At 60.7% G+C, this 56849-nt stretch carries 57 protein-coding genes and 1 tRNA gene (1 of these 58 only partly in view); 32 read left to right on the top strand and 26 right to left on the bottom strand.

The genetic code is table 11. The annotated features are described in order from the left end of the window. Positions 1 to 168: 168 nt before the first annotated feature. From secA to AC07SI_RS24485, 3 genes are all read left to right on the top strand, one after another. Positions 169 to 2904 (top strand): preprotein translocase subunit SecA, encoded by a 2736-nt coding sequence (gene secA, locus AC07SI_RS24475; protein WP_065908805.1) that lies wholly within the window; start codon positions 169 to 171, stop codon positions 2902 to 2904. 123 nt (positions 2905 to 3027) lie between these two features. Continuing rightward, a complete protein-coding gene (argJ, locus tag AC07SI_RS24480) occupies positions 3028 to 4245 on the top strand; it encodes a bifunctional glutamate N-acetyltransferase/amino-acid acetyltransferase ArgJ (RefSeq protein WP_106802738.1) in 1218 nt (405 codons plus the stop codon). 19 nt (positions 4246 to 4264) lie between these two features. Beyond that, positions 4265 to 5209 (top strand): Nudix family hydrolase, encoded by a 945-nt coding sequence (locus tag AC07SI_RS24485; RefSeq protein WP_495006661.1) that lies wholly within the window; start codon positions 4265 to 4267, stop codon positions 5207 to 5209. Positions 5210 to 5336: 127 nt separating this feature from the next. Here the strand turns inward: AC07SI_RS24485 and AC07SI_RS24490 are convergent, their stop codons facing one another. Genes AC07SI_RS24490 through AC07SI_RS24500 form a run of 3 tightly spaced genes read right to left on the bottom strand, consistent with a single transcriptional unit; the run spans position 5337 to position 8918 of the window. Beyond that, the gene (locus AC07SI_RS24490) at positions 5337 to 5915 is read right to left on the bottom strand and encodes a cob(I)yrinic acid a,c-diamide adenosyltransferase (protein ID WP_106802740.1); all 579 of its coding nucleotides are present in this window, start codon (positions 5913 to 5915) and stop codon (positions 5337 to 5339) included. Between the two features lie 2 nt (positions 5916 to 5917). Further along, positions 5918 to 7954 carry a sensor histidine kinase gene (locus AC07SI_RS24495; RefSeq protein WP_065908815.1) on the bottom strand — a complete coding sequence of 679 codons (2037 nt, stop codon included), beginning with the start codon at positions 7952 to 7954 and terminating at the stop codon, positions 5918 to 5920. Between the two features lie 46 nt (positions 7955 to 8000). Then, entirely contained in the window at positions 8001 to 8918 is a 918-nt protein-coding gene (locus AC07SI_RS24500; protein WP_495006662.1) for a putative 2-dehydropantoate 2-reductase, read from the bottom strand. A 123-nt stretch (positions 8919 to 9041) separates the two neighbouring features. Here AC07SI_RS24500 and AC07SI_RS24505 point away from each other — a divergent pair, with 123 nt between their 5' ends. Both AC07SI_RS24505 and AC07SI_RS24510 read left to right on the top strand, forming a co-directional pair. After that, entirely contained in the window at positions 9042 to 9527 is a 486-nt protein-coding gene (locus tag AC07SI_RS24505; RefSeq protein WP_003193880.1) for a YajQ family cyclic di-GMP-binding protein, read from the top strand. Positions 9528 to 9661: 134 nt separating this feature from the next. Further along, complete coding sequence (locus AC07SI_RS24510; RefSeq protein WP_495006663.1) at positions 9662 to 10504, top strand: mechanosensitive ion channel family protein; 843 nt, start codon at positions 9662 to 9664, stop codon at positions 10502 to 10504. Positions 10505 to 10690: 186 nt separating this feature from the next. Here AC07SI_RS24510 and AC07SI_RS24515 read toward each other — a convergent pair whose 3' ends face one another. Further along, entirely contained in the window at positions 10691 to 11989 is a 1299-nt protein-coding gene (locus tag AC07SI_RS24515; protein ID WP_495006664.1) for an OprD family porin, read from the bottom strand. Positions 11990 to 12730: 741 nt separating this feature from the next. Between AC07SI_RS24515 and AC07SI_RS24520 the strand changes: the two genes are divergently transcribed. Together AC07SI_RS24520 and AC07SI_RS24525 are read left to right on the top strand one after the other, a co-directional pair. Then, positions 12731 to 13156, top strand: a complete 426-nt coding sequence (locus tag AC07SI_RS24520) for an HIT domain-containing protein (RefSeq protein WP_065908824.1) — start codon at positions 12731 to 12733, stop codon at positions 13154 to 13156. A gap of 3 nt (positions 13157 to 13159) precedes the next feature. Further along, positions 13160 to 13366 (top strand): SlyX family protein, encoded by a 207-nt coding sequence (locus AC07SI_RS24525; protein WP_015885618.1) that lies wholly within the window; start codon positions 13160 to 13162, stop codon positions 13364 to 13366. Positions 13367 to 13436: 70 nt separating this feature from the next. Here the strand turns inward: AC07SI_RS24525 and AC07SI_RS24530 are convergent, their stop codons facing one another. Further along, positions 13437 to 14039: a cold-shock protein gene (locus tag AC07SI_RS24530; RefSeq protein WP_065908829.1), complete on the bottom strand. Its 603-nt coding sequence runs from the start codon at positions 14037 to 14039 to the stop codon at positions 13437 to 13439. Positions 14040 to 14469: 430 nt separating this feature from the next. Between AC07SI_RS24530 and AC07SI_RS24535 the strand changes: the two genes are divergently transcribed. From AC07SI_RS24535 to AC07SI_RS24620, 18 genes are all read left to right on the top strand, one after another. Next, the gene (locus AC07SI_RS24535; protein WP_003193874.1) at positions 14470 to 14943 is read left to right on the top strand and encodes a Dps family protein; all 474 of its coding nucleotides are present in this window, start codon (positions 14470 to 14472) and stop codon (positions 14941 to 14943) included. A gap of 180 nt (positions 14944 to 15123) precedes the next feature. Then, on the top strand, positions 15124 to 15465 hold the full coding sequence (locus AC07SI_RS24540) for a ribbon-helix-helix domain-containing protein (RefSeq protein ID WP_495006665.1): 342 nt from the start codon (positions 15124 to 15126) through the stop codon (positions 15463 to 15465). Positions 15466 to 15635: 170 nt separating this feature from the next. Beyond that, the gene (locus AC07SI_RS24545) at positions 15636 to 15857 is read left to right on the top strand and encodes an FmdB family zinc ribbon protein (RefSeq protein WP_048727052.1); all 222 of its coding nucleotides are present in this window, start codon (positions 15636 to 15638) and stop codon (positions 15855 to 15857) included. 107 nt (positions 15858 to 15964) lie between these two features. Beyond that, the gene (aspS, locus tag AC07SI_RS24550; RefSeq protein ID WP_056858570.1) at positions 15965 to 17740 is read left to right on the top strand and encodes an aspartate--tRNA ligase; all 1776 of its coding nucleotides are present in this window, start codon (positions 15965 to 15967) and stop codon (positions 17738 to 17740) included. 135 nt (positions 17741 to 17875) lie between these two features. After that, a complete protein-coding gene (locus tag AC07SI_RS24555; protein WP_065908837.1) occupies positions 17876 to 18622 on the top strand; it encodes a YebC/PmpR family DNA-binding transcriptional regulator in 747 nt (248 codons plus the stop codon). Positions 18623 to 18793: 171 nt separating this feature from the next. Next, positions 18794 to 19318, top strand: coding sequence for a crossover junction endodeoxyribonuclease RuvC (gene ruvC / locus AC07SI_RS24560; RefSeq protein WP_065908840.1), 525 nt, complete (start codon positions 18794 to 18796; stop codon positions 19316 to 19318). A 67-nt stretch (positions 19319 to 19385) separates the two neighbouring features. Continuing rightward, positions 19386 to 19997 (top strand): Holliday junction branch migration protein RuvA, encoded by a 612-nt coding sequence (gene ruvA, locus AC07SI_RS24565; protein ID WP_025854761.1) that lies wholly within the window; start codon positions 19386 to 19388, stop codon positions 19995 to 19997. Continuing rightward, positions 19998 to 21056 carry a Holliday junction branch migration DNA helicase RuvB gene (ruvB, locus tag AC07SI_RS24570; protein ID WP_065908846.1) on the top strand — a complete coding sequence of 353 codons (1059 nt, stop codon included), beginning with the start codon at positions 19998 to 20000 and terminating at the stop codon, positions 21054 to 21056. A gap of 139 nt (positions 21057 to 21195) precedes the next feature. Further along, positions 21196 to 21651, top strand: a complete 456-nt coding sequence (gene ybgC, locus AC07SI_RS24575; protein WP_065908849.1) for a tol-pal system-associated acyl-CoA thioesterase — start codon at positions 21196 to 21198, stop codon at positions 21649 to 21651. Position 21652: 1 nt separating this feature from the next. Next, on the top strand, positions 21653 to 22348 hold the full coding sequence (tolQ, locus tag AC07SI_RS24580) for a protein TolQ (protein ID WP_015885609.1): 696 nt from the start codon (positions 21653 to 21655) through the stop codon (positions 22346 to 22348). Between the two features lie 23 nt (positions 22349 to 22371). Beyond that, positions 22372 to 22824, top strand: coding sequence for a protein TolR (gene tolR / locus AC07SI_RS24585; RefSeq protein WP_161793227.1), 453 nt, complete (start codon positions 22372 to 22374; stop codon positions 22822 to 22824). Then, the gene (tolA, locus tag AC07SI_RS24590; protein ID WP_065908851.1) at positions 22824 to 23897 is read left to right on the top strand and encodes a cell envelope integrity protein TolA; all 1074 of its coding nucleotides are present in this window, start codon (positions 22824 to 22826) and stop codon (positions 23895 to 23897) included. Before tolR ends, tolA begins: the two co-directional genes overlap by 1 nt. A 17-nt stretch (positions 23898 to 23914) precedes the next feature. Next, a complete protein-coding gene (gene tolB / locus AC07SI_RS24595; RefSeq protein ID WP_065908853.1) occupies positions 23915 to 25195 on the top strand; it encodes a Tol-Pal system beta propeller repeat protein TolB in 1281 nt (426 codons plus the stop codon). Between the two features lie 55 nt (positions 25196 to 25250). After that, entirely contained in the window at positions 25251 to 25751 is a 501-nt protein-coding gene (pal, locus tag AC07SI_RS24600; protein ID WP_003209827.1) for a peptidoglycan-associated lipoprotein Pal, read from the top strand. Positions 25752 to 25757: 6 nt separating this feature from the next. After that, complete coding sequence (gene ybgF / locus AC07SI_RS24605) at positions 25758 to 26588, top strand: tol-pal system protein YbgF (protein WP_495006666.1); 831 nt, start codon at positions 25758 to 25760, stop codon at positions 26586 to 26588. Positions 26589 to 26752: 164 nt separating this feature from the next. Next, on the top strand, positions 26753 to 27400 hold the full coding sequence (gene queE, locus AC07SI_RS24610) for a 7-carboxy-7-deazaguanine synthase QueE (protein ID WP_106802748.1): 648 nt from the start codon (positions 26753 to 26755) through the stop codon (positions 27398 to 27400). 16 nt (positions 27401 to 27416) lie between these two features. Next, positions 27417 to 28091 carry a 7-cyano-7-deazaguanine synthase QueC gene (gene queC, locus AC07SI_RS24615; protein WP_162946163.1) on the top strand — a complete coding sequence of 225 codons (675 nt, stop codon included), beginning with the start codon at positions 27417 to 27419 and terminating at the stop codon, positions 28089 to 28091. A gap of 63 nt (positions 28092 to 28154) precedes the next feature. Then, positions 28155 to 28230 (top strand) — tRNA-Lys (locus AC07SI_RS24620). Positions 28231 to 28367: 137 nt separating this feature from the next. On the opposite strand, the gene AC07SI_RS24625 is transcribed toward AC07SI_RS24620, so the two are convergent. Further along, positions 28368 to 28535 (bottom strand): hypothetical protein, encoded by a 168-nt coding sequence (locus AC07SI_RS24625; RefSeq protein ID WP_495006667.1) that lies wholly within the window; start codon positions 28533 to 28535, stop codon positions 28368 to 28370. Between the two features lie 123 nt (positions 28536 to 28658). Then, positions 28659 to 28832: a hypothetical protein gene (locus tag AC07SI_RS24630; protein WP_495006668.1), complete on the bottom strand. Its 174-nt coding sequence runs from the start codon at positions 28830 to 28832 to the stop codon at positions 28659 to 28661. Positions 28833 to 28907: 75 nt separating this feature from the next. Between AC07SI_RS24630 and AC07SI_RS24635 the strand changes: the two genes are divergently transcribed. From AC07SI_RS24635 to nadA, 4 genes are all read left to right on the top strand, one after another. Next, complete coding sequence (locus tag AC07SI_RS24635) at positions 28908 to 29117, top strand: hexameric tyrosine-coordinated heme protein (RefSeq protein ID WP_495006669.1); 210 nt, start codon at positions 28908 to 28910, stop codon at positions 29115 to 29117. A 211-nt stretch (positions 29118 to 29328) separates the two neighbouring features. Continuing rightward, the gene (locus AC07SI_RS24640; RefSeq protein WP_120449711.1) at positions 29329 to 30615 is read left to right on the top strand and encodes an OmpP1/FadL family transporter; all 1287 of its coding nucleotides are present in this window, start codon (positions 29329 to 29331) and stop codon (positions 30613 to 30615) included. Between the two features lie 128 nt (positions 30616 to 30743). Next, on the top strand, positions 30744 to 32315 hold the full coding sequence (locus AC07SI_RS24645) for a lactate dehydrogenase (protein WP_495006670.1): 1572 nt from the start codon (positions 30744 to 30746) through the stop codon (positions 32313 to 32315). A 221-nt stretch (positions 32316 to 32536) separates the two neighbouring features. Next, a complete protein-coding gene (gene nadA / locus AC07SI_RS24650) occupies positions 32537 to 33595 on the top strand; it encodes a quinolinate synthase NadA (RefSeq protein WP_016973251.1) in 1059 nt (352 codons plus the stop codon). 131 nt (positions 33596 to 33726) lie between these two features. Here nadA and AC07SI_RS24655 read toward each other — a convergent pair whose 3' ends face one another. From AC07SI_RS24655 to arcD (AC07SI_RS24710), 12 genes are all read right to left on the bottom strand, one after another. Beyond that, the gene (locus AC07SI_RS24655; protein WP_495006671.1) at positions 33727 to 34215 is read right to left on the bottom strand and encodes an RDD family protein; all 489 of its coding nucleotides are present in this window, start codon (positions 34213 to 34215) and stop codon (positions 33727 to 33729) included. A 94-nt stretch (positions 34216 to 34309) separates the two neighbouring features. Beyond that, positions 34310 to 34522 carry a cold-shock protein gene (locus AC07SI_RS24660; RefSeq protein WP_003365337.1) on the bottom strand — a complete coding sequence of 71 codons (213 nt, stop codon included), beginning with the start codon at positions 34520 to 34522 and terminating at the stop codon, positions 34310 to 34312. Positions 34523 to 34911: 389 nt separating this feature from the next. After that, entirely contained in the window at positions 34912 to 36036 is a 1125-nt protein-coding gene (gene gcvT, locus AC07SI_RS24665; protein ID WP_495006672.1) for a glycine cleavage system aminomethyltransferase GcvT, read from the bottom strand. Positions 36037 to 36075: 39 nt separating this feature from the next. Next, positions 36076 to 37452: an L-serine ammonia-lyase gene (locus AC07SI_RS24670; RefSeq protein ID WP_065908886.1), complete on the bottom strand. Its 1377-nt coding sequence runs from the start codon at positions 37450 to 37452 to the stop codon at positions 36076 to 36078. A gap of 189 nt (positions 37453 to 37641) precedes the next feature. Continuing rightward, positions 37642 to 40482 (bottom strand): aminomethyl-transferring glycine dehydrogenase, encoded by a 2841-nt coding sequence (gene gcvP, locus AC07SI_RS24675; protein ID WP_495006673.1) that lies wholly within the window; start codon positions 40480 to 40482, stop codon positions 37642 to 37644. A 10-nt stretch (positions 40483 to 40492) separates the two neighbouring features. Next, entirely contained in the window at positions 40493 to 40876 is a 384-nt protein-coding gene (gene gcvH / locus AC07SI_RS24680; protein WP_065908891.1) for a glycine cleavage system protein GcvH, read from the bottom strand. Between the two features lie 382 nt (positions 40877 to 41258). Beyond that, positions 41259 to 42767 carry a transcriptional regulator GcsR gene (gcsR, locus tag AC07SI_RS24685; protein WP_495006674.1) on the bottom strand — a complete coding sequence of 503 codons (1509 nt, stop codon included), beginning with the start codon at positions 42765 to 42767 and terminating at the stop codon, positions 41259 to 41261. 183 nt (positions 42768 to 42950) lie between these two features. Beyond that, on the bottom strand, positions 42951 to 43313 hold the full coding sequence (locus AC07SI_RS24690; protein ID WP_065908895.1) for a DUF5064 family protein: 363 nt from the start codon (positions 43311 to 43313) through the stop codon (positions 42951 to 42953). Positions 43314 to 43331: 18 nt separating this feature from the next. After that, positions 43332 to 44261, bottom strand: a complete 930-nt coding sequence (arcC, locus tag AC07SI_RS24695; RefSeq protein WP_201145790.1) for a carbamate kinase — start codon at positions 44259 to 44261, stop codon at positions 43332 to 43334. Between the two features lie 173 nt (positions 44262 to 44434). Beyond that, a complete protein-coding gene (locus AC07SI_RS24700; RefSeq protein WP_003220053.1) occupies positions 44435 to 45445 on the bottom strand; it encodes an ornithine carbamoyltransferase in 1011 nt (336 codons plus the stop codon). Positions 45446 to 45513: 68 nt separating this feature from the next. Beyond that, positions 45514 to 46770 (bottom strand): arginine deiminase, encoded by a 1257-nt coding sequence (gene arcA, locus AC07SI_RS24705; protein WP_065908901.1) that lies wholly within the window; start codon positions 46768 to 46770, stop codon positions 45514 to 45516. A gap of 24 nt (positions 46771 to 46794) precedes the next feature. Further along, entirely contained in the window at positions 46795 to 48222 is a 1428-nt protein-coding gene (arcD, locus tag AC07SI_RS24710) for an arginine-ornithine antiporter (RefSeq protein WP_065908905.1), read from the bottom strand. Between the two features lie 446 nt (positions 48223 to 48668). On the opposite strand from arcD (AC07SI_RS24710), the gene arcD (AC07SI_RS24715) reads away from it, so the two are divergent. Both arcD (AC07SI_RS24715) and AC07SI_RS24720 read left to right on the top strand, forming a co-directional pair. Continuing rightward, positions 48669 to 50096, top strand: a complete 1428-nt coding sequence (gene arcD / locus AC07SI_RS24715; RefSeq protein WP_282397736.1) for an arginine-ornithine antiporter — start codon at positions 48669 to 48671, stop codon at positions 50094 to 50096. Then, positions 50093 to 50956, top strand: coding sequence for a DNA-3-methyladenine glycosylase family protein (locus AC07SI_RS24720; protein ID WP_282397737.1), 864 nt, complete (start codon positions 50093 to 50095; stop codon positions 50954 to 50956). Before arcD (AC07SI_RS24715) ends, AC07SI_RS24720 begins: the two co-directional genes overlap by 4 nt. A 103-nt stretch (positions 50957 to 51059) precedes the next feature. Here the strand turns inward: AC07SI_RS24720 and AC07SI_RS24725 are convergent, their stop codons facing one another. From AC07SI_RS24725 to AC07SI_RS24755, 7 genes are all read right to left on the bottom strand, one after another. Beyond that, the gene (locus AC07SI_RS24725) at positions 51060 to 52409 is read right to left on the bottom strand and encodes a CoA transferase (protein WP_495006675.1); all 1350 of its coding nucleotides are present in this window, start codon (positions 52407 to 52409) and stop codon (positions 51060 to 51062) included. 40 nt (positions 52410 to 52449) lie between these two features. Then, the gene (locus AC07SI_RS24730; RefSeq protein WP_120449689.1) at positions 52450 to 53793 is read right to left on the bottom strand and encodes a sensor histidine kinase; all 1344 of its coding nucleotides are present in this window, start codon (positions 53791 to 53793) and stop codon (positions 52450 to 52452) included. Between the two features lie 67 nt (positions 53794 to 53860). Further along, positions 53861 to 54325 (bottom strand): Spy/CpxP family protein refolding chaperone, encoded by a 465-nt coding sequence (locus tag AC07SI_RS24735; protein ID WP_065908918.1) that lies wholly within the window; start codon positions 54323 to 54325, stop codon positions 53861 to 53863. 247 nt (positions 54326 to 54572) lie between these two features. Next, entirely contained in the window at positions 54573 to 55250 is a 678-nt protein-coding gene (locus AC07SI_RS24740) for a response regulator transcription factor (protein WP_003193803.1), read from the bottom strand. Between the two features lie 7 nt (positions 55251 to 55257). Next, the gene (locus AC07SI_RS24745) at positions 55258 to 55665 is read right to left on the bottom strand and encodes an SH3 domain-containing protein (protein ID WP_065908920.1); all 408 of its coding nucleotides are present in this window, start codon (positions 55663 to 55665) and stop codon (positions 55258 to 55260) included. Between the two features lie 107 nt (positions 55666 to 55772). Then, a complete protein-coding gene (locus AC07SI_RS24750) occupies positions 55773 to 56072 on the bottom strand; it encodes a YciI family protein (protein ID WP_495006676.1) in 300 nt (99 codons plus the stop codon). Position 56073: 1 nt separating this feature from the next. Beyond that, positions 56074 to 56670 (bottom strand): septation protein A, encoded by a 597-nt coding sequence (locus AC07SI_RS24755; RefSeq protein ID WP_065908925.1) that lies wholly within the window; start codon positions 56668 to 56670, stop codon positions 56074 to 56076. 87 nt (positions 56671 to 56757) lie between these two features. Here AC07SI_RS24755 and AC07SI_RS24760 point away from each other — a divergent pair, with 87 nt between their 5' ends. Continuing rightward, positions 56758 to 56849, top strand: partial view of a PHP domain-containing protein gene (locus tag AC07SI_RS24760; RefSeq protein ID WP_065908927.1) — the beginning only. It continues 772 nt past the right edge of the window; 92 of the gene's 864 nt are visible here — the first part of the coding sequence; it begins with the start codon at positions 56758 to 56760; its stop codon lies off the right edge, out of view.

Raw genomic sequence — 56849 nt, forward strand, 5'->3', positions numbered from 1 at the left:
CCCTTATTTTAAACAAGCCCTCTCACAGCCCCATGCCAGCATCGGGGAACAACGCCACTTTCCTCACCCACGAATCCGGGTAGAATGCGCGTTCGCATGCGGCCGTGAGGGCTGCTCGGGCCACTGACGGTGCGCCCTCCATCCCTATGTGTGGAAGAACCTGCCGATATGTTTGCGCCTTTGTTAAAGAAACTTTTTGGAAGCAAGAATGAGCGCGAAGTCAAACGCATGCTCAAGACGGTGCAGCTGGTCAATGCCTTCGAAGAGCAGATGGTTGCCCTTTCGGACGAGCAATTGCGCGCCAAGACCGAAGAGTTCAAGGCCCGCATAGCCAAAGGTGAAACCCTCGACAAGCTGCTTCCCGAAGCCTTTGCGGTTGCCCGTGAAGCCGGTAAGCGTGTCATGGGCATGCGCCACTTCGACGTCCAGTTGATCGGCGGCATGACCTTGCATGAAGGCATGATTGCCGAAATGCGTACCGGTGAAGGCAAGACCCTGGTGGCAACCCTGGGCGTTTACCTCAACGCACTGTCCGGCAAGGGCGTGCACGTTGTGACGGTGAACGACTACCTGGCTCGCCGGGACGCCAACTGGATGCGCCCGCTGTATGAATTCCTCGGCCTGACCGTCGGCGTGGTAACGCCGTTCCAGCCGCCGGAAGAGAAGCGCGCCGCCTACGCTGCCGACATCACCTACGGTACCAACAACGAATTCGGTTTCGACTACCTGCGCGACAACATGGCGTTCAGCATGGAAGAAAAATTCCAGCGCGAACTCAACTTTGCCGTGATCGACGAAGTCGACTCCATCCTCATCGACGAAGCCCGTACCCCACTGATCATCTCCGGCCAGGCCGAAGACAGCTCGCGCCTGTACACCGAGATCAACAAGTTGATCCCGCGCCTGGAGCAGCACATCGAGGAAGTGGAAGGCGTGGTGACCAAAGAAGGTCACTTCAGCATCGACGAGAAGACCCGCCAGGTCGAACTCAACGAAGCCGGTCACCAGTTCGTCGAAGAGATGCTGACCCAGATCGGTGAGCTGGCCGAGGGTGAAAGCCTGTACTCGGCACACAACCTGGGCCTGTTGACCCACGTATATGCCGGCCTGCGCGCCCACAAGCTGTTCCATCGCAACGTCGAGTACATCGTCCAGGACGGCCAGGTTGTGCTGGTCGACGAACACACCGGTCGTACCATGCCGGGTCGTCGCCTGTCCGAGGGCCTGCACCAGGCCATCGAAGCGAAGGAAAACCTCAACATCCAGGCCGAAAGCCAGACGTTGGCGTCCACCACCTTCCAGAACTACTTCCGTCTGTACAACAAACTGTCCGGCATGACCGGTACGGCTGACACCGAAGCGTTCGAGTTCCACCAGATCTACAACCTGGCCGTCATGGTCATTCCGCCGAACAAGCCTCTGGCGCGTAAGGACTTCAACGACCTGGTGTTCCTGACTGCCGAAGAGAAGTACGCGGCAATCATCAACGACATCAAGGACGGCATGGCCCAGGGCCGTCCGATCCTGGTGGGTACCGCCACCATCGAGACTTCCGAGCACGTGTCCAACCTGCTCAACAAGGAAGGCATCGAGCACAAGGTCCTCAACGCCAAGTTCCACGAAAAAGAAGCCGAGATCATCGCCCAGGCCGGTCGCCCAGGCGCACTGACCATCGCCACCAACATGGCCGGTCGTGGTACCGACATTCTGTTGGGCGGCAACTGGGAAGTGGAAGTGGCCTCGCTGGACAACCCGACCCCTGAGCAAATCGCCCAGATCAAGGCTGACTGGCAGAAACGTCACCAGGCCGTGCTGGAATCCGGCGGCTTGCAGGTGATCGCGTCCGAACGTCACGAATCGCGTCGTATCGACAACCAGCTGCGTGGTCGTGCCGGCCGTCAGGGTGACGCCGGTTCCAGCCGCTTCTACCTGTCCCTGGAAGACAGCCTGATGCGTATCTTCGCCTCGGACCGGGTGAAGAACTTCATGAAGGCCCTGGGCATGCAGTCCGGTGAAGCGATCGAGCACCGCATGGTGACCAACGCCATCGAGAAAGCCCAGCGCAAGGTTGAAGGCCGCAACTTCGACATTCGCAAGCAGCTGCTGGAGTTCGATGACGTCAACAACGAACAGCGTAAAGTGATCTATCACATGCGTAACACGTTGCTGGCCGCCGACAACATTGGCGAGACCATTGCCGATTTCCGCCAGGACGTGCTCAACGCCACCGTCAGCGCACACATCCCGCCACAATCGCTGCCTGAGCAGTGGGATGTCGCTGGCCTGGAAGCGGCGTTGAAGAGCGACTTCGGTGTCGACTTGCCGGTCCAGCAGTGGCTCGACGAAGACGATCACCTGTATGAAGAAACCCTGCGCGAAAAACTGATGGCCGAATTGCTGGCCGCGTACAACGAGAAAGAAGAGCAGGCGAGTGCCGAAGCACTGCGCACCTTCGAGAAGCAAATCGTTCTGCGCGTGCTGGACGACCTGTGGAAAGACCACCTGTCGACCATGGATCACCTGCGTCACGGTATCCACCTGCGTGGCTACGCCCAGAAGAACCCGAAGCAGGAGTACAAGCGCGAGTCGTTCACGTTGTTCTCCGAGCTGCTCGATTCGATCAAGCGCGATTCGATTCGCGTGCTGTCCCACGTTCAGGTGCGTCGCGAAGACCCGATCGAGGAAGAAGCTCGCCTGCGTCAGGAAGCCGAGGCACTGGCGGCGCGCATGCAGTTCCAGCACGACGAAGCGCCGGGCCTGGAAGCCCCTGAGGTATTGGGCGAAGAGGTCGATGTGGCCCTGGCTCAAACCCCGGTGCGCAACGAGCAGAAGCTGGGCCGCAATGAGCTGTGCTGGTGCGGTTCGGGCAAGAAGTTCAAACACTGCCACGGCGAAATCAACTAAGATTTTTGCCTGACGCTGCAACACCTCGCGCCGCGACCGGCTTTTGCCGTCGCGGCGTTTTGCCATTAATTTCACCGTCGATCGCGACGGCACAGACATCACCTATTTTTAAGGAGCGCATTCATGGCTGTTGGTCTTGGTCCTTTGCCCACATTGCACCCGGTTGCCGGTTTTGAGCTTGGTATCGCTTCGGCCGGCATCAAGCGCCCAGGGCGCAAGGATGTAGTGGTGATGCGCTGTGCCGAAGGCTCGACTGTCGCGGGTGTATTCACCCTCAACGCCTTTTGCGCTGCACCGGTGATCCTGGCCAAGCAACGCGTTGCCGGCCCGATCCGTTATCTGCTCACCAACACCGGGAATGCCAACGCCGGTACCGGCGAGCCGGGCCTGGTGGCCGCTGCACGTACCTGCGCCAAGCTGGCTCAACTGACCGGCGTGGATGCCAGCCAGGTGCTGCCGTACTCCACCGGTGTGATCGGCGAGCCGCTGCCGGTGGAAAAAATCGAAGGCGCCCTGCAAGCCGCGCTGGACGACCTGTCTGTGGATAACTGGGCTGCGGCGGCGACCGGCATAATGACCACCGACACCCTGCCAAAAGGCGCCAGTCGCCAGTTCGTGCACGATGGCGTGACCGTCACCGTGACCGGCATCAGCAAGGGTGCAGGCATGATCCGCCCGAACATGGCCACCATGCTCGGCTACATCGCCACCGACGCCAAAGTCTCCCGCGACGTGCTGCAGCGCCTGATGCTGGACGGCGCCAACAAGTCGTTCAACCGCATCACCATCGATGGCGATACCTCGACCAACGACTGCTGCATGCTGATTGCCACCGGCCAGGCCAACCTGCCGGAAATCACCTCTACCGAAGGCCCGCTGTTCGCTGCCCTGAAGCAGGCCGTGTTCGAAGTGTGCATGGACGTGGCCCAGGCCATCGTGCGCGACGGTGAGGGTGCGACCAAGTTCGTCACAGTTGAAGTCAACGGCGGTGGCAACCACCAGGAATGCCTGGATGTCGGCTACACCGTGGCCCACTCGCCGCTGATCAAGACTGCGCTGTTCGCCTCCGACCCGAACTGGGGCCGGATCCTCGCCGCCGTCGGCCGTGCCGGCGTGCCGGACCTGGACGTGAGCAAGATCGACGTGTTCCTGGGCGACGTGTGCATTGCCAGTCGTGGTGCCCGCGCCGAAACCTACACCGAAGCCCAGGGCTCGGCGGTGATGCAGCAGGAAGAAATCACTATCCGTATCGAGTTGGGGCGCGGCGCGTGCAGCGAAACCATCTGGACCACCGACCTGTCCCACGAGTACGTGAAGATCAATGCGGAATACCGCACCTGATAGCAAAGAGGAAAGCGCGGTGAAACGAGTGCATGTAGCAGCAGCGGTGATCCGCGGTGTCGATGGCAGGATCCTGCTCGCGCGCCGTGCCGATACCCAGCATCAGGGCGGCCTCTGGGAGTTTCCTGGGGGCAAGGTGGAGGCCGATGAGTCGGTCGCCACCGCGCTGTCGCGCGAATTGCAGGAAGAGCTGGGTATCCAGGTCACCGCGGCGCGGCCGCTGATCAAGGTGCAGCACGACTACCCGGACAAGCAGGTGTTGCTGGATGTCTGGGATGTCTCGGCGTTTACCGGCGAGCCTCATGGTGCCGAAGGACAACCGCTGGAGTGGGTGGCCCCGCGGGATTTGCTCAGCTATGAGTTTCCCGCAGCGAACGCGCCCATCGTGGCTGCTGCGCGCTTGCCGTCCGAGTACCTGATCACCCCGGGCGAGCTGGAACCCCCGACGTTGCTGCGCGGCATCCAGAAAGCCATCGCTGGCGGCATCAAGCTGATTCAATTGCGTGCACCCAACGGCTACGACCCTAAATACCGTGATCTGGCGGTGGATGCGGTGGGCCTGTGTGCGGGCAAGGCGCAACTGATGCTCAAGGGGCCATTTGAATGGCTGGGGGATTTCCCAGCAGCCGGTTGGCACATGACTTCGGCGCAGCTGCGCAAGTACGCCAGTAAGGGGCGGCCACTGCCGAAGGATCGCTGGTTGGCAGCCTCGTGCCACAACGCCGAAGAGTTGGCGCTGGCAGAAATGATGGACGTGGATTTTGTCACGCTGTCGCCCGTGCAGCCGACGCAGACGCATCCTGATGCCCAGCCTTTGGGTTGGGAGCAGGCGGCAGAGTTGATCCGTGGGTTCAGCAAGCCGGTGTTTCTGCTGGGCGGGGTAGGGCCTGCTGAGCGGGAACAGGCTTGGGAAGCCGGGGCTCAGGGTGTGGCTGGAATTCGGGCGTTCTGGCCGCAGGTTTGATGCTGTTCTGACGGGCCTCTTCGCGAGCAAGCCCGCTCCCACATTCGATCGGATTCCAACGCTGGAATGCATTCAAATGTGGGAGCGGGCTTGCCTGCGACGGGGCCAACCAGGCGCTAAATAATCATCAGTGTGGCTTCGCCGCTGCCTGCCACAGAATCTCGGCTACCCCCTGGCGCTTGGCGATTATCCTGGCTGCCACAAACAGCAAATCCGACAGCCGATTGATATACGCCAACCCCACCCCCTCCAGCGGCTCAATCGCATTCAGATGCTGACACCGCCGCTCCGCGCTGCGCGCCAGGCTACGGCACACGTGGGCCTGAGCGATCAACGCCGAGCCACCGGGCAAGATAAAGTTTTCCAGCGGCCCGACTTCCTCGTTCCAGCGATCGATCGCTGCTTCCAGCCGATCCACCTCTGCTGCATTCAGCGCCTTGTACACCGGCATGGCCAGTTCACCGCCCAGGTCAAACAGGCGATGTTGGCACGGGCTCAGCACCTCGATCACCTCCTTGAGCGCCGGGTGCTGGCCGCTTTGCTCTTCCAGGCTGGCGAGGAGCAACCCCAACTGGCTGTTGAGCGTATCGACTTCGCCAATCGCCTCCACGCGCGGGTGGTCCTTGGGCACGCGGCGGCCATCGCCGAGGCCGGTCTCGCCCTTGTCGCCAGTGCGGGTGTAGATCTTCGACAGGCGAAAGCCCATGGTCAGTGCTCCAGTTCGGTTAGTTCGTAAGGTGGCAGTTGGCTGCCGGCCAAGGGCAGGCGCAGGGTGAAACAGGTGCCTTGGCCGAGGGTGGAATGCACTTCCATCTGGCCCTTGTGGTTGTTGGTGATGATGAAATATGACACTGACAGCCCGAGCCCGGTGCCCTGGCCGATTTCCTTGGTGGTGAAGAACGGCTCGAAGGTCCGTTTGCGCACGTTTTCGCTCATGCCGATGCCGTTGTCTTCGACCTGAATCTCCGCCCACGGCGGGTTGAGGCGCGTGCGCAGGATGATGCGCCCCGGCTCGCTGTCGTCTTCGCGCAGGTGAATGGCCTGGGCGGCGTTCTTCAGCAGGTTGAGCAGCACTTGTTCCAGCTCGTTGGCCGTGCCGGGTACCGGACCCAGTTGCGGGTCGAACTGGCGGATGATGGCCTGGCCCTTGAAGTCGAAGCCGATGGTCAGGTCGAAGTCGTTGCCGGCAATTTCCACCGCCTGGTCGATCAGCGCCGGTAGATCGCAAGGCGCCATCTGTCGGTTGCTGCGGCGGCTGAAGCTGAGCATGTGGGTGACGATCTTCGCCGCCCGCGCCCCGGCTTGCTGGATGCCGTCGAGCAGTTGCGGCACTTCGCGACTTTGCAGGTAGCGATTGACCCTCTCCAGCTCGATGCCCACCTGTTCGGCATGCTCCAGGTTCTTGGGGAGATCGGATGACAGCCGGCGGCGAATGTTCTGCACGTTGTGCAGGATTGCCCCCAGCGGATTGTTGATTTCGTGGGCCATGCCGGCAGCCAGGCCACCCACGGAAAGCATCTTCTCCGACTGCACCATCATTTCTTCCAGGGACAGGCGCTGGGTGATGTCGTCGATACGGATCACCACGCCGCGCCCGGCACCGCCGGTCAGCGGGTAAAAGGTCAGGGCGTAATGCTTGGGCTCGTCGTCCTTGATCCAGGTGACGCGTTCGATGCGCTCCACCGTGTGTTGTTCGACCGTGGCCTTGATCTGCGGCAGGTACGGCTTGAGCGGTTGGAACGCCAGGTAGATCGGCTGGTTCAAGGCTTCATCCAGGCGCGTACCGGAGAGCGCGCTGGCTTCCTGGTTCCACTGCGTGACGTAGAGCTGCTCGTCCAGGGCGATCAGCGCCGACGGCATCGAGTCGATGATGCTGTTCAGATAATTCTGAAAGCCGGTGAGCTTTTTCTCGATCTTGCTGCGAACCTGGACTTCCAGTTCGAGCTTGCGGTTGGTGTGGCGCGTCTCTTCGGCCAGGCCTTGTGCTTGATCGTAGGCGGCCTGGGAGTCGTCGCGCGCGCGCTTGAGCTGTTGCTCGCGGGCTTCGATGCGCGACAGCATGGTGTTGAAGGCTTCGGCGAGGCTGCCGATTTCATCGTGGTTGCCGCGCCCGGCGCGCAGGGCGTAGTTCTCTTCGCGGGTGACCTGGCGTGAGAGTTCTTCCAGTTCATGGATCGGCCGGGTGATCAGGCGTTTGATTTGCCGGGCGATGACCAGCCACAACAACACACTGAAAATCAGGATGCCCAGGCTGGCCGTCAGCGTGCCGGTATAGAAAGCCACCGGCAGTTCGCTGCTGGCCACCAGCAGCAGATGCCCTGATGGCTGGCCCGCGCGGGGCAGGGTGATGATCTGGTTACTGCGAAATTCAGTGACCCGCCAGGCCTCGATATGCCGGTAGTTGTCCGGCAGGTGCAGGCGGTCGCCGTGTTGCATCTGCGCCAGGCGGTTGCCCTCGCCGTCGTACAGCGCTGCGGCGCGCAACGGCGAATAGCTGGTCAGCTCATTCAGCAGCGCGTCGGCTTTAGCGGGGGATTCGAGGGCTTCGGCGGCGAGGGCCGGGTTGGACACCAGCCGGCCGATGGCCTGCAGGGCCTGGGGCGCCATGCTTTCCTGCGAGATCCAATAGGCGGCGCTGATAAAGGTCAGGTTGGCCACCAGCAATACGGTGGTCAGCAACACCAGCAAGGCGGCGAGCAGTTTCTGCCCGACCGGTAGGTTTTCTAGACGCTGGCGCAGCGGCATCAGGGTTTTCCCAGGTGATAGACAGACGGGCAGGGTAGCGCGTGGCTCAGTCGCGGGGCAATCCGCGTGCAAGCAACTGGTCGACCAGGCGTACCTGCAGTTGTTGCACATGGGGCAGGTTCAACTGGTGACGTGTTGCCGCCTGGCAAGCATAGCCCAACAAAAAGCTGATTTCGGTACGGCGCCCGTTGGCCACGTCCTGGTACATGGAGGAGTAATTCGCGGCGGTGGCCTGGATCACGCGCTCGACTTCGTGCTGCAGGTCCAGCGCGGCAGCCGGTTGGCCGCAGCATTCGAGCAGTTCGCCGAGTTCGGCGCACAAGGTTGCGACTTCACATTGATGGCTCTGCAGTTCGCCGTTGCGGCACTGATACAGCACGGTCAGCGGGTTGATCGCGCAATTGAGCGCCAGTTTGCGCCACAGGCGCGTAAGAATGTCGGTGCTCCATTCGTGGGGGATGCCGGCAGCGTGCAGGTCATCCAGCCACAGCGGCGGGGTCGGCTGGCTCACGTCCCCCAGCCAGGTGTAGCCATGGCCGGCGAACACCACGCGCCAGTCGCCATCGCGGAACGCACCCTCGGTGCTGGAGGCAAAGATGCAGCGCGCCTGGGGCAGTTGCGCGGCCACCGCGTCCTGGCTGCCGAGGCCGTTCTGCAGCAGGATCAGCTCCGCGTCGGGTGCCAGTCGGTGCTGCAGCTGTGCGACGGCGCTCTGGGCGTCGTAGGCCTTGCACGCCACCAGCAGACGATGAATCGGCTCCGGACTTTGGGGCGTTTCTGCGCTGACCGGGTAGGTATGTGCTACGCCGTGTTCCACCAGGGTCAGCCCTTTGCTCGACTGATAGCTCGCCAGGCGTGCTTCATCACGCAGGATCAACCGCACGGGCACGCCGGCGCGCGCCAGTCGGGTGGCCCAGAGTGTGCCCAGGCTGCCGGCGCCGAGAATATGCCAGGTGGTCGACATCAGTTTTTGCTCCGTAGGATCGCTCACAGTGAACGGGACGAAAGAACCGCTATAATGCCCCGGCATTTTAGCTCGGGCGCGCTCCATCTCTACTGAGCCCGCCCCTTATATTGGAGATATGACATGCCTTCGTTCGACGTGGTATCCGAACTGGACAAACACGAAGTCACCAACGCCGTCGAGAACGCCGTCAAGGAGCTGGACCGTCGCTATGACTTGAAAGGCAAGGGCAGCTTCGAATTCAAGGAAAAGGAACTGACCGTCAACCTGACCGCTGAAGCCGATTTCCAGCTGGAAGCGATGATCGAGATCCTCAAGCTGGCCCTGGTCAAGCGCAAGATCGACGTGCAGTGCCTTGAAGTCAAGGACGCCTACGCCTCCGGCAAGCTGATGAAGCAGGAAGCCGTGCTCAAGGAAGGCATCGACAAGGAGCTGGCGAAGAAGATCGTTGCGCATATCAAGGATGCCAAGCTCAAAGTCCAGGCCGCCATTCAGGGCGAGCAGGTACGCGTTACTGGCAAGAAGCGTGATGACTTGCAAGAGGCGATTGCTGCCTTGCGTGCGAAAACCTTCGATATGCCGCTGCAGTTCAATAACTTCCGCGACTGATGGCCCCTTGGGGAACCTGCGGGGGATTTTGACGTCCCACGCCCCAGAACCTGCGCCTACTCTTGAGCCCTCCGGGGCTCAATTGCATTTTGGGCACTCACTACGCCGAACATCCGGTAACCAGGAGAATGTAGATGGATTTGAATGCTGAACTGGATCACTTGATCAAGACCTCGCAGTCTTGGATCCCGATGATTATGGAATACGGCAGCCGCGTGTTGCTGGCCGTGATCACCCTGGCCATCGGCTGGTGGCTGATCAACCGCCTGACCCACCGAGTGGGGCGCTTGCTGGCCATCCGTAACGCCGACCTGGCCTTGCAGCACTTCATCACCAGCCTGGCGAACATTGCGCTGAAGGTGATGCTGATTGTCAGCGTGGCTTCGATGATCGGCGTAGCGACCACCTCGTTCGTCGCCGCGATTGGTGCCGCTACCCTGGCCATCGGCCTGGCATTGCAAGGCAGCCTGGCGAACTTTGCCGGCGGCGTGCTGATCCTGTTGTTCCGCCCGTTCCGCATTGGTGACTGGATCGAAGCCCAAGGGACCTCGGGTACCGTCGACAGCATCCAGATCTTCCACACGGTGCTGCGGACCGGCGACAACAAGACGGTGATCGTCCCGAACGGCATCCTGTCCAACGGCATCATCACCAACACCAACCGTCAGCCAACCCGCAAGGTGGTGTTCGACGTGGGTGTGGACTATGACGCCGACCTGCAGAAAGCCCGTGAAGTGTTGCTGGAGCTGGCAAAAGATCCACGCGTACTGGCGGATCCGGCGGCGGCGGCCGTGGTGTCGACCCTGGGTGACAGCTCGATCACCGTGTCCCTGCGTTGCTGGACCAAGACCGCGGATTATTGGGACGTGGTGTTTATGCTTAATGAAATGGCACGCGACCGTTTGAAGGCGGCGAATATTGATATTCCGTTTCCACAGCGAGTTATTCGCGTGATGCAGGAAACGCAGACGAAGTAAGAGGGGGGGTTAACTTGGCCGAAAGGTCAGGTTAAACGTGTCAGCGTAATCTCGTTAGTTAGCTTGCTAGTTATTTGGTCGCTGTAACTGAACTGAAATAAAAAAGCCGCTCCCTTGCAAAGCAGGGGAGCGGCTTTTTTAGTTTAAGGCCGAAGCCTTAAGTCATCGTTGTAATTAAACCGACAATTACAAGATGTTCAGCGGGTATTGCGCGATCAGACGCAGTTCGTCGATCGAAGGCGAGCCGTAGTACACACCATCGCCGGAGCGATAAGTGGCTTGACGCAGACGCAAGCTCAGGTCTTTGGCTGGACCATTCTGGATCACGTATTTGGCTTCGATGTCGCGTTCCCACTCTTTGCCGTTCGAGGTGGTGGCGGTGTTGGCGCCGCTACCGGTTACGTAACGAGTCATGAAGCTCAGGCCAGGAATGCCGAAGGTTGCCATGTTGATGTCGTAACGCGCCTGGTAGGACTTCTCGCCTTCGGCGTTGAAGTCGGAACGAGCGATGGAGTTGGCCAGGAACACAGTGCCGCCGCCATCTACGCCGTAGCCGTAGTCGCCGTCGCCGGTGACTTTTTGGGCTGCCAGGGTGAAGGTGTGTGCACCGATGGTGTACGCACCCTGCAGGCTGAACGCGCGGTTGTCGAGCTTGGTGCGTTCTGCGAACGGCAGAGCGCTGTCCTTGTAAGCACGTTGCAGGCCTTCGCCCTCGCTCTTGGTGTCGTAGATGTTGAAGTCCAAGGCGAACGATTGGTCGTTGCTCAGGGCGTGGGTCCAGTTCAGGTTGCTGTAGTACTTACGGAAGTAATCTTCGGTTTTCGCGTAGTACAGGCTACCGGTGAACTCAGGAGTGAAAGAGTACACGCCGCCGACGAAGTCGGTTTTGGTCAGGCCCAGGCTGTCATGGTAGGTCTGGTTCTGAGCGATGCTGGAAGTGAAGTGACCGCCTTCCAGCTTCAGGCCCTTGATTTCGTTGCTGGTGATCGAGATACCTTGTGGCAGCTCTGGCAGCAAGCGGCTGTCGTCAGACGCGAATACAGGGGCTGTGGTGTACTGGTCACCGATTTTCAGGACAGTATCGGAGATACGGAATTTAACCGCGCCGCCGCCTTTGGAGTAGTCGTCTTGCGAGCGACCATCGGAACCGGTTGGGAACAGACCAGTGCCTGCGCGGCCTTTGCCGCTGTCGAGCTTGACGCCCAACAGGCCAATCACGTCAACACCGACACCGATGGTGCCTTGGGTGAAGCCCGATTGGTACAGGGCATTGAAGCCCAGGCCGGATTCTTCAGCGCGGCTCTGGGAGCCTGGGCCCGACGGGTTGTTGCGGAAGTCACGGCTGAAATACAGCGCGCGAGTATTAATGCTGAAAGTGCTGTCTTCAACAAAACCCTTGGCGTCGTCCTGGGAAGAGGCCATTGCGAACTGCGAGGTGCCTGCTGAAACAGCCAGGGCGATCATGCTCCACTTCATCACGCGCATCGTGATTTGCTCCTTTGGTTTAGGAAGAGTACTGCCGTCCCACCTGTATTTTTATCTGGGCGGCTCTTTCTTTTTTGTGTCGGCGCAAAGTTATATCACGCAGACTCTATTGACGATACTTGCCCATCTATCCTTTCAGCTTCTTTACGAGGCTGTCGTAAATTGCTATCTCCGTGTCGCAAATTCACAGTCCACCTGTAACCGGACTGACAACTTCAATACTGTTTTCAAACCCGTTTCAAAGTTTGAAGTCTTCCTTGATGCGTATTGAAACGCTTGTGTTTTTATCGCGAAACACCTGCTTCCAAACGGGTGCCGTTGCCGACGATGTGGGTGTGAATGCAACAAGCGTGCACAAAGCGGTAACCGAATGTCATTTTTTCGTGAAAAACGTTACGGCCGTGTAAAAACCGCATAAGCACGGGCTTTTTACGTCGTTTTGTTTGGCCTTGACGCTTTGGTGTCACACCTGTGAGAAGGCCCAAAAACAACCGGTCCGGGCAAAACGTTACCGGTTCACCCCCATGAGTGGGTAATCGGCGGATCCCTTTGATGCACAAGTGGGTCATTTTGGTGCATCCCGCTCAGGCCCGGATTAGCGTAGCTCAAATATTTGGCTGCCTCGAAAGGGTGCGTCTTTTTCTCCACTTGCATCGCGGCTCGCCGCATTCGCCGTGAAGCCTTGAGCATTCGAAGGTATGCTGGGCGTCTGAAATCGACCTGCAAAAACGGAGTGCCCGCGTGTTCGCCTTAGATCAACGCCTGCAACAAGACACACTGGCCATTGGGGACTTCCCGCTCTGCCGCCTGCTGCTGTCCAATGATTCCAACTACCCGTGGTTCATCCTGGTGCCACGCATCAACGGTATCAGTGAAGTGTTTCAACTGGATGTCGCCGACCAGCAGCGTCTATGGCAGGAAACCACGGCGTTGGCGCAGTTGCTCAATGAGGGCTTGAACGCCGATAAGATGAACATCGGCGCCCTCGGCAATGTGGTCAGCCAGTTGCACGTGCATGTGATCGTGCGCAAACGCGATGATGCCGCCTGGCCTGCGCCGGTATGGGGCAAGCATCCGGCGCAGCCTTATACTGCAGAGCAGGTCGCCGCTATCCGCACCCGCCTGCGCGAGCTGTTGCCCGCCGACTTCATCTTTACCCAGGGCTGAACCATGGACCTGCAAGACCGCGTCACCGACCTGGAAAGCCGCCTGGCCTTCCAGGACGACACCATCGAGACCCTCAATGACATCCTCGTCACCCAGCAGCGGGCCGTCGAACGCCTGCAGTTGCAGATGACCGCGCTGCTCAAGCGCCAGGAAGAAATGGGCGGGCAGTTCGAAACCTCGGAAGAAGAAGCGCCGCCGCCTCACTACTAAATAGCCGGCAATAAAAAACCGCGATCCAGTCAACGCTGGATCGCGGTTTTTTTTGCTGCGAAGGCTGGAATCAGCGACGCGGCAGGGCAGCGATCACGTCTTCGGCTTGCAGGCCTTTATCGCGATTCATCACGGAGAACTCCACGCGCTGGCCTTCCACCAGGACGCGATGGCCTTCACCGCGAATAGCCCGGAAGTGGACGAAGATATCGTCGCCCGAATCGCGGGAAATAAAGCCGAAGCCTTTGGACGTGTTGAACCACTTGACGGTACCGGTATCCCGATTGGTCATGTCATAAGTTTGCGACGCGGCCGCCGGGGACGAACGGTAGAAGCTGATGGCCAGGTGAAGAACGATGGCGACCACAGCAATCACCAGGCTGAGCAGGATGGCCGGGTGGCCGCCCACTTCAGGCATAGGTGCCAGGAGGGTGAGGGTTTGTACGACAACGGTCAGAACCAGCAGCGCGCTGACCAGGTTTTGCAGTTGATGACGAGTGCCTTTGTTCCAGTAAGGGATCACCGGTGCCAGCGTCAGGTTAAGAAGGCCGAACAAGGCCAGGTACAGAGCGTCGTGTTGTTCCAGGTAGGGAGGGCTTCCCTGTTGCAAGCTCGGTATAAAGGACAGCAGCAAAGCTGCAACGCCCGTTAGCAGGTGGACGATTTTCAACATTTTGATTAACTCACGTTAAGACGGATCACAAGGAAGAGCTGACTGGCACGGTTCGCTTCTGAACAATGGGAGGCGTTGGGCACGTGCGCGGGTATCAGCCTATGCCGGCTGCCGCGGAAATTAACGGCAGCGACACGCCGCCTATTTAACAGCAAAGGCTGTGCCTACTCAAATCAAGCATTTCCGGGTGTTGCAAGGGGCACGGCATTTCTGCGTCAAACGCTTGTCCTAGACAGGTGCAGGGTTTTCGAGCGGCGTGGAGGGAAGTTTTCCCGTTGCGTGTGAAGGCTTGCGCAGCACCGGCTGGCAGGTTACGCAGGGGCGATTTGCCGCACCTCACCTGGGCGTGTCGGGCTGCGCACCACCGGTACTCTTGCTAGAGTGGAGCTGCACCTGATCAATGAATGCTTGTCAATTGAAGGGGATAAACATGGCAATCGATATCGGTATCAGTGAAGAAGATCGTAAATCCATCGTCGACGGGCTTTCGCGACTGCTTTCCGATACCTATGTACTGTACCTGAAGACCCACAACTTCCATTGGAACGTCACGGGGCCGATGTTCCGTACGCTGCACTTGATGTTCGAAGAGCAGTACAACGAGCTGGCGCTGGCGGTGGACTCCATTGCCGAGCGTATCCGTGCCCTGGGCTTCCCGGCGCCGGGCGCCTATTCGATCTACGCGCGCCTGTCTTCGATCAAGGAAGAAGAAGGTGTGCCCAGTGCCGAAGAGATGATCAAGCAACTGGTGGCGGGTCAGGAAGCGGTCACGCGCACCGCGCGCGGTATCTTCCCGTTGCTGGACAAAGTCAGCGATGAACCGACTGCCGATCTGTTGACCCAGCGTATGCAGGTTCACGAAAAAACCGCGTGGATGCTGCGTTCCCTGCTCGAAAACCAGTAAACACCCGCCTTGAGTGGCGCCGTCCTGGCGCCGCTCGCTTGTTTCCGTGCATTTCCTGGCGTTGTCCTACGTCGATCAACTCCGCGTCTTCTGGCTGCCTGTCTCTGCCTGCTGTTTTATAGGGCCACTGCCCAATGGGAGAACCCGTGGGCTGCTGTTTGGCAATGGAGTGTCAGGTGTATGTCACGTGGAGTGGGTAACGGAGTAATGGAAACCGGTGGTTTTCACAGGATAACGATCGACCCCTTTGCGAAGGGGTTTGATATGGGGCTGGCCAAGCCATTGTCGCGGTCGGTGCGCCTCAATGGGTTTTCCACTTGCCTGCGACTTGAGCAGGTGTATTGGAACATCCTGGCGGAAATAGCCAGGATCAACGCCTGCTCGGTCAGTGCGTTGCTGTCTTATGTCGATCGGGAAGTGCACTTGCGCCATGGCGGGGTGAAGAACTTCAGCGGGTTGGTCAGGGTGGTGTGTGTCGTTCACGCCTTGAAAGACCGGGTGAGTACGCCGAACCCTGAGTAATCGGCCGGCGCCGGGGCTGGCCTGCCGTCGAGGTGGGCAGGGCCCTGGTCAGAAAGCCGGCTGCGCTGCCTCGATTTACCAGATATAATCCCGCGCTTTGCTGCGCATGCCGGGGCTTTATCCCTGGGGCAGGCGTGGCGCAGTAACGTTCTGATCGCCGAGACATCTCCATGCCCATGTACGACTATCAATGTGCTTCCTGTGGTCATCAGTTGGAAGCCATTCAGAAGATCAGCGCCGCGCCGCTGGTCGATTGCCCGGCCTGCAAGGCGCCAGAGCTCAAGAAGATGTTGTCCATGCCGGGCTTCCGCCTGAGCGGCAGCGGCTGGTACGAGACTGATTTCAAGACCGGCTCGAAGAAGAATCTGGCCGGCGGCGACAAAGCAGACTGAGTTGAACTCCATGCGCAGGCTCCTGCATTATCCGTCCCCTGCTTAAATGTACGGTGACGAGGCAGGCCTCCACCGAATTTCGAATTACGAGAAGTGAAACCACTACCATGATGCGCAGCCACTATTGCGGCCAACTGAACGAGACCCTGGATGGTCAGGAAATCACCCTTTGCGGATGGGTTCACCGTCGCCGCGACCACGGCGGGGTGATCTTCCTCGATATCCGTGATCGTGATGGTCTGGCCCAGGTGGTGTTCGACCCGGACCGCGCCGAGAGCTTCGCCGCCGCCGACCGCGTGCGCAGCGAGTACGTCGTCAAGATCACTGGCAAGGTTCGCCTGCGTCCGGCCGGTGCCGTGAACGCGAACATGGCCTCCGGCGCAATCGAAGTGCTGGGCTACGAGCTGGAAGTGCTGAACGAGTCGGAAACCCCGCCGTTCCCACTCAACGAATACTCCGACGTCGGCGAAGAAACCCGCCTGCGCTACCGCTTCCTGGACCTGCGTCGTCCGGAAATGGCCGAGAAGCTGCGCCTGCGTTCGCGCATGACCACCAGCATCCGCCGCTTCCTCGACGAAAACGGCTTCCTTGACGTCGAAACGCCAATCCTGACCCGGGCTACCCCGGAAGGTGCGCGTGACTACCTGGTGCCGAGCCGTACCCACGCGGGTTCGTTCTTCGCCCTGCCGCAATCGCCACAGCTGTTCAAGCAACTGCTGATGGTCGCCGGCTTCGACCGCTACTACCAGATCGCCAAGTGCTTCCGTGACGAAGACCTGCGCGCCGACCGCCAGCCGGAATTCACCCAGATCGACATCGAGACCAGCTTCCTCGATGAGAAAGAGATCATGGGCTTGACCGAGCAAATGATCCGCAACCTGTTCAAGGAAGTGCTGGACCTGGAGTTCGGCGAGTTCCCGCACATGACCTTCGAAGAAGCCATGCGCCGCTACGGTTCCGACAAGCCCGACCTGCGTATCCCGCTGGAACTGGTGGACGTTGCCGACCAGCTCAAGGAAGTCGACTTCAAGGTGTTCAGCGGCCCGGCCAACGACCCTAAATGCCGTATCGCCGCCCTGCGCGTGCCTGGCGGCGCGAGCATGCCGCGCAAGCAGATCGACGACTACACCAAGTTCGTCGGCATCTACGGCGCCAAGGGCCTGGCGTACATCAAGGTCAACGAGCGCGCCAATGGCGTTGACGGCCTGCAATCGCCGATCGTGAAAAACATTCCGCTGGACAACCTGAACGCGATCCTCGATCGCGTCGGCGCGGTCGACGGCGACATCGTGTTCTTCGGTGCCGACAAAGCCAAGATCGTCAGCGAAGCCCTGGGCGCGCTGCGGATCAAGCTGGGCCACGACCTGGACCTGCTGACCTGCAAGTGGGCACCGATGTGGGTTGTCGACTTCCCGATGTTCGAAGAGAACGACGACGGCAGCTTCAGCGCCTTGCACCACCCGTTCACTGCGCCGAAGTGCTCGCCTGAAGAGTTGGAGGCCAACCCGGCAGGCGCGTTGTCGCGCGCTTACGACATGGTGTTGAACGGCACCGAGCTGGGTGGCGGTTCGATCCGTATCCACCGCAAAGAGATGCAGCAAGCGGTGTTCCGCCTGTTGGGTATCAACGAAGCGGAACAGGAAGAGAAATTCGGCTTCCTGCTCGACGCCCTGAAATACGGCGCGCCGCCGCACGGTGGCCTGGCCTTCGGCCTGGACCGCCTGGTGATGCTGATGACCGGCGCCCAGTCGATCCGTGAAGTGATTGCCTTCCCGAAAACCCAGAGTGCTGCGGACGTCATGACCCAGGCTCCAGGTGTGGTGGATGCCAAGGCTCTGCGCGAATTGCACATCCGTCTGCGCGAGACGCCGAAGGCTGAGTAAGGCCGCTGCGTGAAAGCGCACTGAGGTTTACGCAGTCTAAAAAGGCGCATCTTCGGATGCGCCTTTGCGTTACAAGGGTTGTATCCCACCTGGGGTGGGGTTGATAAGGTTTCTACAGAATTTCGGAGTTGTGTTATGGCTGGCCATTCCAAGTGGGCGAACATCAAGCACCGCAAAGAGCGTCAGGATGCCAAGAAAGGCAAGATCTTCACCAAGTGGATCCGCGAGCTGACCGTCGCTGCCCGCCAGGGCGGCGGTGACCCAGGTTCCAACCCGCGCCTGCGCCTGGCGCTGGACAAGGCGCTGGGCGCCAACATGAGCCGCGACATCATTGATCGTGCGGTGGCCCGTGGCGCCGGTGCAGCCGATACCGACGACATGGTCGAGCTGACCTACGAAGGCTACGGCCCGGGCGGCGTGGCGGTCATGGTCGAGTGCATGACCGACAACCGCAACCGGACTGCTGCTGCCGTGCGCCATGCGTTCAGCAAGTGCGGCGGCAACCTGGGCACTGACGGCTCGGTGGCCTACCTGTTCGAGCGCAAGGGGCAGATCTCCTTCGCGCCAGGTGTGGACGAAGATGCGTTGATCGAGGCTGCCATGGAGGCGGATGCCGACGACGTGGTGAGCAACGAAGACGGCTCCATCGACGTGTTCACCTCCTTTGCTGGCTTCTATGCCGTGCGTAACGCGCTGGAAGCTGCTGGCTTCAAGGGCACCGACGCGGAAATCGTGATGTTGCCGACCACCAGCGCCGAGCTGGACCTGGACGGCGCGCAGAAAGTGTTGAAGCTGCTGGATATGCTCGAAGACCTGGATGACGTGCAGAACGTGTACTCCAACGCCGACATCCCTGAATCTGTAGCCGAACAGCTCTCTTAAGATCCAAGACAATCCAGTGTAGGCGCTGGCTTGCCTGCGAAAGCATCACCGCGGTGCCACTGACACACCGAGGCGCGCGCATCGCAGGCAAGCCAGCGCCCACAGGGTTCTATGCTGTTACACACGATGTGTGCCTGGCACATACCGCTGTAAATCCAACCCGCAGGCGTTATGACTTTAATCCTAGGTATCGACCCCGGCTCGCGCATCACCGGTTTTGGCGTGGTGCAGCAGACGCCACGTGGCTGCATCTACGTTGCATCGGGGTGCATTCGTACCGGTGCGGGCGAGCTGGCCGAGCGCTTGCAGATCGTCTATCGCGGCGTGCGTGAAGTGATCCAGACCTATGGGCCGGTGACCATGGGCATCGAAAAGGTCTTCATGGCCAAGAATGCCGACTCGGCCCTCAAGCTCGGCCAGGCCCGGGGCGCCGCCATCGTGGCCGGTGCGGAGGAGGGCATGGAAATCGCCGAATACACCGCGACCCAGGTCAAGCAGGCCGTGGTGGGTACCGGTGCGGCCAATAAAGAGCAGGTGCAGATGATGGTCATGCACATGCTCAAGCTCACCGCCAAGCCGCAGATCGACGCGTCGGACGCCCTGGCTATTGCGATTTGCCACGCGCATACCCGTTCCAGCCTGCTGCCCCACGGCCTCGGTACGGCACGCAGTCGTGGCGGGCGCCTGCGTCTCTGATAGCATCAGCGCAATCGTTATTTCCGGTCAGGCCATGCTCTGACCCCAAGCTTTAAGGATCTGAACCGTGATTGGACGCTTGCGCGGCACCCTGGCTGAAAAACAGCCGCCGCACCTGATTCTGGATGTAAACGGGCTGGGGTATGAGCTGGAAGTGCCCATGACCACCCTGTATCGCCTACCGTCGGTCGGTGAGCCGCTGACGCTGCACACCCATCTGGTGGTACGCGAAGACGCGCAACTACTCTATGGTTTCATCGGCAAGCGCGACCGCGATTTCTTCCGCGAGCTGATTCGCCTCAATGGCGTGGGACCGAAACTGGCCCTGGCATTGATGTCGAGCCTGGAAGTGGATGAGCTGGTGCGTGCCGTTTCAGCCCAGGACACCTCGGCGCTGACCAAGGTCCCGGGGGTCGGCAAGAAGACGGCCGAGCGCCTGCTGGTGGAGCTCAAGGACCGCTTTAAAGCCTGGGAAGTGGTGCCGAGCATGTTTGCCCTGGTGCCGAACCAACCGGATATGCCGGCGGGCCAGGTCGCCAGCGCCGAAAGTGATGCGGTCAGCGCACTGATTTCCCTGGGCTACAAGCCGCAGGAAGCCAGCAAGGCCGTATCGGCCATCAAGGACAAGAACCTGAGCAGTGAAGACATGATCCGCCGCGCCCTGAAGGGAATGATTTAAGTGATTGAAGCTGATCGTCTGATCGCGGCCACTGGCCCCCGTGACCGTGAAGAAATCCAGGACCGCGCCATCCGCCCCCTGAGCCTGGCCGACTATATCGGCCAGCCCACCGTGCGCGAGCAGATGGAGCTGTTCATCCAGGCAGCGCGCGGGCGCAGCGAGTCCCTGGACCACACCTTGATCTTCGGCCCGCCGGGGCTTGGCAAGACCACCCTGGCCAACATCATTGCCCAGGAAATGGGCGTGTCGATCAAGTCCACCTCCGGCCCGGTGCTGGAGCGCCCAGGCGACCTGGCGGCATTGCTGACCAATCTTGAGCCCCACGATGTGCTGTTCATCGACGAGATTCACCGGCTGTCGCCGATCGTCGAGGAAGTGCTGTACCCCGCGATGGAGGACTTCCAGCTCGACATCATGATCGGCGAAGGCCCGGCAGCTCGCTCGATCAAGCTCGACCTGCCGCCGTTCACACTGGTCGGCGCGACCACCCGTGCCGGGATGCTGACCAACCCGCTGCGAGACCGTTTCGGCATTGTTCAACGTCTGGAGTTCTATAGCACCGCAGACCTGGCGACCATTGTCAGCCGTTCGGCGAGCATTCTCGGCCTGCCGCTGGACCCGGAAGGCGCGTTTGAAATCGCCCGCAGGGCCCGCGGCACGCCACGGATCGCCAACCGCCTGCTGCGCCGCGTGCGTGACTTTGCCGAAGTGCGTGCCAAGGGGCATATCACCAAGGCCGTTGCCGACCTGGCCTTGAACCTGCTGGATGTGGACGAGCATGGCTTCGATCACCAGGACCGGCGTCTACTCTTGACCATGATCGAGAAGTTCGACGGTGGCCCGGTGGGGGTCGACAGCCTGGCGGCGGCCATCAGTGAAGAGCGCCACACCATCGAGGATGTGCTGGAGCCGTACCTGATCCAGCAGGGCTACATCATGCGTACGCCGAGGGGCCGGGTGGTGACGCGGCATGCGTATCTGCACTTCGGGTTAAACATTCCGTCACGATTGGGTGAGATGCCTGTGGTAGACGAATTCCTCGATGCAGTGGACGATTAAAAGCTTCACGCAAGTCGATTTATTCGATGTTTGTGCTGTCCTAGTGGCTGGCGTCGTCATTCAGTCACTGGAAATGTTTCGGTGGATGAAAAAACAGTTGCCCAGCCGGATTGGCAACCTGAGGAGTAAGCACTAGAGTATGCGCGCGCAAAACGGGGATCAGTCGTTCGCACATCGCTGTCGCGTTTATTACGAGGACACCGATGCTGGCGGCATCGTGTATTACGTCAATTACCTCAAGTTCATGGAGCGGGCTCGAACCGAGCGGCTACGGGAGCTGGGCTTTGCCCAATCCGAGCTGGCAGGGGAGGACCTGTTGTTCGTCGTGCATTCCAGCGAGGCGCGGTATCACGCGCCGGCGCGGTTGGACGATGAACTGCTGGTCAGCGCTGAAGTAATCGAATTGAACCGTGCCAGCCTGCGTTTCAAGCAACAGGTCAGGCGGGCAACGGATGCAACGCTGCTCTGTGAGGGGCAGTTCCTGGTGGCGTGTGTGCGCACCAACAGTTTGAAACCTCGGGCCATTCCCGAAACTCTACGTGCGGCCTTTGCCGCCGTGAGCGGCGCGGGTAAACAATCAAAGCAGGAGATTTAGCGTGGAACCTACCGTCGTCGACCATTCCTCCATGTGGAGCCTGGTCAGCAATGCCAGTGTTGTGGTTCAACTGGTCATGCTGACCCTGGTAGCCGCATCGGTTACCTCTTGGGTCATGATTTTTCAGCGCAGCAACCTGCTGCGCGCCGGTCGACGTGCCCTGGAGAGCTTCGAAGAGCGCTTCTGGTCGGGTATCGACCTGTCCAAGCTGTACCGCCAGGCCGGCAGCAACCCGGACCCGGATTCGGGCGTGGAGCAGATCTTCCGTGCCGGTTTCAAGGAGTTCTCGCGCCTGCGCCAGCAGCCGGGTGTTGATCCGGAAGCCGTGATGGAAGGCGTGGCCCGTGCCATGCGCGTGGCCATCTCCCGTGAAGAAGAGAAGCTGGAGCAGAGCCTGCCGTTCCTCGCCACCGTTGGTTCGGTCAGCCCGTACATCGGCCTGTTCGGTACCGTGTGGGGGATCATGAACTCCTTCCGCGGCCTGGCCCAGGCCCAGCAAGCGACCCTGGCCACCGTGGCCCCAGGTATTGCCGAAGCCCTGATCGCCACCGCGATCGGCCTGTTCGCCGCTATCCCCGCAGTAATCGCCTACAACCGCTTTGCTGCCACCAGCGAAACGTTGATCGGCCGTTACTACACCTTCGCCGATGAATTCCAGGCGATCCTGCACCGTAAAGTGCACACCAGCGAAGAATAAGCAGGTAATTCCCAATGGCTTTAATCGCTCGAGCTCGCAAAAAGCGCAAGCCGGTCGCCGAGATGAACGTAGTGCCCTACATCGACGTGATGCTGGTGCTGCTGGTCATCTTCATGGTGACCGCGCCGATGCTCAACCAGGGCGTGAAGGTTGATCTGCCCAAGGTTTCCAGTGAAGCCTTGCCGCAAGACAACAACACACAGGTCCTGACCATTTCGATCAAGGCTGACAAGACCTATTACTGGAACCTTGGCAGCGAAGTCGACACTCAGAAACAGCAAGACAAGGCCTTGACCCTGCCGGCGATGACCGATGCGGTGACCAAGATCATTCGCTCCGGCAACGAAGGCGGCAAGCACACCCAGGTGTTCATCCGGGGTGACAAGTCGGTCGACTACGGCTCTGTCATGGGCGCCATGGGCGGGCTGCAGAAGGCCGGCGTCGGTAACGTTGGCTTGATTACCGAGGCGCCCTGATGCAGCAACAGCGAGAGCCGTCCGCCTCGGAAAGCTTCTTCTGGCCTAGCGTCTGGGCAATTGCCCTGCACGTCCTGGTGTTTGGCATGCTGTTCGTCAGCTTTGCCATGACCCCGGATCTGCCGCCAGCCAAGCCGATCGTGCAGGCGACCCTGTATCAGCTGAAATCGAAAAGCCAGGCCACCACCCAGACCAATCAGAAGATTGCGGGTGAGGCCCAGAAGTCGGCTGCGCGCCAGACTGAAGTCGAACAGATGGAACAGAAGAAGGTCGAGCAGGAAGCGGTGAAGGCTGCTGCGGAACAAAAGAAAGAAGAGGCGGCTCAAAAGGCCGAGGAATCGAAAAAGGCTGACGAAGCGAAGAAGGCCGACGAGGCGAAAAAGGCTGATGAAGCCAAGAAAGCCGAGAAAGCTGCCGACGCGAAAAAGGCCGAAGAGAAACAATTGGCTGATATAGCCAAGAAGAAAGCCGAAGACGAAGCGAAGAAAGCTGCCGAAGAAGAGGCCAAGAAAAAGGCCGCTGAAGACGCCAAGAAAAAGATAGTCGAAGACGCGAAGAAGAAAGCCGCCGAAGACGCCAAGAAAAAAGCTGAAGCAGACGAGGCGAAGAAGAAAATCGCCGACGACGCGAAGAAGAAAGCTGCCGCCGATGCCACCAAGAAAAAGGCCCAGGAAGCAGCGCGTAAATCCGCCGAAGAGAAAAAGGCCCAGGCCTTGGCAGATTTGCTCTCCGACACGCCGCAGCGTCAGCAAGCCTTGGCCGATGAGCGTGGCGATGAAGTCGCGGGCAGTTTCGACGACCTGATTCGGGCACGCGCAGCAGAAGGCTGGACCCGTCCACCTTCGGCACGCAAAGGCATGACAGTAGTGCTGCAGATCGGCATGTTGCCGGACGGTACGGTGACTTCGGTCAGCGTGGCCAAGTCCAGTGGTGACGGTTCGTTCGACAGTTCGGCGGTTGCCGCGGTCAAGAACATTGGCCGGTTGACCGAGATGCAGGGAATGAAACCAAGCGACTTCGCTCCCTATCGTTCATTCAAGATGACATTCACACCTGAGGATCTAGCCTTGTGAGAAACCTTCTTCGAGGAATGCTTGTCGTTATTTGCTGTATGGCAGGGATAGCGGCGGCGGATGAAAAGAACATCCTGGTCACCAGCGGTAGCGATCGGGCCACCCCGATCGCAGTCGTACCGTTCGGTTGGCAGGGCGGCAGCGTGCTGCCGGACGACATGGCCCAGATCGTCAGCGATGACCTGCGCAATTCCGGTTACTACGCGCCGATTCCGAAAGGCAACATGATCAGCCAGCCTACCCAGGCCAGCGAAGTCATCTTCCGTGACTGGAAAGCCGTCGGCGCCCAGTACCTGATGGTCGGCAACATCGTTCCGGCGGGTGGTCGCCTGCAGATCCAGTACACGTTGTTCAACGTGGCCACTGAGCAGCAGGTCTTGACCGGCAGCGTTTCGGGGACTGCCGAACAGCTGCGCGACATGGCCCACTACATCTCGGACCAGTCGTTTGAAAAACTCACCGGCATCAAGGGGGCGTTCTCGACGCGCCTGTTGTATGTCACGGCTGAGCGTTTCTCCGTAGACAACACTCGTTACACTTTGCAGCGCTCGGACTATGACGGTGCACGCGCCGTGACCCTGCTGCAATCGCGTGAGCCTATCCTGTCGCCGCGTTTCGCGCCGGATGGCAAGCGTATCGCCTACGTGTCTTTCGAGCAGAAGCGTCCGCGTATCTTCGTCCAGCACATTGATACTGGCCGTCGTGAGCAGATCACCAACTTCGAAGGCCTCAACGGTGCACCGGCCTGGTCGCCGGATGGTTCGCGCCTGGCGTTCGTGCTGTCCAAGGACGGCAACCCGGATATCTACGTGATGAACATGGCTTCGCGCCAGATCACTCGCGCAACCAGCGGCCCGGGTATCAATACCGAACCGTTCTGGGGCAAGGATGGTTCAACCATCTACTTCACCTCTGACCGCGGCGGCAAGCCTCAGGTCTACAAGGCGAACGTGAATGGTGGTGGTGCAGAGCGTGTTACTTTTATCGGTAACTACAACGCCAATCCGAAGCTTTCGGCTGATGAAAAGACGTTGGTGATGATTCACCGTCAGGATGGTTTCACTAATTTCCGGGTTGCGGCCCAGGATTTGCAGCGTGGAACCGTAAAAATCCTCACGGATACCAACCTTGATGAGTCAGCTACTGTTGCGCCCAACGGCACCATGGTAATCTACGCCACCCGCCAGCAGGGCCGGGGAGTCTTGATGCTCGTGTCCATTAATGGACGCGTAAGGCTCCCGCTTCCTACCGCTCAAGGCGAAGTCAGAGAACCGTCCTGGTCCCCTTACCTGAACTGACGCGGCGCTACAAAAAGAAGTACTTAACACACTGGGGTTCATTAGGAGTTTCACGATGGAAATGCTGAAGTTTGGTAAGTTTGCTGCTCTGGCTCTGGCTCTGTCCGTAGCCGTTGGTTGCTCGTCTAAAGGCGGCGACAATGCCGGTGAAGGCGCAGCTGTTGATCCAAACGCTGGTTACGGCGCTAACACTGGTGCAGTTGACGGCTCCCTGAGCGAAGAAGCTGCTCTGCGCGCTATCACCACTTTCTACTTCGAATACGACAGTTCGGACCTGAAGCCAGAAGCCATGCGCGCTCTGGACGTTCACGCGAAGGACCTGAAAGCTAACGGCGCTCGCGTTGTTCTGGAAGGTAACACCGACGAACGTGGTACTCGTGAGTACAACATGGCACTGGGCGAGCGTCGTGCGAAAGCCGTTCAGCGCTACCTGGTACTGCAAGGTGTTGCTCCAGGCCAACTGGAACTGGTTTCCTACGGTAAAGAGCGTCCAGTTGCTACTGGCCACGACGAGCAGTCCTGGGCTCAAAACCGTCGCGTCGAACTGCGTAAGTAATTCGTCATGCGAACGTGCCGTCGTGCTCTAACTGTATTGGCTCTCAGCCTCGCCCCGCTTGCGGTGTGGGCTGCGGTTCCTGTGGAAGATAGCAACTCTGGCTATAACAATAGCGGGAGCAGCTATCCGCCAGCAGGTTATGGCACGAACGGCGCCTATGCGGGGGGAGCGGCTACGTCCGCTCCCTCGGCACAGGGCGAACTGTTCAACCAGCTGCAACGCATGCAGGATCAATTGTCGCAGCAGCAAGGCACGATTGAAGTACTGCAAAATCAAGTGAACCAGCTGAAGCAAGAAGGCCTGGAGCGTTACCAGGATCTTGACCGACGTATAGGAGCCGGCGTTACACCTGCCGCTACTCCTGATAATTCTTCTACCGGTGGCGCGCCAAGCGCTGCTGCCGGTGGTGCAGCAGCAGGGGCTGCGGCTGCCGCCCCTGCCGCCAGCAGCGAACCGGGTGATCCGGCCAAGGAAAAGCTGTATTACGATGCCGCTTTCGACCTGATCAAAGCCAAGGATTTCGATAAGGCCAGCCAGGCCTTTAGCGCATTCCTGCGCAAGTACCCGAACAGCCAGTACGCGGGCAATGCCCAATACTGGTTGGGTGAGGTCAACCTGGCCAAGGGTGATCTGCAGGGCGCCGGCCAGGCATTTGCCAAGGTCAGCCAACTGTACCCCAAGCACGCCAAGGTGCCTGATTCGCTGTACAAACTCGCCGACGTAGAACGCCGCCTGGGTCATACCGACAAGGTCAAAGGCATTCTGCAGCAGGTTGTCGCCCAGTATCCGGGGACTTCCGCTGCCCAGTTGGCGCAACGGGATTTGCAACGCTTGTAAGCGATGCTGTCCGTTTAGAAGAAACCCGCGCCTGTCGCGGGTTTTTTCGTTAGAATCCACGCCCTTTTATGAAACACGCTTTTTGGGGTCTACGCGTTGGCGGGGTCCCTTGAAGTGCCTGACGGAGGCGGACAGCCTGTTTAGCTGTTACGCCCGTGGCGACTATGCAAGACACATTACGTATCACCGAAGTTTTTTACTCGTTGCAGGGTGAAACGCGCACCGCTGGCCTGCCCACAGTCTTTGTGCGGCTGACCGGTTGCCCGTTGCGTTGCCAATACTGTGACAGCGCCTACGCCTTCAGTGGCGGTACGGTGCGCACCCTCGAAGACATCCTTGAGCAGGTTGCCGGTTACCGGCCGCGCTACGTCTGCGTGACGGGCGGCGAACCGCTGGCGCAACCCAATGCCATCCCGTTGCTCAAACAGCTGTGTGATGCCGGTTACGAGGTGTCCCTGGAAACCAGTGGCGCCTTGGATATCTCAGCGGTGGACCCGCGCGTGAGCCGCGTGGTCGACCTGAAGACCCCAGGCTCCAAGGAAGCGCACCGCAACCGCTATGAGAACATCGACCTGCTGACGGCCAACGACCAGGTCAAGTTCGTCATCTGCTCCCGTGAAGATTACGACTGGGCGAACTCCAAGCTGATCCAGTATGGCCTGGACCGTCGCGCGGGCGAGGTGCTGTTCTCCCCCAGCCACCATGACTTGAATGCGCGTGACCTCGCCGATTGGGTGGTTGCGGACAATCTACCGGTGCGCCTGCAATTGCAGTTGCATAAATACCTTTGGAACGACGAGCCAGGACGCTGATATGACTGAACACACCATGGATCAAAAACGCGCGGTAATCCTGCTTTCCGGCGGCCTCGACTCCGCCACGGTGGTGGCAATGGCGCAGGCTGAAGGTTACACCTGCTACACCATGAGCTTTGACTACGGCCAGCGCCATCGCGCCGAGTTGAACGCCGCTGCGCGTGTCGCGCGGGACATGGGGGTTGCCGAGCACAAGGTGATCGGCCTGAACCTCAATGGCATCGGCGGCTCGGCCTTGACCGACAGCAGCATCGATGTGCCAGAAGCACCGAGCGAAGGCATTCCGGTGACTTATGTGCCGGCACGCAACACCGTGTTCCTGTCCCTGGCCCTGGGTTGGGCTGAAGTGCTGAACGCCCGCGACATCTTTATCGGCGTCAACGCCGTGGATTATTCCGGTTACCCGGACTGTCGCCCAGAGTTCGTCGAGTCGTTTGAGCGCATGGCCAACCTGGCGACCAAAGCCGGGGTAGAAGGGCAGGGATTCCGTATCCTGGCGCCGCTGCAAAACCTCAGCAAGGCCGATATTGTGAAGGCTGGTGTAGGACTTGGCGTCGATTATTCGCTGACTGTTTCCTGCTATCAGGCAGACGATGACGGCCGTGCTTGTGGGAAATGTGACAGCTGCCGACTGCGCGCAGAAGGCTTCCAAGCGGCCGGAATTGCGGACCCAACGCGTTATTTCTGATTTATTTCAAATAAGGTGTTGAATAATCCTTAGAAATCAGTATTATACGCGCCACCACACAGCGGGTCGTTAGCTCAGTTGGTAGAGCAGTTGGCTTTTAACCAATTGGTCGTAGGTTCGAATCCCACACGACCCACCATTTTTGGCGGTTTAGAAAATCCGGAAGGCCCACGCAAGTGAGGATTTCCGGGTTTTTTTTTGCCCGCAAGAAACCCATTCTCTCGTAGCCCACCTTATCAGCAGCCCTCGCCTGGCTATCAGGCGAGGGCCAGCGCCTCAGAAGTTGTACTTCAGGCTGGTCATGACATTACTCGGCGCGCCATACATCCCTACCTCATAGCTCTTGCCCTCCAGCGGCGAAAGGACCTTGCGGTTGGTGTAGCGCACGTAGGAGGCATGCAGATTGAAGATCTTGGTGTAGCCGGCACCCAGCGGCTGCCGCAAGCGCACTCCGTCGTCGGGTTCAGTGCCCGAACGGACTAATGGGAATTTTTCTCGATATTGACCTTGGCGGCGCGCCTTCGCAACCGCCAGGTACAAAGGCTCGCAGGCTCCGCGACTTCAGGGTCACGCTGTGGGTATCTGCTCGATAAAGTACTGGCAGATCAGCCGATCTTCGCGCAAGCACTGTTCTGTGGCCGGACGGCCTGTCGCCTCGGAAAAGAAGCCCGCCATCGCCCGGCACACGCACTGCTCCTCGCGCACCACGCTGCCCACCGGGCACGTGAAGTTGCGCACCATGAACCCACCGTCCTCGGCCGTGGCGTGGCGAAAGCTGATCCACGGTCCATGCAACCTATAAAAAGGCACACCCTGATGAGTTTGATACCGAACAATTCCCTGATCACCGCGACGCCTGAAGAAGGGCGCGAACCGGCCATCAAGGCCACGCAGCCCGACGAGGCGGTACGTGGCCGCTTGCGCGATGTGTACGCCAATGACGCGGCCATGCTGATCAGCATTGGCCAGGTGGTAGCCACCGAATTTGCGACGATTGCGGCGGCGAACAAATACTGGAATCCATAAGATTGCCGGGCAGCCAATGGCCCGCGTTGGCTGCCCGGAACCGGCGGGTCAGATTCGGGTCATGAGGTCGGAAATAGACGCGAAAAATCGACCAAAGTCTTTGAAATACCTAGGATTGTCTGACAATCCAGCAGATGAAAAACTCTTCATAAACCGCTCGCTCGAACGTTGGTAGCTTCCTCGTCGCTGCCCCATAATTCGAGTCCTAATAATGAATAACAAAACTCTTAAAGGCGCCTTGGCGCTCGCCGTTTCACTTGCCTCCACCCCGCTGTTCGCCGGTGGTTTCGCGCTCAACGAACAAAGCATCAGTTCAATGGGCACGGGCTACGCCGGTCGTTCCTCCTCTGCCGACGATGCCAGTACGGTGTTCGGCAACCCGGCCGGCATGTCCCGCCTCAAGCAGAATGAAGTGAGCATCGGGGCGACCTACCTCGATGCCAAGACGAACATCAAGGATGCCAGCTCGACCCAAGGTGGTGCCGACAACCCGGGTACCAACAAAGGCGATATGGTCCCTGGGATTGCTGTGCCGATGGGCTACCTGGTCACGCCGATCGATGAACACTGGGCATTCGGTCTCGGGATCTACGCGCCGTTTGGCCTGGTGACCGATTACGAACACAGCTTCCAGGGCAACGCCTTCGGCAACAAGAGCAAGGTCCAGGTCATCACCGTACAGCCGACGGTCAGCTACGCATTCAATGACAAGGTCTCGGTGGGTTTCGGGCCGACCTTCAACAAAATCAACGGCGAACTCGACTCCAAAGTGCCAGCGTTTGGCCTGGGCACCGAGGCGGTCAAGATCAAGGGTGACGACACTGCGACAGGTTTCAACGCCGGTATCCTGGTGCAGGCGCTGGACTCTACCCGCGTCGGCGTGACCTACCACTCGCAAGTCGTCTACCACCTGAGTGGCCATACCAATGCCTCGGGCGTGCTCTCTGATCTGTTGGACGGCGGTTCGCAGCGTTATGACGCCAAGCTCAACGTCACCACACCGTCGTCCGTGGATTTCTCGGTCACTCACCAACTGACGGATGACTGGACCCTGTACGTGGGCAGCACCTACACCCGCTGGAGCCAGTTGAAGAAAATCACCGTCAACAATACCGGTGTATCGGACATCACCAGTGAGCTCGCCGGCCTGGACTCCATCACCGAACAGCAGCATTGGCACGACACCTGGTCCCATGCGATCGGCGCGGCGTATCGCGTCAACAAGCAACTGGTATTGCGCACCGGGTTCTCGGTTGACCAGACCCCGACCAACAACACCGACCGCTCCGTGCGCATTCCTACAGGGGACCGCACGGTTTTCAGCCTGGGGGCCGGTTGGACGCCAGTCGACAACCTGACTTTCGATGTGGCGTATTCCTACCTGAAGGAAGAGCCGATCAAGGTTCGTCAGACCCAACCTGCACTGGGCCTGACCTACGACGCCAAGTATGAAAACAGCGCCAATGGGTTCGGCGGTTCAGTGACTTACCGCTTTTAATCCGCGCCAGACAGCAAAGAGCCAGATTAACGTCGTGGCTCTTTGCTACTAATTTCCCCGCTGTCCCTGTCAATCATCCTGCGTCTTTGCTTAAATCAGAGGGTAAACATTCGAAGACAGGGATCGTCATGAGTACGCTGTTACCTATCAGTTCCGCCAATTCGCTGCCTATTCGGCCAGTGGAACCGTCACCCGTCACGCCGCCGCAGAGCAGCGTTATCAGCACACGGCCTTCGTCGGTGGTCAGCTTGGGCAACGTCGTGTCCGACACCCTTGCCGATACCTATTCCCGCCGCGGGCAATTGCCGGGCCAGGACATTGTGCGTGCCTGGGAAAGTGACAGCCAGGACACACTCAGCCGCGCGATCAATACCAACTTCAATTCGCCGTCCACTGCCAACCGTTTCAATGGCCTGGGCGCCAGCCTGGTTGAGCAGTTCGCCAAGAATGGCGCGGGCATTTCTCAGTCCGTACTCTACGCGAGCGCCGATCGAGCGGACAGCGCCGGCGAGATCAAGACGGATCAAACTTTGCTGCACAGCAAAGCCGACAACCTGGTCAGCCTCAGTATCAAGACGGCCAGCGGCAAGACCGTAACCTTCAGCCTGTCCAGCCAGAAAGATGGCCTGGGTGTGCAGGCCAACGTCGAAGGCGGTGCTCTGAGCGCCGAAGAACTCAAGGCGGTCGGCCAACTGGGCAGTGCCTTCCAGGCTGCGGTGGATGGGCTCACCGCTGTTCCGCCGAAACTCGACCTGGGCAACCTGACCCAATTTGACAGCAAAGTATTGGCGTCGGTGGACCTCAACACCACGCTCAAGACGCTGAACGGGCCTGACCTGAAACTGGCCTTTCACGCCGACAGCCAGAGCCGTACCACGCGCATGAGCAGCCTGAGCGGCGAGCTCAACCTGAGCGTCGACCTGAAAAACGCCTCGATCCTTGGCAATGCGCAGCAACAGGCCAAGGCGCTGGAAAGCTACCTGGCCCAGTTTGACCGTGCCCAGGAACGTGGCAGCGCCAAGGCCGAGCTGATGACCCAGTTCAAGGACGCCTTCAGCGCCCTGAACAGCAACTATCCACAGGGCGCGAGCCTCCCCGAGGCGCTGACCCGCAACCCGACGGACCAGGGCTTGTTGACGGGCCTGGCCGACTTCAAGGCGTCGATCAAGCAGGCGGTCGATTCATCTAACCCGATGCGCCCCTCTGAAGTCGACAGTTTCGCCTATGACGTGTCGCAGAAGACCCGCGTCGGCGGCAAAAGCGCGCTGGATCGCAGCGTGAGCCAGGACCAGCAATCGAGTCTTTCCGCCAGTTTCCACAAGGGGCTCAAGGGTGGGAAGGCGCCTGAGCTGAGCGGCGATCCAAACTCGCAGAATTATCTCTATATACAGGTGGAGGATAAGGCCAGCAGCTCTGCCAACATCGCCTACAAGGATGGCCTGCTGACCAACGCCTCGGTCTCGCAAACGGCCAGCCAGAACACCCGCACGCAGCAATACGTGATGGGCAAGCTCGTGGATGAGACCAACGTGCCGAAGGAAGCCGCTGTCCAGCGTGACTACCTGGTGCTGCTGGAGTACGCGGCCAAGGAAAGCAAAAAATCCAAGGACGCCCTGGAAGAGTCCACGTTAAAGGACGCCCTGGCCAACATGCAGGCCTCGGTTCTGCTGCAGAACGATCCTTCCGCCCTCGTTCGCTGATCCTTGTGCACGAGTCGGCTTGCCGGCTCGTGTGCTGGAGGTGAATCGCGTCGTCATTCCCGCCCCAGATTAGGCTTTTGAATCCATTCGATATTCTGTAGCCTTGCGCAGCTTCACCCGTGCTTGATGAACACAATCACTTCGTCCGGCGGCGCCCGTAGGGTTCCAGAGCCGGTGGTACACTCGACTTTCGCGCAACTGCGCCTGCAGGTCTTGCGAACATGACGCAAATTTCCGAACGCCTACTGGTTCAAGCCCACCTCGACGCCAAGCAGCCTAAAGCCCTCAGCGCCGATGAAGAGGCGAGCCTGCGTGCCGCCATCGCCGCCGAGCTCAAGGCTCAGGACGCGGTGCTGGTTGCCCACTTCTACTGCGACCCGGTGATTCAGGCCCTGGCCGAAGAAACCGGTGGCTGTGTCTCCGATTCCCTGGAAATGGCGCGCTTCGGCGCCGCTCACCCGGCCAAGACCGTATTGGTCGCCGGCGTGCGTTTCATGGGCGAGACCGCGAAAATCCTCACGCCGGAAAAACGCATCCTGATGCCGACCCTGGAAGCCACGTGCTCCCTGGACCTCGGTTGCCCGGTGGATGAGTTTTCGGCGTTCTGCGACCAGCACCCCGAGCGGACCGTGGTGGTGTATGCCAACACCTCGGCGGCGGTCAAGGCGCGTGCCGATTGGGTGGTGACGTCCAGCTGCGCGCTGGAAATCGTCGAGAGCCTGATGGACAACGGCGAAACCATTATCTGGGGCCCGGACAAACACCTGGGCACCTATATCCAGCGCCAGACCGGGGCCGACATGTTGCTGTGGGACGGTGCCTGCATCGTCCACGAAGAGTTCAAGTCCAAGCAATTGGAAGACATGAAGGCGTTGTACCCGGACGCAGCGATCCTGGTGCACCCGGAGTCGCCGACGTCGGTGATTGAACTGGCTGATGCCGTGGGGTCCACCAGCCAGTTGATCGCGGCGGCCCAGCGTTTGCCGAACAAGACGTTTATCGTGGCGACCGATCGCGGCATCTTCTACAAGATGCAGCAGCTGTGCCCGGACAAGGTCTTTGTCGAAGCGCCAACCGCCGGTAATGGCGCGGCGTGCCGCAGCTGCGCGCACTGCCCATGGATGGCGATGAACACGCTGGAGCGCACCCTGCAATGCCTGCGTGAGGGCAGTAACGAGATCTTCGTCGAGCCTTCGGTGATCCCCCACGCCGTGCGCCCGCTCAAGCGCATGCTGGACTTCACCCAGGCCGCGCGCCTGAAACTGGCCGGCAACGCCTGATCTTGAGCTGGCACGGTTAAAAATGTGGGAGCTGGCTTGCCTGCGATGGCATCACCTCGGTCTGCTGGATAAACCGAGGCGCTTGCATCGCAGGCAAGCCAGCGCCCACATTTGATTTTCGTCGTTGCGGATTACTTCTTTTTCTTCGGAATCTGCACCAGTTGGGTGTCGGAATAGATGTCATGCCAGCTGCGCTTGCGCTTGTCGAACAGCGACCAGATAAACCCCAGCCCCACGCACAACCACGACGCAATCGACACCACAAAGCGCAGCAGCGCCTGCCACAGGCTGATGCGTGAGCCGTCGGCGTTCTGCACGCGCACACCCCACACCTGCATGCCCAGCGTCTGCCCCGAATGGGTCCAGAACTTGGCAAAAAAACCGAACAGCACAAAAAACAGAATCGTCGACAGCAACGGATCCCCGTCCAGCGCGCCGGACTCGGTGAGGGTGCGCATCTTGGCTTCGCCGATAAACGCCATCCACACCAGCTTGTAGATGAACGCCGTGACGATCAGCAGCGCCGAGCACAACAGGAAGTCATAGAACATCGCTGCCAGACGACGGCCCAGGCCAACGGCGGGGAATTCGCCTTGGGGGCTCAGCAAGGGTTTGGACATGGCAGGCTCTCTTGGGAAAAAAGCCATTTTACGAGCAAACGCACATAAAAAAGCCCCTGATGTCACCATCAGGGGCTTTTTGTCGCAGCAGGGATCAGCCTTCTGCTTGTACTTCGTCAGCCTGCATGCCTTTCTGGCCTTGCACGGCAACGAAGGTCACTTTCTGGCCTTCTTTCAGGCTCTTGAAGCCGTTGCCCTGAATAGCGCGGAAATGCACGAACAGATCCGGACCGCTTTCTGGAGTGATAAAACCAAACCCTTTCTCGTCGTTAAACCACTTGACGGTACCGCTCTGACGTTCAGCCATTTTCTTATTTCCTTGACGCTAAAAATTAATGACAGCCCCTTTCACATGAAAGAGTACTGGGCTGGGTTGCAGGAAAGTAAGAGACGTCGAACGGGTTGTAGCAAACTTTGGCTACTGCCCAGGTCCAGGTTCCAAGCGACCCATGCAAACACAGTGAACAAACTCTACGCCAACTACTGGAGAAAAAACAAGCCCCGGGCAAGCCCTTGGTTTTGCTTGGCTGTATGACACTTCGGTCAACATTTGGGATCTGACTTATTCGATAGAGTTGTTCACTTGTTATAGCCCGGTGCTGATAACAATGACTATCGTCAATGCACTGTTTTATGGCGGTTGCGTTACAGTTTAGTGCACGTTAACGCAACCGCGTTACTTATAGGAACAGTCAATCAGCCACGATAGTAACGCTGTGGCACAAATGGCATTTTGCTTACACGAAGTGGCACTTTTTTCCCACGCACCAGCGCGAATACTTGGGTGTCGAGTGCGACGAATGCACTGTCCAGGTAACCCATGGCCAGCGGGCCGCCCAGTGTCGGGCCAAAGCCACCGCTGCACACACTGCCAACCACGGTGCCGTGTTCGTCGACGATCTCGGCGCCTTCACGCACCGGTGTGCGCTCTTGTGGCAGCAGGCCAACGCGTTTGCGCGTCACTCCAGCCTGCTGCTGGCTGAAGATGCGGTCGGCGCCGGGGAAACCACCGGCACGCGGGCCGTCGGCACGGCGGGCCTTGGAGATTGCCCACAGCAGGCTGGCTTCGATCGGCGTGGTCTCGGTGTTCATGTCGTGGCCGTAGAGGCACAGGCCGGCTTCCAGGCGCAGTGAGTCACGGGCGCCCAGGCCGATCGGCTGCACTTCGGTCTCGGCCAGCAGGCTGCGGGCCAAGCTTTCGGCGCTGGCGGCGGGCACGGAAATCTCGAAGCCGTCTTCACCGGTGTAGCCGGAGCGGCTGACGTAGCAGTCCACGCCCAACAAACGCAGGGAGGCGAACTGCATGAAGGTCATCCCGGTGACTTCCGGTGCCAGGCGCGCGAGCACCTTGACCGCCGCCGGGCCTTGCAGGGCGAGCAGGGCGCGCGCCTCGAACAGTGGCTCGATGCTGCACTGGTCGCCGATGTGCTGGCGCAGGTGGGCCAGGTCCTGGTCCTTGCAGGCGGCGTTGACCACCAGGAACAGCTCGTCGTTACCCAGGTTGGCCACCATCAGGTCGTCGAGGATGCCGCCCTGCGCGTTGGTGAACATCGCGTAGCGCTGCATGCCCACCGGCAGGTCGATGATGTCGACTGGCACCAGGGTCTCCAGGGCCTTGGCGGCATTGGCGCCAGTGAGGCGGATCTGGCCCATGTGCGACACGTCGAACAGCCCGGCCTGGTCACGGGTGTGCAGGTGTTCCTTCATCACGCCGAGCGGGTATTGCACCGGCATGTCGTAGCCGGCGAACGGCACCATGCGGGCGCCCAGTTCGAGGTGCAGGGCATGCAACGGGGTTTTCAACAGGGTTTCGGTGGACATATTCAGCTCCTGAAAAACGTGCTGGCGCGCTTGTCGGCGTCAGCACTCGATAATGTTGACCGCCAAACCGCCACGGGCGGTTTCCTTGTATTTGCTTTTCATGTCGGCGCCGGTCTGGCGCATGGTGCGGATGACTTTGTCGAGGGAGACGAAGTGTTGCCCGTCACCGCGCAAGGCCATGCGCACCGCATTGATGGCCTTGACCGAGCCCATGGCGTTGCGCTCGATGCAGGGCACCTGCACCAGCCCGCCGATAGGGTCACAGGTCAGGCCGAGGTTGTGTTCCATGCCGATCTCGGCGGCGTTTTCGACTTGCGAGACGCTGCCGCCCAGCACTTCGCACAGCGCGCCGGCGGCCATCGAGCAGGCCACGCCGACTTCACCCTGGCAGCCGACTTCGGCGCCGGAGATCGAGGCGTTTTCCTTGTACAAAATGCCGATGGCGGCGGCGGTGAGCAGAAAGCGCACCACGCCATCCTCGTTCGCGCCGGGGATAAAGCGCATGTAGTAATGCAGCACCGCCGGCACGATCCCGGCCGCACCGTTGGTGGGCGCGGTGACCACACGCCCGCCGTTGGCGTTTTCTTCGTTGACTGCCAGGGCGTACAGGTTGACCCAGTCCAGCACCGACAACGGGTCGCGCAGCGCCGATTCAGGATGCTTGCACAGTTGCCGATGCAGGGCGGCGGCGCGGCGCTTGACCTTCAAGCCGCCGGGCAGAATCCCCTCGTTGCGACAACCGGCAGCCACGCAGTCCTGCATCACTTGCCAGATCTTCAGCAAGCCGGCGCGGGTTTCCGCTTCCGGGCGCCAGGCGCTTTCATTGGTCAGCATCACCTGGCTGATGGACAGCCCGTAGGTGGTGCAATGGCCGAGCAAATCCTTGGCGTGCTTGAACGGGAAGGTCAGGGGCGTGGCGTCTTCGACGATCCGGTCGGCGCCGGCGGCGTCTTCATCCACGACAAAACCGCCGCCGACCGAATAGTACTCGCGGCTGCGAATCTGGATACCGGCCGCATCAAAGGCACGAAAGATCATGCCGTTGGGGTGGTAGGCCAGGGGTTTGCGAATCATCGCCAGGTGTTCTTTCTCGTTGAACGCGATGCTGTGTTCACCGAGCAGGTTCAAGCGACCGTCGCTGCGCATCTGCGCCAGGCGCGCGGCCACGGTTTCGGTATTCACGGTGTCCGGGTGTTCGCCTTCCAGGCCCAGCAACACGGCCTTGTCGCTGCCGTGGCCTTTGCCGGTGGCGCCGAGAGAGCCATAGAGTTCCACCTTGATGCCGGTGGTGGCGCCCAGCAGGTCGTCACGGCGCAGCCCTTCGACGAAACGGGCGGCGGCGCGCATCGGGCCGACGGTGTGGGAACTGGAGGGGCCGATGCCAATCTTGAACAGGTCGAACACGCTAAGGGACATGGTTGTTCTCCGGTTTCTTATTATTGATCGGATGTACGCGGCCCAATGTGGGAGCCAGGCTTGGGTGGGAGCTGGCTTGCCTGCGATAGCATCACCTTGGCCTACTGGGTAGACCGAGGTGCTTGCATCGCAGGCAAGCCAGCTCCCACAAAAGCCAGCTCCCACAAAGACCGCGTTGTAACCGTCGGGTTACGCGTAGCTCTCGATCGACGGGCAAGCGCACACCAGGTTGCGATCGCCAAACACGTTGTCGACGCGGCCAACCGGCGGCCAGTACTTGCCTTCGATCAGCGAAGCAACCGGGTACACCGCTTGTTCACGGCTGTATGGGTGGCTCCATTCGCCGACCAGTTCCGCTGCGGTGTGCGGGGCGTTTTTCAGCGGGTTGTCGTCCTTGTCCAGGGTGCCGTTTTCCACCGCGCGAATTTCTTCACGGATGGCGATCATCGCGTTGCAGAAGCGATCCAGTTCTTCCTTGGATTCGCTCTCGGTCGGCTCGATCATCAGCGTGCCGGCCACCGGGAACGACATGGTCGGTGCGTGGAAGCCGAAGTCGATCAGGCGCTTGGCCACGTCATCCACGCTGATGCCGCTGCTGTCCTTCAGTGGGCGCAGGTCGAGGATGCACTCGTGGGCCACCAGGCCATTGCTGCCGGTGTAGAGCACTGGGTAGTGCTCTTCGAGGCGACGGGAAATGTAGTTGGCATTCAGGATCGCCAGCTGCGAAGCACGCTTGAGGCCCGCGCCGCCCATCATGCTGATGTACATCCAGGTGATCGGCAAAATGCTCGCGCTGCCGAACGGCGCCGCGCACACCGCGCCTTCCTTGCGTTCCATGGCCGCATGGCCAGGCAGGAATGGCGTGAGGTGCGACTTGACGCCAATCGGGCCGACGCCCGGGCCGCCACCGCCGTGTGGAATGCAGAAGGTCTTGTGCAGGTTCAGGTGGGACACGTCGCCACCGAACTTGCCCGGTGCGCACAGGCCGACCATTGCGTTCATGTTGGCGCCGTCGATGTACACCTGGCCGCCGTTGTCGTGAATGATCGCGCAGATTTCGCGGATGCCTTCTTCGAACACGCCGTGGGTTGACGGGTAGGTGATCATCAGCGCGGCGAGGTGCTCGCGGTGCTCGATGGCCTTGGCGCGCAGGTCTTCGATGTCGACGTTGCCACGTGCATCGCACGCGGTGACCACGACGCGCATGCCGGCCATGTTGGCGGTAGCCGGGTTGGTGCCGTGGGCCGACGACGGGATCAGGCAGATGTCGCGACGTGCTTCGCCACGGCTCTGGTGATACGCACGAATCGCCAGCAGGCCGGCGTATTCGCCCTGGGAACCGGCGTTCGGTTGCAGCGAGATTGCGTCATAACCGGTGGCCGCGCAGAGCATGGCTTCCAGCTCGGACGTCAGCTGCAGGTAGCCGGCGCTTTGCGAGGCTGGGGCGAAGGGGTGCAGGGCACCGAACTCGGCCCAGGTCACCGGGATCATTTCGCTGGCGGCGTTGAGCTTCATGGTGCACGAGCCCAGCGGGATCATGGTGCGGTCCAGGGCCAGGTCCTTGTCGGCCAGCTTGCGCAGGTAGCGCATCAGCTCGGTTTCCGAGTGATAACGGTTGAACACCGGGTGGCTGAGGATCGGCGACTGGCGCAGTTGCGCGGCAGGCAGGCGGCTTTCCACCTTGGCGGCGAAGTCCGGCAGGGCCTTGCCATCGGCGAAGATCGACCACAGGGTCTCGATATCGGCCTGGGTGGTGGTTTCGTCGACCGACAGGCCGACACGCTCGGTATCCACCACACGCAGGTTGATGCGCTGGGCGCGCGCCTTGTCGTGCAGGGCCGCGGTTTGGGCGCCGGTGTTGAGGGTCAGGGTGTCGAAGAAGTGTTCCTGCTCGACTTTCAGGCCCAGGGCGGTCAGGCCGCTGGCCAGGATCGCGGTGAGCTGGTGCACGCGCTGGGCAATCTGCGTCAGGCCTTTGGGGCCGTGGTACACGGCGTACATGCTGGCGATGTTGGCCAGCAGCACCTGGGCAGTACAGATGTTGCTCGTGGCCTTCTCGCGGCGGATATGTTGCTCGCGGGTCTGCATGGCCAGGCGCAGCGCCGGCTTGCCGAAACGGTCGACGGAGACACCGACCAGCCGGCCCGGCATGTCGCGCTTGAACGCATCCTTGGTGGAGAAGTACGCCGCGTGCGGGCCGCCGAAGCCCAGCGGCACGCCGAAGCGTTGTGCGCTGCCGATGGCCACGTCGGCACCGAACTCACCCGGCGGGGTCAGCAGGGTCAGGGCCAGCAGGTCGGCGGCCACCGCCACCAGGGCGTTGGCGGCGTGGAAGCGTTCGGTCAGCTCGCCGTAGTCGAACACGTCACCGTTGCTGGCCGGGTATTGCAGCAGGGCGCCAAAGAATGCACTGACGTCGGTCAGTTCGCGCTCATCGCCGACCACCACGTCGATGCCCAGGGGCTCGGCACGGGTGCGCAGTACGTCGAGGGTCTGCGGGTGGCTGTGGATCGAGGCGAAGAAGGCATTGCTGCCCTTGTTCTTGCTCAGGCGCTTGCAGAAGGTCATGGCTTCGGCGGCAGCGGTGGCTTCGTCGAGCAACGACGCGTTGGCGATCGGCAGGCCGGTGAGGTCGCTGATCAGGGTCTGGAAATTCAGCAGCGCTTCCAGGCGGCCTTGGGAAATCTCCGGCTGGTACGGGGTGTAGGCGGTGTACCAGGCCGGGTTTTCCAGCAGGTTGCGCAGGATCGGCGACGGCGTGTGGCAGTTGTAGTAGCCCTGGCCGATGTAGGTCTTGAACAGTTGGTTCTGGCCGGCGATGGTCTTGATCTTGGCCAGGGCCTCGGCTTCGCTGAGGCCGTCTTCCAGGCCGAGCACGCTAGTGCCCTTGATGCTTTCCGGGATCACGCTGGCGCTCAGGGCTTCCAGGGAGTCAAAGCCCAGGCTCGCCAGCATGAGCTGCTCGTCCTCCTGGCGCGGGCCGATGTGGCGGGCGATGAATTCGTTGGCGGTGCTCAAATTAACAGTCATGGCGCGCTCCTCAGGCTTGGGCGTTGGCTTTGATCAGACGGTCGTACGCGTCCTGATCCAACAGTTTAGCGACCGCCTCGGCATCGGCCGGTTTAAAGCGGAAGAACCAGCCTTCGCCCATCGGGTCTTCGTTGACCAATTCCGGGCTGGCGTCGAGCTTGTCGTTCACTTCGAGGACTTCACCGTCCAACGGCATGTACACGCCGCTGGCGGCCTTGACCGATTCAACAGTGGACGCTTCAGCGCCCTTGTCGTAGGACTGCAGCTCCGGCAGTTGCACGAAAACCACATCACCCAGCGCGTTCTGCGCGAAAGCGGTGATACCCACGGTGACGCTGCCATCGGCTTCGGCGCGCAGCCATTCGTGATCTTCAGTGAAACGCAACTCGCTCATGGAAACTCCTCGGGGCCAGATTCGTCTGGTGGACGGGATTGGAATAATGGGGAGTTGCTTAGCAATATCGCGGCCAACGTCATTAAGTCGTTATAAATCAATGAGTTAATAAAATTGATGATGACAATATAGAGATTGGCTGTAGCGATTTCGCTACAGTGCGACGCCAGAAAAAAAGCCTATGTGGATCAAAGCCTTGCATGGCGCGCAAAAAACAGGGTTGTAGCGATATCGTTACGCTGTAGCGCTTTCAGTACAGGTGGGAGTCGCTTTTGATATCAACGTTGGAATGCAATCAATGTGGGGTTTGCTTGCGATAGCGGTATTGACTGACCCCCCGCTATCGCAGGCAAGCCAGCTCCCATCGGTTGACCATGTTCAGTCAGGGCTTGTTGGGAATGCCGTACTTGCGCAGGCGATGGGCGATGGCGGTGTGCGAGGTTTGCAGGCGGCTGGCCAATTGGCGGGTCGAGGGGTAGCTGGTATAGAGTTTTTCCAGCAACCCGCGCTCGAAATCTTCCACCGCTTGCTCGAGGCTGTCGACTTCACCATCGTTCTGGCGCGCAACCGAGGTGCCGGCGATGTCCAGGTCGCCGATATCCACCAGGCTGCTTTCGCAGATGGCCGCGGCGCGGAAGATCACGTTCTGCAACTGGCGCACATTGCCCGGCCAGCGGTTGCCCAGCAGCGCGGGATAAGTGCCGGGTGCCAGGCGGCACACCGGGCGCTGGATCTGCGCGCAGGCCTGCTGCATGAAGTAGCGCGCCAGCAGCAGGATGTCCTGGCCGCGTTCGCGCAGGGGCGGTACTTCGACGTTGAGCACGTTGAGGCGGTAGAACAGGTCTTCGCGGAAGGTACCTTCGCTGACCATCTTTTCCAGGTCGCGGTGGGTTGCGCTGAGAATGCGCACATTGACCTTCACTTCGCGGTCGCCGCCGACCCGACGGAAGCTGCCGTCGTTGAGAAAACGCAGGAGCTTGGCCTGCAGGTACGGCGACATTTCGCCGATTTCATCGAGGAACACCGTGCCCTGGTTGGCCAGCTCCATCAGCCCCGGCTTGCCGCCGCGCTGCGCACCGGTAAACGCGCCGGGGGCGTAGCCGAACAGTTCACTCTCGGCGAGGTTCTCCGGCAGCGCCGCGCAGTTCAGCGCCAAAAACGGTGCACTGTGCCGCGCGCTGATGGCGTGGCAGGCCCGCGCCACCAGCTCCTTGCCGGTGCCGGTTTCGCCCTGGATCAGCAGCGGTGCATCCAGCGCCGCCACCCGTTGTGCGCGTGCCTTGAGCGTACGGATCACCGGGGACTCGCCCAGCAGCGCATCAAAACCCTCGGCGTGGTCATGGTGCAGCGCCGACAGTTGTTCACCGATGCGGTTGGGCTGATAGAGAGTGAGCAGGGCGCCGGCGTCGGTGATCGGCGTGGCGTCGAGCAGCAAGGTCTGGCCGTTGACGCTGATCTCGCGCAGCGGCAGGCGGAATCCGTGTTCCAGCAAGGTGTCGAGCAGCGACGGGTCATTGAACAGCTCGGCGATGCTTTCCCCGGCCGGTTCGCGACCGTACAGCGCGATCAACGCCGGGTTGGCCAACAGGATCTTGCCCGCGCTGTCCAGCGCCAGTACCGGGTCGGTCATGGCCGCCAGCAGGGCGTCAAGTTGCAAGTGGCGGCGTTGGCCGGGAAGGATGTCCACCACGGTCACTGCCTGCACGCCATGCACGCTGAATAGCGCGTCACGCAGCTCTTCAAGCACCTCGGCGCTGAGGGTCGGCGCATCGATGTACACGTTGGGCGGGACCATCTCCACGGCATCCAGGTTGAGGTTGCGCCCACCGAGCAAGGCCAGGACTTCCTGGGTGATACCGACGCGGTCGATGAAGCTGACGTGGATACGCATGGGGCGAATGTTGGTTCTGGCGCACTGAGGGTGGCCAGTATGCCTGACAGGTGATGGAGATCAAAAATGTGGGAGCGGGCTTGCTCGCGAATACGGTGGGTCAGTGAAAAAATTGCTGACTGACACACTGCATTCGCGAGCAAGCCCGCTCCTACATTTGAGTGTGGGTGCCGGGGCGTCGGGTTATTCCAGGTGTTCAGGTTTGATCGGGTCCCCGGGCTTCACATCCAGCTGATGCCGCACGTCCTCGAACATCAAGTCGTACTGCTTGTGCATCGAGCCGTTCAACACCGCGATCTTCGGCATCCCGTATTTCTGCGCGATGTTCATCGCATGCCGGGCAAAATCAAACGCTTGATCCTTGGGCAGGAAGAACTCTTCTTTGAGGTCCTTGCCCTGTACCGAACCGTGCAGCTTGAAGAGCATTCCCTTGCCTTCCTTTGGGTCCTGGCTGACCTCGTAGTCGATGCACAGGTTGTAGCTGTAGTCGTCCTTGTTGAGCGCGTGACGTTCGACATGCAAGTGACCGGGTTCAAAGGTGGCCATAGGCGTTTCTCCTCTACTTCACAGGTAGGTGATGCCAGGTGTTGCCGTGCTGATGCGCGTACCGGCGCTGCCCTGGACGATGGCTTCGATGTCCGAGAGTGAACCGATCACTGCGGTTTTGCCAGTCTGGCGGGCGAACTCGCAGGCGGCTTGCACCTTGGGCCCCATGGAGCCGGCGGCGAAGCCGAGCTTTTCCATGGCGTCAGGATGGGCCTGGCCGATGGCCTTCTGGCTGGGCTTGCCGAAGTCGATGAAGGCGGCGTTGACGTCGGTGGCGATCACCAGCAGATCGGCGTCCAGCTGCGAGGCCAGCAGTGAGGAACACAGGTCCTTGTCGATCACCGCTTCAATGCCGCGCAGCTTGCCGTCTTCGCCATACATCGTCGGGATGCCGCCACCGCCGGCGCAGATCACGATGGCGCTTTTTTCCAGCAGCCACTTGATCGGGCGGATTTCAAAGATGCGTTTGGGGCGCGGGCTGGCGACCACGCGGCGGTATTTATCGCCGTCCGGGGCGATGGCCCAGCCTTTTTCGGCGGCCAGTTTTTCCGCTTCGGCCTTGGCGTATACCGGGCCGATGGGCTTGGTAGGGTTCTGGAAGGCCGGGTCCTTGGCGTCCACTTCGACCTGGGTGAGCAAGGTGGCGAACGGCACTTCGAAGTCCAGCAGGTTGCCCAGCTCCTGTTCGATGATGTAGCCGATCATGCCTTCGGTCTCGGCGCCCAGCACGTCCAGCGGGTACGGCGAAACGCTGGTGTAGGCGGCCGCCTGCAACGACAGCAGGCCGACCTGCGGGCCATTGCCGTGGGCGATCACCAGTTCGTTGCCGGGGTGGATCTTGGCGATCTGTTCGGTGGCGATGCGGATGTTGGCGCGTTGGTTGTCCGCCGTCATGGGTTCACCACGGCGGAGCAGGGCGTTGCCGCCCAGGGCTACGACGATGCGCATAAACAATGTCCTTCTAGAGTGCTATGTTGCGAACACAGGACCAAAGTGGGAGCGGGCTTGCTCGCGAAAGCGGTGGATCAGTGGATACATGTGCGGACTGACACACCGCATTCGCGAGCAAGCCCGCTCCCACAGTTTTGATCGCGTTTCAACAGTGGGAACGGTGTCGAGGGTTAGATATCCGCCAACGCCGACACCAGGATCGCCTTGATGGTGTGCATGCGGTTCTCCGCCTGCTCAAACGCGATGTTGGCCGGCGACTCGAACACTTCCTCGGTCACCTCCACGCCATTGGCCAGGTTCGGATAGCGCGCGGCGATGTCCTTGCCGACCTTGGTTTCGCTGTTGTGGAACGCCGGCAGGCAGTGCATGAACTTCACGCGCGGGTTGCCCGAGGCTTTCATCATCTTGGCATTGACCTGGTACGGCAGCAGTTGCTCGATGCGCTCGTCCCACGCCTCCACCGGCTCACCCATCGACACCCAGATATCGGTGTGGATGAAGTCGACGCCCTTGACCGCCTCTTTCGGGTCTTCGGTGATGGTGATGCGCGCGCCGCTTTCCTCGGCGAATGCCTGGCACTGCTTGATGAAATCAGCATGCGGCCACAGGGCTTTCGGCGCGCCAATGCGCACGTCCATGCCCAGCTTGGCACCGATCATCAGCAGCGAGTTGCCCATGTTGTAGCGCGCGTCGCCCAGGTAGGCGTAGCTGATGTCATGCAGCGGCTTGTCGCTGTGTTCGCGCATGGTCAGGGTGTCGGCGATCATTTGGGTCGGGTGGAATTCGGCGGTCAGGCCGTTGAACACCGGCACACCGGCGAACTTGGCCAGCTCTTCGACGATTTCCTGTTCGAAGCCACGGTACTCGATGGCATCGAACATCCGCCCGAGTACGCGGGCGGTGTCCTTCATGCTTTCCTTGTGGCCGATCTGCGACGACACCGGGTCGATGTAGGTGACGTGCGCGCCCTGGTCATGGGCTGCGACTTCGAAGGCGCAACGGGTGCGCGTCGAGGTTTTCTCGAAGATCAGCGCGATGTTCTTGCCTTTCAGGTGCGGACGCTCGGTGCCGGTATATTTGGCGCGCTTGAGGTCGCGGGACAGGTCCAGCAGGTAGTGCAGCTCGCGGGTCGTGTGGTGCATCAGCGAGAGCAGGCTGCGGTTGCGCATATTAAAAGCCATGATGGATCTCCTTGGGTTTCGGTTATCCCCCTGGCCACTGCCGGATAAGCAGCGGCCAAGGCCAAAAATTAATAGTCGATAGGGTCGCGGATGATCGGGCAGGTCATGCAGTGGCCGCCGCCACGGCCACGGCCGAGTTCACCGGCGCTGATGGTGATGACTTCCACACCGGCCTTGCGCAGCAGGGTGTTGGTGTAGGTGTTGCGGTCGTAGCCGATCACCACGCCCGGCTCCACGGCCACCACGTTGTTGCCGTCGTCCCATTGTTCGCGCTCGGCGGCGAAGCTGTTGCCGCCAGTCTCGACCACCCGCAGCGCCTTGAGATTGAGGGCCGCAGCGACGGTTTCGAGGAAGTTGGTTTTCTCGCGTTGGATATCGATACCGTGCGGCTTGCTTTCATCAGGACGCAGAGTGAACGGTACGATCTGGTTGACCACTTCAGGGAAGATGGTGACCAGGTCGCGGTCGCAGAAACTGAACACCGTGTCCAGGTGCATTGCCGCACGGGATTTCGGCAGGCCGGCAACGATCACGCGTTCCACGGCTTTGTTTTTGAACAGGTTGCGCGCCAGTTGGCCGATGGCCTGGTGGGACGAGCGCTCGCCCATGCCGATCAACACGACGCCGTTGCCAATCGGCATGACGTCGCCGCCTTCCAGGGTGGAGGCACCGTGTTCCTGGTCGGGGTCACCGTACCAAATCTGGAAGTCGGCGTTGGTGAACTCCGGGTGGAATTTGTAGATAGCGCTGGCCAGCAGGGTTTCCTGGCGTCGCGCCGGCCAGTACATCGGGTTCAGCGTCACGCCGCCGTAGATCCAGCAGGTGGTGTCGCGGGTGAATTGGGTGTTGGGAAGCGGCGGCAGGATGAAGCTTGAGTGGCCGAGGAAGTCGCGGAACATTTCGATGGTCTTGCCGCCGAAGCTGCTCGGCAGGTCCTCGGCCGACACGCCACCGATCAGGAACTCACTGATTTTGCGCGGCTCCAGGCTGCGCAGCCACGAGCTGACTTCATCGACCAGGCCCAGGCCCACCGTATTGGCAGTAATCTTGCGCTCCAGGATCCAGTCCAGCGCTTCGGGGATGGCGACGATGTCGGTCAGCAGGTTGTGCATTTCCAGCACATCAATGTCGCGCTCGCGCATCTTGGTGACGAAGTCGAAATGGTCGCGCTTGGCCTGGGCAACCCACAGCACGTCATCGAACAGCAGTTCATCGCAGTTATTGGGGGTCAGCCGCTGGTGGGCCAAGCCTGGGGAGCACACCATGACTTTGCGCAGTTTGCCGGCTTCGGAATGTACGCCGTACTTCACTTTTTCCGTGGTCATTACAGATCCTCCAGTGAACAACAGTTACAGAGTCAGGAAGCCGTCGTAGAGGCCATAGGCAGCCACCAGGGCGCCAACGACTACCGCGGCGAAAATCAGCTTCTCGACATTGGTGAAAATCGGTTTGCCCAACTCATGCTTGGCCTTGGCGAACAGAATCACGCCGGGGGCATACAGCAGGGCGGACAGCAGCAGGTATTTGACGCCGCCGGCGTAGAGCAGCCAGACCGCGTAGATCAGCGCAACGGCACCGATGAACAGGTCTTTCTTGCGCTCGCGCAGGGCGTTTTCGTAGGTCTCGCCGCGCACCGCCAACAACAGCGCGTAGGCGGCCGACCACAGGTATGGCACCAGGATCATTGAGGTGGCGAGGTAGATCAGCGACAGGTAAGTGCTGGCGGAAAACAGCGTGATCACCAGGAAAATCTGGACCATGGCGTTGGTCAGCCACAGGGCGTTGGCCGGCACATGGTTGGCGTTTTCCTTACGCAGGAACTCCGGCATCGTGTGGTCCTTGGCGGCGGCGAACATGATCTCCGCACACAGCAGCACCCACGACAGCAGCGCGCCCAGCAGGGAAATGATCAAGCCGACGCTGATCAGCACGGCGCCCCAGTGGCCCACCACGTGTTCCAGCACGGCGGCCATCGACGGGTTTTGCAGCTTGGCCAGTTCCGGTTGGGTCATGATCCCCAGGGACAGCACGTTCACCAGCATCAGGAACAACAGCACGGTGATAAAACCAATCACCGTGGCCTTGCCGACGTCGGAGCGTTTTTCCGCACGGGACGAGAAAATGCTCGCGCCCTCGATGCCGATGAACACCCACACGGTGACCAGCATCATGTTGCGCACCTGGTTCATCACACTGCCGAGGTCAGGGTTTTTCACGCCCCAGATGTCAGCGGTGAAAATCTCCAGCTTGAACGCGAACAGCGCGATCAGCACAAACAGCAGCAGCGGCACCACCTTGGCAACGGTGGTCACCAGGTTGATGAACGCAGCTTCCTTGATCCCGCGCAGCACCAGGAAATGCACGGCCCACAACAGCACCGAGGCACCGATCACCGCTGCCGGGGTGTTGCCTTCGCCGAAGATCGGGAAGAAGTAACCCAGGGTGCTGAACAGCAACACGAAGTAACCGACGTTGCCCAGCCAGGCACTGATCCAATAACCCCAGGCCGACGAGAAACCCATGTAGTCGCCAAACCCGGCCTTGGCATAGGCGTACACGCCGCCGTCGAGGTCAGGTTTGCGGTTGGCGAGGGTCTGGAACACGAAGGCGAGGGTCAGCATGCCGATGGCGGTAATCACCCAACCGATCAACACCGCACCGACGTCGGCGCTGGCGGCCATGTTTTGCGGCAGTGAGAAGATCCCGCCGCCAATCATTGAGCCGACGACGAGTGCAACCAGTGCGCCCAATCGAAGTTTTCCGGGAGATTCAGACATTGCATGACTCCAATGCAGGAGAAGAGAGACCACAGAATAATTCCGTGCGCTAATCAAACAGCTGACTCAGATCACTTCATTGGCACATTCCATTGTGAATTAATGACTTAGGGGTAAAACGCCCGGGCAATACTTTTCCTCGCAAAGGTGCTTTCCAGAGCGGTCTCTGCGTTGTGGTTAATCATTTAGTCAGAGGTATGGACGTTTGAAGCTAGTCCGTATTCCTGAATGTGCAAACTTTTCCCGACGCGGGGCGAAGTAGCACGGCAAACGTTAAGTGCCAGCGGTATTTAAATTCTAAATAAGCCTGAACGTTATAAATTGTCATGCGATTGCGTTATGAGCGTGGCGGTTTTATCGCGGTCTTTAATAAACGCTACACTCGCTGAGATAATTAGTTGAGTGCACGGTTGTCAGCTCAATTTAATAATTATCCAGGAGTATTCATGTCTCAACCGGCCCAGAAACTTAGGCTTGGCGCCCTGATTGCCCTGGTGGTGGGCTCGATGATCGGCGGCGGGATTTTCTCCTTGCCGCAGAACATGGCCGCGCGCGCCGAGGTCGGCGCGATATTGATCGGCTGGGCGATCACCGCCGTCGGCATGCTGACCCTCGCCTTCGTGTTCCAGACCCTCGCCAACCGCAAGCCGGAGCTGGATTCCGGGGTGTACGCCTACGCCAAGGCCGGGTTCGGCGACTACATGGGGTTCTCGTCGGCCTGGGGTTACTGGATCAGTGCGTGGATGGGCAACGTGGGTTACTTCGTGTTGCTGTTCAGCACGCTCGGCTACTTCTTCCCGGTGTTTGGCCATGGCAACACGCCGGTGGCCATCGGCTGCGCGTCCCTGCTGCTGTGGGCCGTGCATTTTCTGGTGATGCGCGGGATCAAGGAGGCGGCGTTCATCAACCAGATCACCACGGTGGCGAAGATCGTGCCGTTGCTGATGTTTATCGTGATCGCCGGCCTGGCGTTCAAGGCCGATATCTTCACCCGCGATATCTGGGGCCTGGGCAACCCGCAGTTCGGCAGCGTGGTCGACCAGGTGCGCAACATGATGCTGGTCACCGTGTTCGTGTTTATCGGCATCGAGGGCGCCAGCGTGTATTCGGCGCGGGCCGAGAAACGCGCGGACGTCGGCCGCGCCACGGTGATCGGCTTTCTCGGCGTGCTGGCACTGCTGGTGCTGGTGAATGTGTTGTCCCTGGGGATCATGAGCCAGCCGCAGTTGGCGCAATTGCAAAATCCGTCCCTGGCCGGTGTGCTCGAGCACATCGTCGGGCCCTGGGGTGCGATGGCCATCAGCATCGGCCTGGCCGTGTCGTTGCTCGGCGCCTTGCTGTCGTGGGCGCTGCTGTGCGCGGAAATCCTCTACGCCACCGCCCATGACAAGACCATGCCGGCCTTCCTGAAAAAGGAAAATGCCAACCAGGTGCCGGTCAATGCGCTGTGGCTGACCAATGTGATGATCCAGGTTTTCCTGGTGATCACGCTGTTTTCCCACAGCACCTACACCACCCTGATCTACCTGGCTTCCTCGATGATCCTGGTGCCGTACCTGTGGTCGGCGGCCTATGCGGTGTTGTTGAGCGGGCGCGGCGAAACCTATGAGGGCGCCCAGCGCCAGCGTTTCAAGGATTTGCTGGTGGGCCTGGTCGCCCTCGGCTACGCGGTGTGGCTGCTGTACGCCGGTGGCTTGAAATACTTGCTGCTGTCGGCGCTGCTGTACGCGCCCGGTGTGGTGCTGTTTGCACTGGCCAAGCGCGAGCAGGCCCAACCCTTGTTCACCCACGTGGAAAAAGGCATCTTCAGCTGCGTAGTTGCCGGCGCCAGCCTGGCGGCGTATGGGCTGTACAGCGGGGTGTTGTCGTTGTGAAAGTGGCGTATCAGCCGCCCTATGACTGGGCGGCAATGCTGGGTTTTTTGTCGGCGCGGGCGATCACCGGGCTCGAGACGGTGGTGGCTGGCGTGTACCGGCGCAGTATCAGCGTGGATGGGCGACACGGCTGGATCAGTGTCGCGCCGGGTGACGGCGATTGGCTGGAGGTGAGCGTCGATTTTCCCGAGCCGGCGGCGTTTCCCGAGATCGAGCGGCGCTTGCGCCGGATGTTTGACCTGGACGCCCAACCGGCCTTGATCAACCGGCAATTGGCGAAGGACCCGTTGATGGCGCAGTTGGTTGCCGCGCGGCCCGGGCTGCGGGTGCCGGGCACTTGGGATGGCCTGGAACTGGCGATCCGTGCCGTGCTCGGTCAGCAGATCACAGTAGTCGCGGCGATCCGCCTCGCGGGCAAGTTGGTTGCACAATATGGCCAGCCCCTGGATACGCCGCACGTCGGCATCACCCACGCGTTCCCGACGCCGCAGGTGTTGGCGGCGGCGGACCTGGCTGCGCTGGGCATGCCCAAGGCGCGCGGTCGCACCTTGTCCGGCATGGCCCAGGCATTGCTGGATGATCCGCAGGTGTTCGAGCCCAAGGCCAGCCTCAAGGACGGGGTGGCGCGGCTGGTCGCGCTGCCGGGGATTGGTGACTGGACTGCGCAGTACATCGCCATGCGCCAACTGCGCGAGGCGGATGCGTTTGCGTCGGGGGACATCGGCTTGATCAATGCGCTGGCGGCGCTGGAAGGCGGGCCGGTTTCGGCGCGGCAGCTGTTGGCGCGGGCCGAGGCGTGGCGGCCGTTGAGGGCGTATGCGGCGCAGCATTTGTGGACGTCGCTGCAGCGGGCGGATTGAGGGGGCGGGCAGGGCCTCTTCGCAGGCAAGCCAGCGCCCACATTTGAGGGTGTCTACCACTCAAATTGTGCAAGCTGGCCTGCCTGCGATAACGCTCGAAAGGCTACCACTGCGGCCGATGTGAGCCCAATTCCCCGGCCGGCAAATCCCACTGCAACGGCGTACCGCTGATGGTCAACGGCGCCAGCAGCCGATGGGCCTGACCCCAGGCGGTCTGTTCCACCACCAGCCCTTGATCGCCGGGTTCCTCAGCCCGCAACGCCACCTGTTCCGGCACCTGACCCGCCTCCACCAGCAACTTGGCCGTACGCGCCAACGACAACTGCGCCGATCCGCCACGCCCGGATTTCAACCGCTCACTCAAGGCTTGAATCGCGCTGGCCGCCATCAGATAGCCGGTCGCATGGTCGAGCGCCTGCAACGGCAGTGGCACCGGTTTATCCGCGTGTTTCCAGGCCATGCCCGCGTCGGCAATCCCGCTGCTCATCTGCACCAGGCTGTCGAAGCCGCGTCGATTGCGCCACGGGCCGCTCCAGCCATACGCGTTGAGGCTCACGTCGATCAGGCCCGGGGCGATGCTTTGCAGCTCGGCGGCGCTATAGCCCAGCTGTTCCAGGGCATCGGCACGGTAACCGTGGAACAGGATGTCGGCGTCCTTGAGCAATGCTTCGAATACCTGCCGGCCTTCGGACGTTTTCAAGTCAAGGCGCGCGCAGCGTTTGCCGAGGGTCATTTCCGGCACCACGCCCGGCTCGTTCCAGGTCGGTGAGTCGATGCGCAGTACATCGGCGCCCAACCCGGCGAGAAAACGACTGGCGACGGGACCGGCCAATACGCGGGTCAAGTCCAGCACCTTGATACCCGCCAGCGGGCGCGCTACCGAGCCTGTCCAGGTTTTTGCGGTGGTGGTGGCGAAGGTCTGGCGCTGCACCAGCGGCTCGGCATTCACCGCCAGCCCTTGCGGATGTTGCTGCCAGGCTTGCCACGAACGCATCTGTGCCGCACAGCCGCCGGCGTCGACAATCGCCTGTTCCAGCTCGGCGGCGTTCCATGCGGCGACCTTGCTGACCATTTCGGCGCGGTCGGCGACTTTGCCCAGCACTTGCTCGGCGGCGGCCCGGTGGTGGGGCGCATTGGTGTGCAGGCGAATCCAGCCGTCGGCACTGGCGTAGTCGCCGGCCACCGGGTCCCACAGCGGTGGCGTTTGCCAACCCACCGGACGCAGGGACGACGAGAACCAGAAGGAGGCGAGGCGTCGGTCCACGCTCACGGCGGGCAAGCGGCCGGTCATTGCCAGCACCAGTTGGGCCACGGCCTGGCCGGCGGCACCGATACTGGCACTGGCCAGGTCGGTGACGGCGAAGGTCGAGGGCAGGGCGCCGGCCTCGGTCACGGTCAATGGAGTAGGCGGTAGATCGAGTGCGGCTTGGATGGGAGTCAGCAGGTCAGTCATCAAAGGCCCTCCTTAAGAGAAGGGCCACTATAGAAGATCATCAGGCCGATGTGGCAACCCCAGGCTCCAATGGCAGGTCGATGCTGGCGATAAACCCGCCCTCAGGATGATTGGCCAGGATCAGGCTGCCGCCATGGCGTTCCGCCGCACGCCGCGCAATCGCCAGGCCCAGGCCGTGACCCTGGGCGGTCTGGCCGGGGGCGCGGTAGAACGGCTCGCCCAATTGGCTGAGGTGTTCGGCATCCACGCCGGGGCCGTGGTCGCGCACGCTGATAAGGATGTGCTCGCCGTGCAGATGGGCGTGCAATTCGATCGGCTGGCCCTTCGGGTTGAAGCGCTGCGCGTTGCGCAGCAGGTTGTCCACCGCGCGTTCGATCATGGTCGGCCAGCCTTTGAGGCGCAGATCGGGTTGGGCGGTGAGTTGCACCACCTGCTCCGGCGCGCTGAGCTGGGCGTCTTTTTGCAGGGTCTTGAGCAGGCTGTTGAGGTCGACGTCTTCGGCGCTGGCGTTATCGGCATCGACGCGCGCCAGCACCAGGATTTCACTGATCAACGCTTCCAGGCGATCGCATTCGCGGGTCAGGCGCGGCCAGAGTTTTTCGCGTTCTTCGGGGCTGGCGCGTTCGGCCAGGGCCAGGGCGATGCGCAGGCGGGCCAGCGGCGAGCGCAGCTCGTGGGAGACGTCGCGCAGCAACTGGCGCTGGCTGCCGATCAGGCTTTGCAGGCGGGCGCCCATGCGGTTGAAGTCAGTGGCCAGCACGCCGAACTCATCGCGGCGGTTGGCCAGGCGCGCCAGGCTGTTCTGCTGGTAAGTGGCCTGGCCGAGGTCATGCACTGCGCCACGCAGACGGCTGAGGGGGCGGGTGATGGACAGCGTCACCAGCAGGCTGAACAGGGTCAGCACCACCAGGGCGATGGCCAATGCGCTCAACGGCCACAGCAGGCTGCTGCGGTGCCAGGCGTCCAGCTCGGGATGGGGGATGCGATAGATCAGCAGGTAGGTGTCGCCGGTTTTTTCGCTGGTGTACTCGGCGGTCAGGCGTCGCCAGGGCAGGTGGCCGTCCTGGCTGTCATTCTGGCGGGCTTCGAACGCGGCGGCGCGGCGCGGAAAGGTGCCCCGCACGACCGGCTCGCCGCTTTCGTTGAGCACTTGCACGTCGATGTGGTACTGGCGCTTGCGCTGTTGCAGCAAGTCCTGGGCGGCATCCTCGCCTTGGGTCTCGTAGAGTTGAGTCCACTCTTCGGCGAGGTTATTGAGGCCGGGGTGGCGGCTGAGAATCCAGGCATCTTGATTGAGCATGTGCCCAAGCAGGATCGACAACCCGGCAACCAGGGCGATGGCCAGCCAGAAACTGGCCAGGATGCGCCAGAACAATGAACGCACAGGAAACCCTCAAACAGGAAAAGCCCAGCGGCGCGAGCCACTGGGCTGGGGGAGTGAAGCTAGAACATTATTGCGCTTTTTGCGGCTGTTGCGCTTTCCAGGCCTGGAATTCCTTCCACTCGGCGCGGCGCTCGGCTTGCTTCTTGACGATCTCGTCGAACTTCTTCTGCTGGTCAGGCTTGAGGACTGCACGGATATCCGCCTGGGTTTTCTGCTTGCCGGCGGCGATTTCATCCTGCATGGCTTTCTGGTCGGCGGCCGGGAGTTTGTCCAGGTACTTTTTGACCAGGTCTTTGCGAGCGTGCCATTGGTCGCCCATCAGCTTGCCGATCTGCTGGCGCTGTTCCTTGCTCAGGTCCAGCTGGCTGAAAGGGCCGCCTTTGCCACGCGGACCGTGTTCACCGCCGTGGCCTGGGCCACCCATCATGTGGCCGGAAGGTTCACCCATCGGGCCTGGGCCGTCTGGCATGGCGGCCATGGCAACGGTCGGCAGGGCAGCGGCGAACATCAAAGCGATAAGGGTCTTGCGCATGGTGATTCTCCTGTCTCTATTCCGGTGAGTCCGGATGTGAGTAGATTACGGAGATCAAGGTCAGCGGCGGTCAGGTGTGGGTAAAGCTTGGGTAAAGAGGGTTTTGTTGCGAACTGACAAAACTGTGGGGATTTGGGTATTCAAATGTGGGAGCGGGCTGGCTCGCGAATGCGGTAGGTCAGCCTATGCATGTGCTGACCCACCGCATTCGCGAGCAAGCCCGCTCCCACAGGAGAGTGCGTGAAACTCAGAGGCTGTAGTAATAGCCGCGGCTGCGCAACGCGACGATCCGTGGCCGTCCGTCCGGGTGCGGTCCGATCTTTTTGCGCAGGTTGCTGACGTGCATGTCCAGGCTGCGATCGTAAAGGGTCAGCTTGCGGCCCAGCGCGATCTGCGCCAGTTCCTGTTTATCCAGTGGTTCGCCGGGCTGGCGCAGCAAGGCTTCGAGCAGGCGGCTCTCGGAAACGGTGAGGGCGAATTCCTGTTCGTCGATACTGACCACGCCGCGCACCGGGCTGAAGCACAGGTCGCCGAGTTCCAGTTGGGTGGATACGGCGGCCGGATGGCTGCGGCGCAGCACGGCGCGCAGGCGCGCGGTCAGCTCGCGCGGGTCGCAGGGCTTGGCCAGGTAGTCGTCGGCACCGAGTTCCAGGCCGAGGATGCGATCCAGCGGTTCGCCGCGGGCCGAGAGCATCAGCACCGGCAACTCCGGGTGGTCGTTGCGCAGTTGCTTGAGCAGTTCCAGGCCGCTTCCGTCGGGCAGCATCACGTCCAGCACCACCGCTGCCGGGGCGCTGTCGGCCAAGGCTTTGCGGGCGCTCAAGCCATCGTGGCAGGCGCGCACCTGGAAGCCTTCCTGGCTCAACCAACTGGTCAGCAGCTCGCAGAGCTCCTGGTCATCATCTATCAGTAACAGCTCGCTCATGACTCACTCAATTTAGCCATTGTCGACGGCGACGGTGCCCACCGCTGGCGAAGATCCCGCACAGCAAGGCGATCAGGGCGACCGCCCCGCCGGTGACAAACCATTGCTGTTGCTCGGTCAGCCATCGGGTCAAGGCACCGCCTTGTGTCTCTTTGAGTTGCTGGGCCAGGCGTTGGTTCTCTTGGCGAAGACGACTTAATTGGGCGCTTTCGCGCGTCGCATCCGCACCCTGCAGTTGCTTGCTCAGTTCTTCCCGCAGCCGTTCGCTTTCTTTCAAGCGTTGCTGCAACTCGGTGATCTGGGCGCCGGCACTCAAGGACAGGGGCGTGGAACTGCCGGTGTTCGAGGTTTCTTCAGCGTGGGCCGTAGCCCCGATCATTACCACTGCCAACAGACACAACTGACGTAAGCGCATCGGAACTCCTGATTCCACACGAATATTCAGAACGTTGTCGGCAGGTTACCGAGAATAATGAGCAATTAGGAGTGTGCCGCACGTATTAGGTTCGACACACGCCTGGGTCAAGGCAGGACTTGCTTGAATGGCTTGATCATGACATCGGCGTAGACGCCTGCCGCAACATACGGGTCAGCCTTGGCCCAGGCCTGTGCATCGGCCAGGGAGGCGAACTCGGCAACCACCAGGCTACCGGTGAAACCGGCGGCGCCCGGGTCGTTGCTGTCGACGGCCGGGTGCGGGCCGGCGAGTACCAGGCGACCTGCGGCTTGCAGCTCGTTCAGGCGCTCCAGGTGTGCCGGGCGCACGGACAGGCGTTTTTCCAGCGAGTTGGCAACATCGGTGGCAATGATGGCGTAGAGCATGTCAGTCCTCGGTTTTTGGCGTAGTAGGGTCGGTGTCATGCAGGTGGCGCGACAGGTAGATACCCTGGCCGATCAGGAACAGCACGGTCATGCCCAGGCTGCCGAAGACTTTGAAGTCGACCCAGTAGTCCTGGAAGGTAAAGGCCACGAACAGGTTGGCAGCGCCGCAGAACAGGAAGAACACGATCCAGGCCACGTTCAAACGTGTCCAGACCGGCTCCGGCAGGGTCAGTGCGTGGCCCATGATCCGCTTGATCAGCAGGCGATCGCCGATGAAGTGGCTGCCGATGAAGGCCAGGGCAAACAGCCAGTTCACCACCGGGGCTTTCCATTTGAGGAAGGTCTCGCTGTGGAAGGCCAGGGTCAGGCTGCCGAATACCAGGCAGGCGACCAGGGTCAGCCATTGGCTTTTTTCCAGTTTGCGCTGGGAGATGAAGAGGGCGCCGTAGACTACGATGGAGCTGATGATCAGCACGGCGGTGGCGCTGTAGATGCCCCCGACGGTCAGTTCATGGCCGGCAATATCGATGACCCTGGGGTCGAGTTTGTAAACGATGAAAAACAGCAACAGCGGGATGAAGTCGATGAATTGTTTCACAGTAAGAGCCAGAAGCTGGATGTGGCGGCATAATAACAAACATCCTTGGTAGCGAAAGCGCCAGCTGACTTGAGGTTACACACTCCCGTGAATGTTGATTTGCACTGCCACAGCACGGCCTCCGACGGCGCCCTGGCGCCCGCGGTATTGGTTGCGCGTGCGTTTGAAAAAGGCGTGCG

The sequence above is a fragment of the Pseudomonas sp. GW821-FHT05D12 genome, assembly GCF_059419825.1.

Coding starts and splice junctions, on each gene's coding strand:
- secA (WP_065908805.1), top strand. CDS start 169: ATGTTTGCGCCTTTGTTAAAGAAACTTTTTGGAAGCAAGAATGAGCGC.
- argJ (WP_106802738.1), top strand. CDS start 3,028: ATGGCTGTTGGTCTTGGTCCTTTGCCCACATTGCACCCGGTTGCCGGT.
- AC07SI_RS24490 (WP_106802740.1), bottom strand. CDS start 5,915: ATGGGCTTTCGCCTGTCGAAGATCTACACCCGCACTGGCGACAAGGGC.
- AC07SI_RS24495 (WP_065908815.1), bottom strand. CDS start 7,954: ATGCCGCTGCGCCAGCGTCTAGAAAACCTACCGGTCGGGCAGAAACTG.
- AC07SI_RS24500 (WP_495006662.1), bottom strand. CDS start 8,918: ATGTCGACCACCTGGCATATTCTCGGCGCCGGCAGCCTGGGCACACTC.
- AC07SI_RS24505 (WP_003193880.1), top strand. CDS start 9,042: ATGCCTTCGTTCGACGTGGTATCCGAACTGGACAAACACGAAGTCACC.
- AC07SI_RS24510 (WP_495006663.1), top strand. CDS start 9,662: ATGGATTTGAATGCTGAACTGGATCACTTGATCAAGACCTCGCAGTCT.
- AC07SI_RS24515 (WP_495006664.1), bottom strand. CDS start 11,989: ATGCGCGTGATGAAGTGGAGCATGATCGCCCTGGCTGTTTCAGCAGGC.
- AC07SI_RS24525 (WP_015885618.1), top strand. CDS start 13,160: ATGGACCTGCAAGACCGCGTCACCGACCTGGAAAGCCGCCTGGCCTTC.
- AC07SI_RS24530 (WP_065908829.1), bottom strand. CDS start 14,039: ATGTTGAAAATCGTCCACCTGCTAACGGGCGTTGCAGCTTTGCTGCTG.
- AC07SI_RS24535 (WP_003193874.1), top strand. CDS start 14,470: ATGGCAATCGATATCGGTATCAGTGAAGAAGATCGTAAATCCATCGTC.
- AC07SI_RS24540 (WP_495006665.1), top strand. CDS start 15,124: ATGTCACGTGGAGTGGGTAACGGAGTAATGGAAACCGGTGGTTTTCAC.
- AC07SI_RS24545 (WP_048727052.1), top strand. CDS start 15,636: ATGCCCATGTACGACTATCAATGTGCTTCCTGTGGTCATCAGTTGGAA.
- aspS (WP_056858570.1), top strand. CDS start 15,965: ATGATGCGCAGCCACTATTGCGGCCAACTGAACGAGACCCTGGATGGT.
- AC07SI_RS24555 (WP_065908837.1), top strand. CDS start 17,876: ATGGCTGGCCATTCCAAGTGGGCGAACATCAAGCACCGCAAAGAGCGT.
- ruvC (WP_065908840.1), top strand. CDS start 18,794: ATGACTTTAATCCTAGGTATCGACCCCGGCTCGCGCATCACCGGTTTT.
- ybgC (WP_065908849.1), top strand. CDS start 21,196: ATGCGCGCGCAAAACGGGGATCAGTCGTTCGCACATCGCTGTCGCGTT.
- tolA (WP_065908851.1), top strand. CDS start 22,824: ATGCAGCAACAGCGAGAGCCGTCCGCCTCGGAAAGCTTCTTCTGGCCT.
- tolB (WP_065908853.1), top strand. CDS start 23,915: ATGCTTGTCGTTATTTGCTGTATGGCAGGGATAGCGGCGGCGGATGAA.
- pal (WP_003209827.1), top strand. CDS start 25,251: ATGGAAATGCTGAAGTTTGGTAAGTTTGCTGCTCTGGCTCTGGCTCTG.
- ybgF (WP_495006666.1), top strand. CDS start 25,758: ATGCGAACGTGCCGTCGTGCTCTAACTGTATTGGCTCTCAGCCTCGCC.
- queE (WP_106802748.1), top strand. CDS start 26,753: ATGCAAGACACATTACGTATCACCGAAGTTTTTTACTCGTTGCAGGGT.
- queC (WP_162946163.1), top strand. CDS start 27,417: ATGGATCAAAAACGCGCGGTAATCCTGCTTTCCGGCGGCCTCGACTCC.
- AC07SI_RS24630 (WP_495006668.1), bottom strand. CDS start 28,832: ATGGTGCGCAACTTCACGTGCCCGGTGGGCAGCGTGGTGCGCGAGGAG.
- AC07SI_RS24635 (WP_495006669.1), top strand. CDS start 28,908: ATGAGTTTGATACCGAACAATTCCCTGATCACCGCGACGCCTGAAGAA.
- AC07SI_RS24640 (WP_120449711.1), top strand. CDS start 29,329: ATGAATAACAAAACTCTTAAAGGCGCCTTGGCGCTCGCCGTTTCACTT.
- AC07SI_RS24645 (WP_495006670.1), top strand. CDS start 30,744: ATGAGTACGCTGTTACCTATCAGTTCCGCCAATTCGCTGCCTATTCGG.
- nadA (WP_016973251.1), top strand. CDS start 32,537: ATGACGCAAATTTCCGAACGCCTACTGGTTCAAGCCCACCTCGACGCC.
- AC07SI_RS24655 (WP_495006671.1), bottom strand. CDS start 34,215: ATGTCCAAACCCTTGCTGAGCCCCCAAGGCGAATTCCCCGCCGTTGGC.
- AC07SI_RS24660 (WP_003365337.1), bottom strand. CDS start 34,522: ATGGCTGAACGTCAGAGCGGTACCGTCAAGTGGTTTAACGACGAGAAA.
- gcvT (WP_495006672.1), bottom strand. CDS start 36,036: ATGTCCACCGAAACCCTGTTGAAAACCCCGTTGCATGCCCTGCACCTC.
- AC07SI_RS24670 (WP_065908886.1), bottom strand. CDS start 37,452: ATGTCCCTTAGCGTGTTCGACCTGTTCAAGATTGGCATCGGCCCCTCC.
- gcvP (WP_495006673.1), bottom strand. CDS start 40,482: ATGACTGTTAATTTGAGCACCGCCAACGAATTCATCGCCCGCCACATC.
- gcvH (WP_065908891.1), bottom strand. CDS start 40,876: ATGAGCGAGTTGCGTTTCACTGAAGATCACGAATGGCTGCGCGCCGAA.
- gcsR (WP_495006674.1), bottom strand. CDS start 42,767: ATGCGTATCCACGTCAGCTTCATCGACCGCGTCGGTATCACCCAGGAA.
- AC07SI_RS24690 (WP_065908895.1), bottom strand. CDS start 43,313: ATGGCCACCTTTGAACCCGGTCACTTGCATGTCGAACGTCACGCGCTC.
- arcC (WP_201145790.1), bottom strand. CDS start 44,261: ATGCGCATCGTCGTAGCCCTGGGCGGCAACGCCCTGCTCCGCCGTGGT.
- AC07SI_RS24700 (WP_003220053.1), bottom strand. CDS start 45,445: ATGGCTTTTAATATGCGCAACCGCAGCCTGCTCTCGCTGATGCACCAC.
- arcA (WP_065908901.1), bottom strand. CDS start 46,770: ATGACCACGGAAAAAGTGAAGTACGGCGTACATTCCGAAGCCGGCAAA.
- arcD (WP_065908905.1), bottom strand. CDS start 48,222: ATGTCTGAATCTCCCGGAAAACTTCGATTGGGCGCACTGGTTGCACTC.
- arcD (WP_282397736.1), top strand. CDS start 48,669: ATGTCTCAACCGGCCCAGAAACTTAGGCTTGGCGCCCTGATTGCCCTG.
- AC07SI_RS24725 (WP_495006675.1), bottom strand. CDS start 52,409: ATGACTGACCTGCTGACTCCCATCCAAGCCGCACTCGATCTACCGCCT.
- AC07SI_RS24735 (WP_065908918.1), bottom strand. CDS start 54,325: ATGCGCAAGACCCTTATCGCTTTGATGTTCGCCGCTGCCCTGCCGACC.
- AC07SI_RS24740 (WP_003193803.1), bottom strand. CDS start 55,250: ATGAGCGAGCTGTTACTGATAGATGATGACCAGGAGCTCTGCGAGCTG.
- AC07SI_RS24745 (WP_065908920.1), bottom strand. CDS start 55,665: ATGCGCTTACGTCAGTTGTGTCTGTTGGCAGTGGTAATGATCGGGGCT.
- AC07SI_RS24750 (WP_495006676.1), bottom strand. CDS start 56,072: ATGCTCTACGCCATCATTGCCACCGATGTTGCCAACTCGCTGGAAAAA.